Origin of the sequence: Stenotrophomonas sp. GZD-301 (genome assembly GCF_049310345.1) — a bacterium.
In the GTDB taxonomy this organism is placed as follows: domain Bacteria; phylum Pseudomonadota; class Gammaproteobacteria; order Xanthomonadales; family Xanthomonadaceae; genus Stenotrophomonas.
Map to the genome: position 1 here is coordinate 1 of NZ_JBMOWY010000037.1, position 50,698 is coordinate 50,698.

Genomic DNA, 50,698 nt, shown 5'->3' on the forward strand with positions numbered 1-50,698 from the left:
AGCAGGCGGCCGGCATGACGGCCAGCCAGCGGCCGGCATGACCGCCGGCAGGCGGCCGGCATGACCGCCAGCAGGCGGCCGGCATGACGGCCAGCCAGCGGCCGGCATGACCGCCAGCCAGCGGCCGGCATGGCCGCCAGCCAGCGGCCGGCATGACCGTCGGTCAGCGGCCGGCACGACCTGCGGTGTTTACCCTACTTCGGCAGCAGGGTCAGTTCGTCCAGCACCCACATCGTCGGCCGGGTGTCGCCGGTGAAGCGCACGCACAGGTTCTGCGTGCCCTTCAGCGACCGCGGCAGCGCGGCTTCCAGGGTGATGAAACCGTCCTTGCCGGGCGCGGCCGGCAGCGGCACGGTCGCCAGCGGGGTGCCATCGCACTGGCCGTTGAGGATGTCCATTTCGCCGTGCGCGCTCCGTGCGGGGCTGAATTTCCGCTGCGGTTCGTCGTGGGCGAGCTGGAAGTAGTACGGAATCTGGCCGGCACGCACGCGCAGGCGCGCGATGCCGTCCAGGTCCGCGTCCTGCCAGAACCAGCACGGATTGAAGATGTTGACGTTGAAGATCGCCCGCGTGCCGTCGGCCGGGCCGTCGTCTTCCAGCCGCAGCAGCAGCTTGCCCTCGCCCGGGCACAGCGCCAGGTGCTCGTCGGTGCGGCTGAGCAGCGAGGCGGCGGTGATGTCGAAGCGGCTGGCCGCCCGGGCCAGGGCCTTGCCGTCGAAGAACGCGGCCGCCTGCAGCGCGACCGGCAGCGGCTGCTGCAGGGGGGTGCTGTAGCGCGGCGACTGCGGGGTGACCGCGCTGCCATCGGTGCTGTAGCGGATCTCGTAGCCCAGCGGGTTGTGCAGCGTCAGCGTGGCGGTGCCGGCCTTGCGGTCGTCGCGGCTGTCCAGTTCCACCTCGAACGGGGTCTGCGCGTAGGCGATGCCCATCGCCTGCCACCGCTGCAGCTGGGTCGGCAGACGCGCGAGGAAGTCGCCGTAGTCGCGACGATCGCGCGGCGACCAGCCGGTTTCGGCCACGGCGGCCAGCCGCGGGAACAGGTTGTGCTGCAGGCGCGCGTAGCTGCGCGTGTGCTCGGTGAACATGTTGGCCTGCAGGCCGAGGATGTGCTGCTGCTTGTCGCGGGCCAGCGCATCGGGCACCGGCTCGAAGCCGTACACGCGCGCCAGCGGCGTGGTCAGCGGCCGGCCCGGCGGCTCGTTGTCCGAGGCGGTCTGCAGGTAGTCCATGTACATATCGGTGACCGGCGACATGATCACGTCATGGCCTTCGCTGGCGGCCTTCAGGCCCCCTTCGGTGCCGCGCCAGGACATCACCGTGGCTTCCGGCGGCAGGCCGCCTTCGAGGATCTCGTCCCAGCCGATCAGGCGGCGGTCGTGCTGCTCCAGGTATTTCTCCAGGCGCTTGATCAGGTGGCTCTGCATCTCCATCTCGTTGCCCGCGCCCAGCTCGCGCATGCGCGCCTGCACCCGCGCCGAGGCTTCCCACTGGTCCTTGACCGCTTCATCGCCGCCCACATGCACGTACTTGGCGGGGAACAGGGCGATCACTTCCTCCAGCACGTTCTCCAGGAACTGGAACGTGCTTTCCTCGGTGTTGAACAGGTTCGGGAACACACCCCATTCGCTCAACGGCGTGAGCGGGGTGTCCAGCGTGCCGAGTTCGGGATAGGCGGCAATCGCGGCGGTGGCGTGGCCGGGCACGTCGATTTCCGGAATCACCTGGATGTGGCGCGCGGCCGCATAGGCGATCACCTCGCGGATCTGCTCCTGGGTGTAGAACCCGCAGTACGGGCGCGGCGCTCCGGTGGCCGGATCGCGGCCGCCGTCGCCGGCGGGAATGCGGCAGCTGCCGACCCCGGTGAGCTTCGGATAGCGCTTGATCTCCATGCGCCAGCCCTGGTCATCGGTGAGATGCCAATGGAAGGTATTGAGCTTCTGTTCGGCCATCGCGTCGAGCACGCGCTTGATCTCGTCCAGGCTCTGGAAGTGGCGTGCCGAATCGAGCATCAGCCCGCGCCAGCTGAAACGCGGGGCGTCGTCGATGCGCAGCGCCGGCACGGTGCCGCCTGCGCCGGCCGTGGCCAGCTGCGACAGCGTCGCCGCACCGTAGAACAGACCTGCTTCCGTGGCGGCCTGCACGGTCACGCCGGTGCTGCCGGTGCGCAGCTGGTAGCCTTCCGCGCCGGTCTTGAGTGCCTTGTCCAGCACGAAGCGCACACCGTCCTTGCCGCGGCCGGCCTGCACCTGCAGCGCCGGGCCGCCGCTGTCGCGCAGCAGCGTGGTGAACTGCCCCGCCACGCGGCGTGCGGCATCGCCATCGGCATGGACCGGCGTGGTGGCGGTGACGGTATAACCGGCACCGTCAATGCGTTCGACCTTGGCCGGCACGGGCATCAACGGCAGCGAGCCGGGCAGGGCGCGCGGGCCATCCGGCGCCTGGGCATCGGCGGCATGGGCCAGCGGTGCGAGGGAAACGGCCAGTGCGAAGGTCAGCAGCGACAGCGAGGTACGACGGGTGCGGGTGTGCATCGGGTCATTCCTTTGTAGCGAATCGGGTCCACCTGTAAAAACGGGCCCGGAGGTCCGGGCCCGTCGTTCAGGCGTTCAGCAGGGTGTGGCGTGGATCAGTACTTGAAGCGGAAGTTCAGATAGTACTGGCGGCCGTTGCTGTAGAACGAGGTCGGGATGGCCGAGCTCTGGTAGTACTTGTACGTCGGGTTGTTGAGGTTCAGCGCATCGAAGCTGACGCTCAGCCAGTCGGTGGCCTTGTAGCTCAGCGATGCCGACAGCGTGCCGAACGCATCCTGGTAGTACGGATTGGCGCCGGACAGGCTGATCAGGAACTCCGAACGGTAGGTGTAGCTCAGGCGTGCGCCGAAGGTGTCGTTCTCGAAGTAGGCACCGACGTTGTAGGTGTTCTTCGAGGTACCCAGCAGGTTGTTGGTGCCATCGGCCCAGGTGTGCGAGGAGCTGCCATCGGCGTAGGTGTAGTTGGCATTGACGCCGAAGTACTCGCCGATCGGCTGTTCGTACACCAGTTCCAGGCCGCTGACCTTGCCATCGGCATTGATCGGTGCGGACACCTGGTAGGCCTCAAGCTGATGGGTCAGCTCGCTGAACAGCATCTGGGTCTGCACGTCGAAGGCGATGTAGTCCTTCATGTTCATCGAGAACACGCCGGCCGACAGCAGGCCGCGCGGCATGAAATACCACTCCAGGTTGGCGTCCAGGTTGGTCGACACCGTCGGCTTGAGCTTCGGGTTGCCGCCGCCGCCGGTCTTGTTCAGATCCGAACCCCACGACGATGCACCCAGGGCCGAGTAGTCCGGCAGAGTCTGCGTCTGCGAGGCGGCGAAGCGGAACACCAGGTCTTCGGCCAGGTCGAACTTCAGGTTGGCGCTGGGCAGCACGCGGCTGTGCTTGTTCTCGAAGGCCTGCGCCTTCCACATGCCGAACAGGCTGCGCACATCGGCATTGGCCGCATCCTGCACGGCCAGGTAGGTGTCGATGTCCTGCTTGATGTTGACGTAGCGCAGGCCGAAGTTGCCGGCCCAGCGATCGCCGCTCAGGTTGGCCTGCACGTAGGCGCCAAAGTTCTTCTCGGCGACCTTCCACTCGGCGCCGTAGTTGTGGCGACCGTCGGGACCGTCGTTGTTGGCCAGCCAGGTGGAGTTGTTGAGGATCGCGTCCTTCAGTGCATCCGGGGTGAAGTACCACAGGTTGCGCGGGAAGGTGCCACCGATGTCCTTGGCGAAGCCGCCCGGATAGTTGGCGGTGGCGCCGTTCTGCAGTGCGGCCCAGATGTTGCCCGGGGTGGCGCCTTCCGGCGACAGTGCTTCACGCTTGTGGTCGGCATAGCGCACGCCGAAGTCGATCGAGCTCAGGGCGCCGCTGGTGAAGTACTGGCTGAAGTCCAGGTTGACCCAGTCTTCCTTGTCTTCGGCGGTCACTTCCTGGTTGCCCCAGGTGCCGAAGCTGGTGACGCCGCTCGGACCGATGTTGCCGCCGACGTTCCAGTCGATCGGCGAGCCATTGCCGTGCGTGCTCCAGCTGGCGCCACCGCCGTTGGCTGCGGTGACTTCGGCGATGAACTGGCGCGGGGTCGAGCCGGTGCCCTTGGTGGTGCCGACCTGGAACTTGGAGTTCAGGTTGTCGTTGATCTGCCAGTCCGCGTCGAAGGTGACGTAGTTGGTCTTGGCGGTGGCTTCGCGGTAGATCATGTCGTACACCGCGTAGTCGGTGCCCGGACGACCGGTGTAGGTGGCGTTGGTCAGCACGCCATCCTTGATGGTGTAGCCCGGGTCCGGCGCCTGCGACTTGGCGAAGCTGTTGCCGAACATCATGAAGTTGCGGTTGTAGTTGTTGGCCTCCATCTTCGAGCTGAACCCGCTCAGGGCCAAGGTCAGATCGTCGGTCGGCTTGAACTCCAGCGTGACCAGGCCGCCCTTGCGCTCGCGGGTCTGCTCGAACAGGGTCGAACCCAGCAGGCCGGGCACGTTGACGCCGATCAGGTCCGGGTTGGTCGCGGCGACCGGGTCGGTAGCGGCGATCTTGAAGAAGCCGCCGGGAATTTCCTGCGCTTCGCGGCGCAGCTCGCGCTTCTGGTAGAAGCCCTGCAGCAGGACGCCGAAGCGGCCGTCGTCGCTCTTGTAGTTGAACAGGGCCGACAGCTGCGGATCGGTCGAATCGGCCTGGTCCGAATTCACCGCACCCACCGACGCTTCGGCGGTGAACTTGTTGGCGAAGCCGAGCGGAGTGCGGGTGACGATGTTGACGGTGCCGGTGGTGCCGCCGTCCTGCAGCTTGGCCTGCGAGGACTTGTTCACTTCCACCGAGCTGACCAGCTCGGACGGCAGCAGCGAGTAGCTGACGCTGCGGCCGACGTTGTTGCCCTGGCTGAGCACGAACCAGTCGGCCGAGGCCACGGTGTGGCCGTTGATCAGGGTCTGGGTCAGGCTCGGGCTGGTGCCGCGCAGGCTGACGCGATCGGCTTCGTCGAAGCCGCCTTCATCGGCGCTGGACGAGCTGATGTTGACGCCGGGCAGCCGCTGCAGGGTGTCGGCGACGTTGTGCGCCGGCAGCTTCCCCACGTCCTCGGCGGTGACCACTTCCAGGCGCGCGTTGGCTTCGCGCTTGGTGTCCAGCGATTTCTCCATCGAGCCGCGGATACCGGTGACCTGCACGGTGTCCAGGTCGGTGGCGGTCGGGGCGGAAGCGGGGGCCTGCTGCGCGTGGGCGCTGAAGGCAAGGCAGCTGACGATCGCTGCAGAAAGCAGGGTCTTGCGGGTGTTCATGATGTCTCTCCTCATCACTCGATGGTTGCCGGCTGCGGCGGTCGTTTTGCGGTTGCGTTGGCCTGCGCGGGTGTAGAGCATCCCGGGCGGTGTCGTGCCACGTAGTGCGTGCTGCGTTTTCGGTACGGTGATCGATGCTGCGAAACGGATCAGGCGTCCTGACGGCCCAGGTACCAGCTGGCGGCGCCGATGACGCCCAGCTGCCCGTGCTCGACCACCTTCACGGGAATGCGTTCCAGCGCTTCGCGCATCGGCCCCTTGTTGAGGTAGCGCGCGACGAAACTGCTGTTCAACAGGAATTCGCGGATCTGCGGCAGGATGCCGCCGGCCAGGTACACCCCGCCGGTGACGCCGTACTGCAGGGCCATGTCGCCGATCGTGCTGCCGAGCAGGCCGCAGAACACCTCCAGCGCCTGTCGCGCCTGCGCGTCCTGGTCGGCCATCGCCGCGGCGGTGATCGCATCCGGGCTGGCCAGCGTGGGGGTCTGGCCGTTGATCGCGCACAGCGCGCGGTACAGATTCATCAGCCCCGGGCCGGACAGTGCCTGCTCGACCGACACGTGCGAACGGTCGCGCAGCATCTGCCGCACGATCGCCATTTCAAGTTCAGTGGTGGTGGCCAGGGTCGGCTGGCCGGCTTCGGTGGCCAGCACCACCGCGCCGTGCGGGGTGGGGATCCACACCGCGGCACCCAGCCCGGTTCCCGGGCCGACCACCAGGGTCGGGCCGCGCGGCGCGGTGGCCGGGCCGGTCAGCTGCAGCACGCCGCTGGCATCGACCTGGGCGGCGGCGTAGGCCACTGCTTCAAAGTCGTTGACGATATAGACCTGGTCCAGGCCGACCTCGCGTTCGATCTGCCGGGCCGACAGCGGCCACGGCACATTGGCGGTGATCACCGTGCCGTCGTCGCGGGCATAGCCGGCGGTAGCCACCACGCAGTGGGCCGGACGCGGGCTGTCGGCGAGGAAGTCGGCCAGGATCGCGCTCAGCCCGGGATAGTCGGCATTGCGGAACTTGCGGTACTCCAGCAGCTGCACCGGATGGGCCGGATCCTGGCTGGCCTGGACCCGGGCGACCCGCACATGCGTCCCGCCCACATCGGCGGCCAGGAACGGCGGCAGCGCCGCGGAGGCGGCATGGGCCTGGACAGAGTGGGCAGCTGCGGTCACACGGACTCCCTTGGGTGCGCACGGCCAGGCTGGTGCCCGGCGATTGAGGCGGAGTCTGTAATCGTTCTGACAACGATGTCAACGATAACCTCACACTTTCGATGGTGCGCTGCAACGGGCGGTTGCGCGGGAAAACGTTTTCACCGCACTGCCGTCATGTTTTCGCAAACTCCCTGAAAACCGGGGGTGTACGCCGGCCCTGCTGGCGCGGCGCGGTGGTTTGCGCAGGTGCAGCATGACCGTATGACAGCGCGAGGCCGCAGCAAGTTGTTGACAAAGACAGCGGGCGCGTCGAATAAATGTGACAACGTTGTTCCCAGCCACTCTTCCGATGCCGCCCCGCGCGCCGTCGATGCAGGAGCCTTCCAGATGTCTGCAGTGCCTGCTGCTTCCGCGCGTTCCAGCGTGGTCACCTCGATCCTGATCATCGGCGTGCTGTTCTTCCTGATCGGCTTCTTCACCTGGCTCAACGGCCCGCTGATCACCTTCGTCAAACTGGCCTTCGAGCTGGACGAAGTCGGCGCCTTCCTGGTGCTGATGGTGTTCTACCTGTCCTATTTCTTCCTGGCGCTGCCGGCGTCGTGGATCCTCAAGCGCACCGGCATGAAGAAAGGCCTGAGCCTGAGCCTGCTGGTGATGGCCGGCGGCGCGGTGGTGTTTGCCCACTACGCGCAGCAGCGCTGGTATCCCGGCGCGCTCAGTGGCCTGTTCATCATCGGCAGCGGGCTGGCCCTGCTGCAGACGGCGGTGAACCCGTACATCAGCATCCTCGGCCCGATCGAGACCGCCGCGCGGCGCATCGCGCTGATGGGCATCTGCAACAAGATCGCCGGCATGCTCGCCCCGGTACTGATCGGCACCCTTGTTCTGCACGGCATCGGCGACCTGGATGCGCAGGTGAAGGTTGCCGATGCGGCGTCCAAAACGGTGCTGCTCAACGACTTCGCGGCCAAGATCCAGCTGCCGTACATGGCGATGGCCGGGCTGCTGGTGGTGCTGGCGGTCGGCGTGCTGTTCTCGCCGCTGCCGGAGCTGAAGACCTCCGAGGCCAACGCCACTCCGGCACGCGCGGCCGGCGTGGCCGAACGCACCAGCATCTTCCAGTTCCCGCACCTGTGGCTGGGCGTGTTGTGTCTGTTCGTGTATGTCGGCGTGGAAGTGATGGCCGGCGACGCGATCGGTACCTACGGCCACGGCTTCGACCTGCCGCTGGACCAGACCAAGATGTTCACCTCGATCACCCTCGGCGCGATGCTGGTGGGCTACCTGGTCGGGTTGGCGCTGATTCCGCACCTGGTCTCGCAGTCGCGCTACCTGAGCATCTCGGCGGTGCTCGGCGTGGTGTTCTGCGCCGGGGCACTGCTCACCCACGGCTATGTGTCGGTGGGCTTCGTGGCCGCGCTGGGCTTTGCCAACGCAATGATGTGGCCGGCCATCTTCCCGCTGGCCATCCGTGGCCTGGGCCGCTTCACCGAGACCGGCTCGGCGCTGCTGGTGATGGCCATCGCCGGTGGCGCGATCATCCCGCAGGCGTTCGCGGTGCTGAAGCAGCATTTCGACTTCCAGTGGGTGTTCGCCGGCCTGATGATCCCGTGCTACCTGTACATCCTGTTCTACTCGGTCCGGGGCCACCGGGTCGGCCTGTCCCGCGACGGCCAGTGATCGGCGATCATGGACGCTCCACGGAACCCGCAGGACAAGAGCATGCGCAGAGCGACCATCAAGGATGTCGCCGAACGGGCCAAGGTGTCGTTGAAGACCGTTTCGCGCGTCATCAACAATGAGCCTTCGGTGATGCAGGCCACGCGGGCACGCGTGCTGCGCGCCATCGCCGAGCTGGATTACGAGCCCGATCCCGCTGCGCGCAACCTGCGCACCGGCACCACGCTGGTGGTCGGGCTGGTCTACGACAACCCCAACCCGTACCACATCATCGGTGTGCAGAACGGCGTGCTGGCGGCGTGCCGGGAGACCGGCTTCGGGCTGCAGATCCATCCGTGCGACTCCAGCTCGCCGATGCTGGCCGAGGAGCTGGCCGACTGGGTGCAGCGTTCGCGGCTGGCCGGGCTGGTGCTGACCGCGCCGATGTCCGAACGGCGGGACCTGGTCGCGGCGCTGACCGCGCGCGGCATCAAGCTGGTGCGCATCATCGCCGCCACCGCCGACCCGGAAGACGGTGCCTGCGTGTTCGTCGACGACCGCGAGGCCGCCTACGAGATCACCGAGCACCTGATCCAGCTCGGCCACCAGCGCATCGGGTTCCTGTGGGGCGGCAGCTCGCACCGCTCCAGCGGCGAGCGCCATGCCGGCTACGAGGCGGCGCTGCGCGACTACGGCATGACCATCGACAAGCACCTGGTGGTGCAGGGCGACTACACCTTCGACGACGGCTTCCGCGGCGCCCGCCGCCTGCTGGCGCTGCGCGAGCCGCCCACCGCGATCTTCGGCTCCAACGACGAAATCGCCGCCGGCGTGCTGGCGGCGGCCAAGTCGGCCGGCATGAACGTGCCGTATGACCTGTCCATCGCCGGCTTCGAGGACAGCCCGTTCTCGCGCCAGTCGTGGCCGCCGCTGACCACCGCCAAGCAGGCCACCGAGGACATCGCCCGGCACGCCGCGCGCCTGCTGATCGCGCAGCTGCGCAGCGATGCCTACGACGATGCGCCGCTGCAGCTGCAGAACCAGGGCTTCGTCCCGCAACTGGTGGTGCGCGGTTCCACCGCTCCGATGCGCCCGCAGGGTGCACGCCCTCCCTCTCCTGAAACGACCTGAGTCCCCATGTCCCTGCCTGCTCCCCACGAGACCCTGATGTACCGCGAAGCCGCGGAAGCCGCCGACGTGATCGCCGCGCAGTTCGCGCGCAACCAGGTCGCGGTGGAAACGCTGGCGGCGAGCCTGCGCGCTGCGCCGCCGCCGTTCGTGGTGACCTGCGCGCGGGGCAGCTCGGACCATGCCGCCACCTATGCCAAGTACCTGCTGGAAACGCGGCTGGGGCTGGTCACCGCGTCGGCGTCGCCGTCGGTGGGCTCGGTTTATGAGGCACCGCTGCAGCTGCGCGGGGCGCTGTACATCGTGATTTCGCAGTCCGGCAAGAGCCCGGACCTGCTGCGCAACGCCGAGGCCGCGCGTGCGGCCGGTGCGCGCGTGGTGGCGCTGGTCAACGTGGAGGATTCACCGCTGGCGCAGCTGGCCGAGACGGTGATTCCGCTCGGCGCCGGTGCCGAGCGCAGCGTGGCGGCGACCAAGAGCTACCTTGCCTCGCTGTCGGCGATCCTGCAGCTGGTGGCGTACTGGAGCCAGGACGCGGCATTGATCGCCGCGTTGCGGGTGCTGCCCGACGCGCTGCGCCAGGCCTGGAACAGCGACTGGTCGTCGCTCACCGACGGTCTGGTGCCGGCGCACAACCTGTTCGTGCTCGGGCGCGGTCTGGGCCTGGGCGCGGCGCAGGAAGCGGCGTTGAAGTTCAAGGAAACCTGCGGCCTGCATGCCGAAGCCTACAGCTCGGCCGAGGTCAAGCACGGGCCGATGGCGCTGGTTGGCCCGGGCTTCCCGGTGCTGGCCTTTGCCCAACCCGATGAAACCGGCGCCGGCACCCGCGCGGTGGTGCAGGAGTTCGCCGCGCGTGACGCGCAGGTGTGGCTGGCCGATGTTGGCGGCGACCTGGCGCTGCCGGCTGCGCCGCACCCGGCGTGCGCACCGCTGCTGGCGGTGCAGGCCTTCTACCGCGCGATCAACGCGCTGGCGCTGCGTCGCGGCCACAATCCCGACCTGCCGCCGCATCTGAACAAGGTGACGGAAACCGTCTGATGAAAACCGTCCTGCGCAACGCCCGCATCCTGGCCGGTGACGACTTCCGCGACGATCTCGCCGTGGTGATCGAAAGTGGCCGCATCACCGCGCTGGTCTCCGACGCCGCGCCCACGCTCGGCCAGGCCGACGAACAGGTGGACCTTGGCGGCGGCTGGCTGCTGCCGGGCTTCATCGATGCCCAGGTCAATGGCGGCGGCGGCGTGCTGTTCAACAACACGCCGGACGTGGCCACGCTGCGCACGCTGGCGCAGGCGCATCGGCGCTTCGGTACCACCGGTCTGCTGCCGACGCTGATCAGCGATGATCTGCAAGTGATGCGCAGTGCCATCGCCGCCACGCGCCAGGCGATCATCGACGGCGTGCCGGGCGTGCTCGGCATCCACCTGGAAGGGCCGTACATCGCGCCGGCGCGCAAGGGCACCCACGATGCCAGCAAGTTCCGCGTGCCCGATGCGGCCGAGATCGCGCTGGCAGCCTCGCTGGACAACGGCGTGACGCTGCTGACGCTGGCGCCGGAACGGGTGCCGCTGGACAGCATCCGCGCGCTGGTCGAGCGTGGCGTGGTGGTGGCCGCCGGCCATACCGCGGCCAGCTATGAAGAAGCCCGTGCCGGCCTGGAGGCGGGCATCCGCGGGTTCACCCATCTGTACAACGCGATGTCGCCGTTGACCGGCCGCGAGCCGGGCGCGGTCGGCGCGGCGCTGGAAGACCGCGACAGCTGGGTCGGCATCATCGCCGACGGTGTGCATGTGCATCCGGCCAGTCTGCGCGTGGCGCTGGCGGCCAAGCCGCGTGGCAAGGTCATGCTGGTCACTGACGCGATGCCGCCGGTGGGGGCCGATGACCCCAGCTACGTACTGTATGGCGAGGTCATTACCGCCGTGGATGGCGTGGTGCGCAATGCGGCCGGCTCGCTGGCCGGCTCGGCGCTGGACATGGCCACCGCCGTACGCAACGCGGTGCAGCTGCTGGGGCTGCCGCTGGCCGAGGCGGCGCGCATGGCGTCGACCTATCCGGCCGAGTTCCTCAACCTGGATGATCGTTACGGCCACATCGCCGAAGGCCATCGCGCCGATCTGGTGCTGCTGGACGATGCGCTGCAGGTGCGCAGTACCTGGATCGGCGGTCAGCGCGAAGACGCATGACCACCGCCGCATCCCCGCGCATGGGCTCGATCGACGCGCTGCGCGGGCTGACCGTCGCGGCGATGCTGCTGGTCAACAATCCGGGTGACTGGGGGCATGTGTACGCCCCGTTGCTGCACGCCGACTGGCATGGCTTCACCCCGACCGACCTGATCTTCCCGCTGTTCCTGTTCATCGCGGGCGTGTCGATGGCGTTCAGCCTGGCGCCGCGTGCGCACGACCCGGCGACGCGGCCGGCGCTGCGCCGCGGGTTGCTGCAGCGCGCGCTGCGGATTGTGCTGGCCGGTGCGTTGCTGCATCTGCTGGCATGGTGGCTGTTCGAGCTGCCGGCCTACCGGTTGTGGGGCGTGCTGCAGCGGATCGCACTGTGCGTGGCGGTGGTGGGCCTGTTGGCGATCCACACCCGTGCGCGTACGCAATGGGCGGTGATGGTCGTCCTGTTGCTGGGCTACGGCATCGTGCTGCTGAGCGGGGCGTCGCTCGACCCGTGGGTGAATGTGGCCAGCCGCCTGGATACCGCGCTGTTCGCGCCGATGCTCTACAAATACACCGCCGCAACCGGACTGGGCCACGATCCGGAAGGCCTGCTCAGCAGCGCCGGTGCAGTGGCCACCACACTGCTGGGCCTGCGTGCCGGTGCCTGGCTGCGTGCCGGCCAGTTGGGCCGGCTGGGCGGCCTGGCCATCGCATGCCTGGCGCTGGGCGCGCTGGCAACGCTGTGGCTGCCGCTCAACAAGAACCTGTGGACGCCCAGCTTCGTACTGTGGGCAGGCGGATGGTCGGTGGCGGCATTGCTGGCCGCGCACCTGCTGGTGGACCGTGCGGGCGCTCCGGCGGTGGGCCGGCGCTTCGGCGTCAACGCGATTGCGGCCTACCTCGGTTCATCGGCGATGTCGCTGGTGCTGGTGGCGAGCGGCGTGTGGGCGGGAGCCTACACCTGGCTGGCGGCGCGGCTGCCATCGGCGTCGCTGGCATCGCTGTGCTGCGCGCTGGCATTCGTGGCGCTGTGGTGGGGCGTGATGTGGGTACTGGACCGGCGACGGATCTACCTGAAAATCTGAACAGGGCACCGCGTTTTCAGCGCTGCCGGCATTGACCGGAGCATCACTCCCGCTCCGTATAACTACCGGGGCCGGTCTGCGTGGTTCCACTGTTTGGCCGGTGTCGTATTTCCCGCCCCCGCAAAGGACAGGTGTATGCGCACCACGCCCGCCACACCGGCACCCACGTTGTTGGCCGTCTGCACGGCGCACTGGATCGCACTGGGCCGCGGCAGTGCGGTTGGCACGCTGTTGCTGGTGGCCGCCGCGCCGGCCTGGGCGGGCTGCGATACGCCCGCGCCCACTGCGGGCCAGACCGTCACCTGTACGGCCGCGGCGCCCAATCCGCAGACGGTGGGCATCGCCGGTGCGGCCGGCGCCTCGAACATCACCATCAACGTGGGCAGTGCCGCGCAGGTGGCCGTTGCCAGCGGCGCGGCCATCGTGCTGCCGGGCGGGACCGGTCACCTGATCAACAACGAGGGCCGCCTGGCGACCGCCGCCGGTACCGCGCTGCAGCTGGGTGGCAGCAGCCGCGTGGTCAATCGCGGTGTCATTGCCGGCACCACCGGCGGCATCGTCTCCGGTGCCGGCGACGATCGGCTGGAAATGCTCGCCGGCAGCATCAGCGGGAGCGTGCAGCAGGGCGAAGGGCGCGACGCGCTGGTGCTGCGTGGCGGTGTCATCGATGCCGTGGCGCAGGGCGACGGTGACGACCTGTTCGAGATCAGCGACGGCAGCGTGACCGGGCTGGTAAGCCAGGGCAATGGTCTCGACACCTTTTTGATGACCGGCGGCACTGTCGGCGCCCTCGCGCAGGGCGATGGTACCGACCGCTTCCGCATGACCGGCGGACGCATCATCGGTGGCTTCGACGACGGCGACTATGCCGAAATGACCGGCGGCCAGATCGGCCGCGTGAATCTGAAGCTGGAGGACAACACCTTCCTGATGTCCGGCGGCACCATCGACGGGAATCTCGTCGCCGCGTTCGGCAACGACACCATCGTGGTATCCGACGGCTACATCGGCGGCAACATCAGCGTCAGCGGTGGCAACGACAGCCTGACCCTCAGCGGCGGCACCGTACGTGGCGAAGTCCGGCTCAGCCTCGGCAACGACCGCATGGACTGGCACGACGGCGGCGTGGTGTACGGCCTCGTCGATTTCGGCGATGGCGATGACGTGGCCACGCTCGCCAACCTCAATGCCAGCCACCTCGGCGCACTGCCGCGCTTCGACGGCGGCGCGGGCAACGACGCGCTGAGCATGCGCAACGTCACCACCAACGGCGTCGCGCGCTTTACCGGCTGGGAGCGCATCGCGCTCACCGGCGATACCCAGCTCACCGTCGACGGCACGCTGCTGCTTGGCGATGTGGGCACCGGTACCGGCAGTCTCGCTGTTGATGCCACCAGCGCGTTGTTCGCCACGGGCACCAGCGCCAGCATCGCGCCGTTCACTGCCGGCCAGCTGGCCACCGTCACCAATGCCGGGCGCGTCGACCTGACGAGCGGCGGCAGCGTTCCCGGCACCGCGTTCACGCTCGTCGGCAACTACGTCGGCAACAGCGGTGCGCTGTACCTGCGCACGGTGCTGGGCGACGACAGTTCGCCGTCGGACCGGCTGGTAATCGCCAACGGCACCGCCAGCGGCACCACCGGCATCGGCGTACGCAACGTCGGAGGTGCCGGCGCGGCGACCCTCGCCGACGGCATCCTGGTGGTGCAGGCGACCAATGGCGCCACCACCACCAACGACGCGTTCGCCCTGTACAACACGCTCGCGGCGGGCGCCTTCGAGTACTTCCTGTTCAAGGGCGGCGTGAGCGCGGGCAGCGGCGAGAACTGGTATCTGCGTTCGACCCTCGTGGCCAGCGCGACACCGGCGCCCGCACCGCCTCCGGCCACCCCGGAGCCGCCGCCGGCGCCGGCGCCCCCGGACGCCCTTGGCACGCCGCCGCCGCCACTGCCGCCGCCACCGGCCGTCATTCCGGTCGATCCCGATCCGCTGGTGCCCGAGCCCGCCGCGCCGCCGGAACCGCCGGCACCGCCGCCCGTGGCGCCGCCTGCGGTCGATACGCCGCCACCGGTGCCCACCGAGGTGGCGGCGGTACCGTCGCCCGTGGCCGAGCCGCCCACGCCAGGCGCGCGCGCGGCCGAAGGCGATGTCGTGCCGCTGTACCGTATCGAGACGCCCACCTACGCGGTGGTGCCGCTGCTGCTGCGCCAGACCAGCCTGCTGAGTCTGGGCACCTTCCACGAGCGCCAGGGCGAGCAGCGCCTGCTCGCCGGGGAGGGCGGCGTGCGTGCCGCGTGGGCGCGGCTGATCGGCGCGAGCCATGAGCAGCACTGGGCGGGCGACGCGCAGCCAGGGTTCGACGGCGACATCCAGGGCGTGCAGGCCGGTCTGGATCTGTACGCGAACGCCGGCGACAGCGTGCGCGACCAGGTCGGCGTGTTCGTCGGCCGGACCCGTGCACAGGGCAACGTCACCGGCTTCGCGGTGGGCTGGGAGAACCTGGTGGTCGGCCGCACGCGGCTGGACGACAAACACGTGGGCCTGTACTGGACGCGGGTCGGCCGCGAGGGCGGCTATCTCGATGCGGTGCTGATGCAGAGCCGCTACGACGGCGACGCACGCTCGGCCCGCGGGCTGGGCATCGATGTGCGCGGCGAGGGCACCACCGCGTCGCTGGAAGTGGGCAGGCCGCTGCTGCGCTTCGGCCAGTCGGCCTGGTGGCTGGAGCCGCAGCTGCAGGTGATCTGGCAGCGCAACGACATCGACGACGCGGGCGATCTGTTCGCGGCGGTGCACTTCGACAGCGACAGTGCCTGGGCCGGCCGCGTCGGCCTGCGCCTGGCCGCCGACTACGACATCGCCGGCAACGGCTGGCAGCCGTACCTCAAGGTGAACTACTGGCAGGCGCTGGACGGGCAGGACCGGATCGACTTCGACCGCAACCGCATCGTCAACCAGCAGGACTACCGGGCGCTGGAAGTCGGTGTGGGCGTGGTCGCGCGCTTCAATGCCAACGTCAGCGCCTTCGCGGTGGTCGACTACACGCGCGACCTGGAGAGCAGCCGGCAGCAGGAGCAGCGCAGCATCGAGGGCAATCTCGGGCTGCGGTTCGACTGGTAGCTGGCGGCGTGCGACCCGCACCGGCTAAGCTCGGTGCGGATCGATACAGGAGCACGTGGATGCAGGACCGGGACGCCCGATGACGCCGTTGCAGCACACCGCCGATGCACTGTACCGGCAGGGCAGCCCCACCGATGCGGTCGATGCGCGTGTGGCCGACCTGTGCGGCGTTGCGTCCCTCGCGGAGGCGCAGTGTCTGCTGCCCGCGTTGGAGACCGAGGCCGATGCGCTCGACTGGCCGCGCGACCGCGACTATGCGGCGCTGGCACTGCAGCAGGCGGCACCGGCGGCGGTTCCCGAGGTGGCGCGGCTGATGCTGCGCTGCGCGCTGTCACGGGCGCGCTGGTGCGCGTCGTGCGCGACCTCCGGTGCCGAAGGCCTGGCGCGCTCGCAGCATGTGGCCGAACTGGAGGCTGCGCTCGCCGCCTGTGGCTGAGCAGGCAAGGCGGCTCAGTCCAGCGCGGCGCCACCCCGCAGCACGGGATAGGGGTTGAGCGACTCGCCCTTCCACCACTGACGCTCCGCGCCCAGGCGGTGGATCTCGAAGTGCAGGTGCGGTGCGTCCGGCGACGCATTGCCGGTACTGCCCACATAGCCGATCACCTCGCCGCGTTTGATCGCCTTCTTCTCGACGATGCCATCGGCATAGCGCTGCAGGTGCGCGTAGTAGTAGCAGTAGCGCCCGCTCGGCTCGAACTGGTACAGCGTGAGCCCCCCGCGCTCGCTGTCGAACAGCTTTTCCACCGTGCCATCGGCCACCGCCAGCACCGGCGTGCCGGCCGGGGCGAGGATGTCGATGGCATCGTGCACGCGGCCTTCGCTGCGCGCATCGGTGAAGGTGTCCTGCAGCTGTGTGGCGGCGATGCCCTGCACCGGCAGCAGCAGAGTGCCGGCCGGTGCGGGCGGTGCGGGTGCGGAGGTTGTCGGCGCGGAGACTGCCGATGGCGCGACAGGCGCGACCGCCGCGTTCAAAGGCGCAGGTGCGGGCGGCGTTGCCGCCGCCCCGGCCGGTGCGGCACGCGGCGCCAGCAGCCACACACCGACCACGCCGATCACCAGTCCCACCGCCAGCAGCAGTCCGGTCTTCATCGTCTACTCCTGCATCACCACCGGCACCGACGCATCCACCGCGTCGGCGACCTGCAGTGCATCCCAGTTGGTCATGCGCACGCAGCCATGCGATTCGGTCTTGCCCACGTGCCCCGGCTCGGGCGTGCCGTGCAGGCCGTAATGCGGCTTGGAGATGTCGATCCAGACCCGCCCCACCGGATTGTTCGGGCCCGGCGGCAGCGTCGCCTTGCCTTCACCCTTGCGCGCATCCCAGAACAGTTTGGGGTTGTAGTGGAAGGTCGGATCGCGCGAGATGCCGAGGATCTTCCAGGTACCGATCGGCAGTGGATCATGCCGGCTGCCCGACGATACCGGGAACTGCGCGTAGACCTTGCCCTGCGCATCGAACAGCCGCAGCGTCGACTCGGATTTGTCGATCACCAGCCTGGCTGCCTTCGGCAGAGTCGACGGGGCGATGTTCGGTACCTGGATCGCCGTGCCGGCCCTGCTGAAATCGACACCGGGATTGAGCGTGCGCAGCAGCACCGGATCGGCATGGAAGCGCTCGCCGAGCGCCTCTTCCACGGAGGCGAAGCCCAGCGCTTTCAGCTTGGCCTGCGCGGACGGGGTTTTGGGGATGGGCTGGAATGGACCGGCCACATCCTCGGAGGTCAACGTGTAGCGCGCCAGCACTTCCACGCGATCGGCCTGCAGCGCCTGCCAGGTGGCGTCATCCAGCTCGCCGGTCACCTTCAGGTCGTGGGCGGCCTGGAAACCGGACACCGCGCGTTTCTGGTTGGAGCCGGGCAGGCCATCGATCTGGCCAGGCGAGAAATGCGCGCGGTCGAGCAGCACCTGTGCATGCAGGTCCGAGCGCGGCCCGGTCGGCACCGACGCGGTGTCGGCAATGGGCGTGGGCAGGGCCGGGGTCTGCGCGATGGCCGGCGCGGCGCTCGCCAGGGCCGCGCACAGGGCCATCGGAAGCAGGGCAGGCAGGCATCGGATCATCGGCTACTCCAGCGGGAACGTGCCCCCACCATGCCCGACTGCGCTGCGCACCCTGCGTGAAACGGCTGACTGCCGGATGAGCGGTCAGCGTGCGGCGCTGATCGCCTTGATGCGGGCCTTGGCCAGCGCCTCGCCGATGGCGGGGCCGGTGAGGCCCTGCGTATCCAGATCGCGCGCCTGCACGGCCAGGGCGGCCTGGTGCAGCCGCGTGAGCGTGGCGCCCTGCGGGTAGTCGCTGTCCTCGAAGCCCAGCCGCCCGCGCTTGTCGGCCTCGCAGCACAGCGCGATCCGTGCGATGCGCTCGGGGCGGCGGAAGCCATCGCAGCGCGACAGCAGCTCGAGCACGGTGGCATCGCGCAGTTCGTCGATGCGGTGCACGTTGAGGTGATCGCGGCACACCGCTTCGGCAAGCTGGCGGTGTTCCAGCGGAATCTTCAGCCGGTCGCACAGCGCTCGCAGCGGGGCCAGGCCACGCTGCTCGTGCATGATGTGGCGCGGCCATTCCTCGCGCGGCGTGAGGCCCTTGCCGAGGTCGTGGGTGAGCGCGGCGAAGCCGACCAGGTCATCGCCCGGGGCCAGGCGTGCGGCCATGTCGCTGACCATTTCCTGGTGCACGCCGGTGTCCACTTCGGGATGGAACTCGGCGCGCTGCGGCACCCCGTACAACGCCTCCAGCTCGGGCAGGATCGGGCCGAGCGCGTGCGCATCGTGCAGGGTGCGCAGGAACGCCGAGGGACGGTTCGAGCCCAGCACGCGGCGCAGCTCCTGCCAGACCCGTTCGGGCACCAGCGTGTCGAGTTCGCCGCTCCCGGCGATCTGCCGCATCAGCGCCATCGTCTCGTCGGCCACGGTGAACCCCAGCGGTGCGAAGCGCGCCATGAAGCGTGCCGCGCGCAGCACACGCAACGGGTCTTCGACGAACGCCGGGCCGACGTGACGCAGCACGCGCTGCTCGATGTCGCGCAGGCCGCCATAGGGATCGACCAGCTCGCCGGTGGCCTCGTCGCAGGCGATCGCGTTGATGGTGAAGTCGCGGCGCAGCAGGTCGTCTTCCAGCGTCACCGACGGATCGGCATCCACCACGAAGCCGCGATAGCCGCGGCCGGACTTGCGTTCGGTGCGGGCCAGCGCATATTCCTCGCCCGTGTCCGGGTGCAGGAACACCGGGAAATCCTTGCCCACGGCCTTGTAGCCGAGCGCCTCCATGTCGGGCTGGGTAGCCCCGACCACCACCCAGTCACGGTCGCCGGGCGGATGCTGCAGCAGGCGGTCGCGTACCGCGCCGCCGACAAGATAGATCTTCATGCGGGCAATGATGCCACGGCCTTCCCGTAGGCGGTCGTTGCGGCTCCCGGTGGGTTGGTGCCGACCGGACCGGTAGAGCCGACCGGACCGGGTAGAGCCGACCAACCGGGTAGAGCCGACTGTTAGTCGGCTAACGCGCGCAGCGCGCCCGCGTTTGCCGCAAAGAGCAGCCGACTAACAGTCGGCTCTACCCCGTCGGCTCTACCGGCTGGGTCCGCGCGACCCACCCGATCAGCGCCACCTGCTCCGCCAGGATCAGTCGCCGCCCTTGTCGGCGTTGGCCGCGCACGTGAAGCTCTTGCGCTTGGCCTGCAGACGGCCGTTCATGCGGTCGCTGACCGGCAGCGCATCGCCGTTGAGGCGCCAGTCGTAGATCACGCTGAAGGCCAGGATGCGGGCCACGTACTCGCGGGTTTCCTTGTAGCTGATGGTCTCGATCCAGATGTCCGGATCAAAGCCCGGGCGCTGTGTCTGCCAGCGTGCGGTCGGCGTGGGGCCGGCGTTGTAGGCGGCGATGGTGACGTAGGGCAGGCCCTGATACTTGTCCATCAGCTGCCGCAGGTAGGCGGTGCCGATGGCGATGTTGGTGTCCGGGTCGTACAGGCTGGCCGCGCCGCCGTAGTTGGCCAGGCCGATCGACTTGGCCACGCTGGCGCCGGTGGTGGGCAGCACCTGCATCAGGCCCATCGCGTTGGCCGGCGAGCGCGCCTTCGGGTTGAAGATGCTCTCCGCGCGGATTTCCGCCGCCACCCAGGCCGGGTCGATGGCGTTGCGCAGCGATTCGCGGCGGATGGCGTCGTCGTGGTGGAGTGGGAAGCGCAGCGAGTACAGGCGTTGTTCGTCCGGGGTCTTGCCGAGCGAGAACACCGCGCGGTCGAACCAGCCGTTGTCGCGTGCCACTTCCACCGCGATGCGGCGCTGCGTGGTGTCGTAGCGGCTCAGCGCATCGTTCCACTCGGCCACGGCCCAGCCGCTGCGTTCGATCTTGAACAGCTCCATCGCGCGCACGATGGCCGGGTCGCGTGCGACCGCCGCCTGTGCCTGCTTGCTGTCGTTGGGTTCCCACGGGCACAGCGTGTAGGGCTGGCCGAGCTGGTCGGCGGCAAGGAAGCCGTGGAAGGTGGCGGCGCGTGCGGCCTCGCGGTAGACCGCCTGGGCCTCGCTGCGCTTGCCGGTTTTCTCCAGCATGCGCGCTTCGAAATAGCGCCAGCGCGAGTCGTTGCGCTGGGTGCTGCCCATCTTGCGGATGGCGGTCAGCGCCTGCGGCCAGTCGCCGCGCGACAGCGCTTCGCGCGCGCGCCATTCGTGCAGTCGTTCGTCATAGGCCGCGTCGGGCACGGCGTTGAGCCGGCGCGCGGAGTCGGGTCCGTACGAGGCCACCGTCCACAGCGCGATCTGATACAGCACCTGGGCCTGCTGGGCAGGGCTGAGCTGCAGCGCGCTGGCGTACTGCGGCAACTGCTGCTCGGTCGCGTCCGGGTCGGCCTTGGCCAGCTTGGCCAGGCCATCGGTGGCGATGCGCTGGCTGCGCGCTGTGCGCGGCCAGTTCAACGCGCTGGCAGTGGGCTTGTCGACGAACGCGGCGTAGGTGTTGGCCAGCGCCAGATCGGCGGCCGGCAACCCACGTGCGGCACTGCGCATCACTGCCGGCTGGCCTTCATCGGCCGCCGCGTCGATGCGCGCCCAGCGCAGCTCCGCGCTCAGCCCACCCTTGGCGTCGAGCACGGCAAACACGGGATCGCAGGCGTCCGGCAGGGATTTGCCGGTGCTGCGCCAGATCGCCTGGGCCTCGGTGGTCCACTGGGCGTCGGCCTTGCCGGTGGCCTGGCGCGCGTTGAGCTGGGCACAGCGCAGGCCGACGTTGTCGGTGGGCACCCAGTTGGCCAGCAGGGTCGGCCAGTCCTGGCGCCGGGCCACGGCGGGCAGCCATACGCTGCGGAAGCTCGATGCCACGGCCTGCCCGTTGTAGCGCTTGAGGAAGTCCTGCGCCTGCGCGTTGCCCACGGTATCGATGGTGCGGCGCAGGTTGGCGTACTCGAGCCAGCCGTACAGCGGATGGCGGCTGAGCGCGGCCGCCTGGGCCGGGTCGTACTGGCCGCGCTCGGCGTTGTCGATGGCGGCCTTGAGCTGCGCGCGCTGGGCATCGAGCGACTGCGCGCCGGCATCGGTGGCGGCCGCCAGGGCGAGCGTACCGAGGAAAAAGAGGGGAAGTCGATTCATCGCCAAAGCATAACGGCGCGGTGTGAAGGGCGGTACGCGTCAACCGACTCGAACATGAACGACGGCCGGCACACGATCCGCCAGCGCCAGCGCGGACGCCGTATCGGCCGTGTGCAACCGGCCCGCCTGAAGGAGCCGCGCAGGGTCTTCATCGCAGCGAGGAATGCCGGACCACGGGTCGACATCAATGTCGCGCCGCGTACGACCATTCCCGCCGCCGCCGATCGTCCAGGCGCGCCTGCTCGACCAGGCCCGGGCGCACCGGCAACCTGCCGAACTGCGCATCGCGACCGATCCAAGGGCCGGATACGAAGTCATGGCGCCGTGGCTGGCTGCGGCCAACACCCCCCGGATGGACCGTAGCGCCTTGGTCCAACCGCACCGGGCGAATCCTCCCGCTCACCGCGGATGCCCTTGGAAACAAGGGCATTCTGCAGGTGTGGGTGGTGTGGACCGTCGGTGTCGCAACAGGTGGCTTACGACACCACGCCCTGTTCGGATTTGTCGAAGCGACGTGAAAGCGGGGTCGTCGTCACGTCGTGACATTTACAGGTTGTTTACAAAGGAGACACTGCCGTCAGCAGGGGGCGACGGCGGTCCAGCCCAACATTCCTTTGGAGAGAGAGCGAATGAACGACCTGCATCGCCGCCCGTTGGCGGTCGCTGTATCGCTGTGCCTGTTGTTGGCTGCTCCGGCGCTCGTCGCCGCGCAGGATGCACCCCGCGCCACCACCGACCTGGATCGGATCGAAGTCACCGGTACCCGCATCAAACGCGCCGAGGTGGAAGGCCAGGTGCCGGTGCAGACGCTGACCCGCGACGACATCGAACGCACCGGCTTCAACTCGATCGGCGAAGTGCTGCAGCAGCTCACCGGCTCGGGCTCGGCGCTCAACGCCAAGTTCAACTCCTCGGGCAACTTCGGCTTCCCGCCGGACGGCAGCGGTGTCGGTGCCGGCTCGGCGCAGGTGGATCTGCGCCACCTGGGCGCCAAGCGCGTGCTGGTGCTGGTCGACGGCATCCGCTGGGTCAATGAATCGTCCGCCTCGGGCGTGGGCGCGGCCACCGACCTCAACACTATTCCGCTGGCGATCGTGGAGCGCATCGAAGTCCTCGAGGACGGCGCATCGTCGCTGTACGGCTCCGATGCCATCGCCGGCGTGGTCAACATCATCACCCGCCGCCAGTTCGATGGCGCGCAGGTGACCATGAACTACGGCGAGTACAGCAAGGGCGACGGCACCCAGAAGGGCGTGGACCTGGCCTGGGGCACCAGCGGCGACCGCTACACGCTGTTCCTGGGCGCCAGCTGGACAAAACAGGACCCGGTCTATGCGATCGACCGCGAGCAGTCGCGCTTCCCGATTCCCGGTACCGGCCTGTCGTTCGGCAGCTCGGCCACGCCGACCGGGCGCTTCATCTTCACCGATCCAAACACGGGCATTACCCACGACCTCACTCCAAACAACGGCGTAACCGCGCCCACCTTCAACGGTGCCGACGGCTGTGCGCGCACCGACAGCTACCACTGCTTCGGCACGCCGGACCGGTTCAACTTCGCCGAGTACAACATGGTGCTGACGCCGTCCGAGCGCAAAGGCCTCTTCGGCCAGTTCCGCTTCGACATCACCGACAACGTGCAGTGGTACATCAAGGCGCTCGGCAACCGCCGCGAATCGACCAACCAGGCCGCGCCCGAGCCACTGTTCTTCGGCCCCGACGGCGCCACCGGCAACCCGCTGGCCGACAACATCGTCATCTCCGCGCAGAACCCGTACAACCCGTTCGGCTTCGACCTGGACTCGTCCGACAACCTGATCATGATCGGCCGCCGCCCGGTGGAGGGCGGCGCGCGCGTGTTCAAGCAGGAGGTCAACACGCAGTACTTCGCCACCGGCCTGGTCGGCCAGTTCGAGGCGGCCGAGCGCAGCTGGTTCTGGGACGTCAACGGCATGTACAGCAAGAACAAGGCCGAGCAGACCAACTACGGCAGCTACAACATCTTCAACATCAACATGGCGCTGGGCGACCCGGCCATCTGCGCGGCCACCCCGGGCTGCGTGCCGCTGAACATCTTCGGCGGCCCCGGCACCATCACCCAGGACATGCTGCGCTGGATCCAGCCGGTGGTGCGCGACCGCAGCCAGAACGAACTGAGCCTGTTCACCGCCAACCTGAGCAGCGACCTGTTCACCCTGCCGGCCGGCCCGGTGTCGTTCGCCACCGGCGTGGAGTACCGCAAGTACGAGGGCTGGTACCAGCCCGATCCGTTGACCGTGGCCGGCCACTACAACGGCGTGCCGTCCCTGCCGACCTCCGGTTCCTACGACGTCAACGAGGCCTACCTGGAGCTGAGCATCCCGATCTTCGCCAAGAGCGCGATCGGCGAGAAACTCGACCTCAGCCTGGCGGGGCGCTATTCGGACTACTCCACCTTCGGCGGCGAGTTCACCCCCAAGTACGGCCTGCGCTGGCAGGTGACCAACGACTTCGTGCTGCGCACCACCTATGCCGAAGGCTTCCGCGCGCCGTCCATCGGTGAGCTGTACGGCTCGGCCGCGCGCGCGGACCTGCAGCTGTTCGACCCGTGCTCGGTCGGCCTCGGCGGTACACCGCCGCGCGGCAGCGCCGCCAACTGCGCCGCGCTGGGCGTGCCGGCCGGCTTCCAGCAGGCCAACTCGCAGATCTCGGTGACCACCGGCGGCAACGCCGCACTCGACCCGGAAACCTCGCGCAGCTTCAGTGCCGGCTTCGTATGGAGCCCGTGGTTCGGCAGCAATGCGTCGTGGTCCGAGCGCTTCGATGTCGAAGTCACGTTCTACCGCCACACCATCGAAGGCGCGATCCAGGCGATCAACGCCCAGACCCAGCTCGACCTGTGCGTGGACACGCTGGACCCGCTGTACTGCGGCGGCATCACCCGCGCCTCCACCGGTGCGGTGAGCGGCTTCAACAACCGCCTCACCAACCTGGGCTCGATCAAGACCGACGGCTGGGACGTGGACCTGTTCTGGACGTTCCCGCAGAGCGACGTCGGCCAGTTCAAGCTGGCCTGGAAGAACACCTTCGTCGGCCGCTACGAGGCGATCGGTGCCGCCGGCCAGCGGCAGCCGCAGGAGCCGGGCGTGGAAGTGGTGGACAGCTCCATTCCCGAGTGGACCAGCAACGCCAGCCTGGTCTGGTCGCTGGGCCGCTGGAATGCGTCGTGGACGGTGCGCCACATCTCCAAGCTGACCGAGGAGTGCGGCGACGCGTCGGCGTTCCCGGTGTGCAGCAACCAGGTGGCCGGCACCAACGAGCTGGACGCGATCACCTACCACGACCTGCAGCTGGGCTACAAAGTGGATTGGCTGAAGGGCCTGCAGCTCAGCGCCGGCTTGAACAATGCGTTCGACAAGGACCCGCCGATCTGCCTGTCGTGCTCGCTCAATGGCTACGACGCCTCGACCTACGACATCCCGCGTGGCCGTTACTGGTACCTGCGCGCGGACCTGCGGTTCTGATCCAGGCCCGGACCCGGCAATGACCCACCGGGGCGCCGTCATGGCGCCCCGGTTTGTTTCCGTCACGGGCCAACCGTGTGGTGCATTCCGGCCACGCCACGCGGGCGGGCGACCACCGCCCTATCATGGCGGGGCCGCACACCGCGCGCGGCGCACTCCCTTCTTCAGCGACCGTCGTCATGAGCCTGCATACCTGGTGGATCTTTGCCGTTACCGTGTTCGTGCTGTGCGGCACGCCGGGCCCGAACATGCTGCACGTGATGACCCGCAGCGTGCGCGTCGGCTTCCGCCGCAGCATCGCCGCGATGGCCGGCTGCCTCAGTGCGCTGGTGCTGGCCCTGTGCATTTCCGCGGCGGGCCTGGGCGCGGTGCTCAAGGCCTCGCCGATGGTGTTCGACGTGCTGCGCTATGCCGGCGTGGCCTACCTGGTCTACCTGGGCATCAAGGCCTGGCGCGGCGGCGATGCACCGCTGGACGTGGGCAATCCGGCCGCGATCGCGCCGAGCTCGCGCCGCATCCTGTTCCGCGATGGCTTCATCATCGGCATCAGCAACCCCAAGCTGCTGCTGTTCGCCTCGGCGTTCCTGCCGCAGTTCGTCGACCTGGGCCAGCCGCAGCTGCCGCAGTTCGTGGTGCTGGTGAGCACCTTCGCGGTGATGGAGATGTTCTGGTACGCCGTGTACGCCGCCGGCGGCCACAGCCTGGCCGGCTACCTGGCCCGCCCGGGCCTGCGCAAGGTGTTCGACCGCGTGGTCGGCACGATCTTCATCGGGTTCGGGCTGGCGCTGCTGCGCGCACGGCCGTGAGCGGGTGCCGGCCTGCAGCCGGCACTACGGCGATGGCATGGGCCGATCAACGGCCGGATCGATCCGGGGCGGCCCACGCGCGCAGCAACGGCAGCGGATCGTACGCGCCCTCGCTGCCGTAGATGCCCCAGTGCAGGTGCGGCGGGGTGCCCTTGGCGTTGCCGCTGTCACCGACGTAGCCGAGCACGGTTCCGGCCTGCACCACCTCGCCACGGGTCAGCCCGTCGCGCCAGCCGTCCAGGTGCGCGTAGTAGTAGCGCTCGCGCGCCGGGCCGAGTATCCAGACCTGGCGGCCGCCGAGTCCGCCGTCGCGGATATCCGCCACGACGCCCGGCGTGGCGCTGGTCACCGCAGTGCCGCGCGCAGCGAAGATGTCGAGCCCGGCGTGGGTGCGGTCGCGCCCGCGCGGTGCGCCGAAGGTGTCGGCGATGCGCCGGGCGGTAACGCCCTCCACGGGGACCGGCAGTGCACGCGGTGGCGCCATCCGCGACAGCGCCCACAGGGCGCGTGGCGCCTGCGCCCACGGGCTGTTCCAGAGCATGCCCAGCAGCACGGCAACGACGGCCAGCACCAGCAGCCGCACCAGCCAGCGGCGCACGCGCCAGGCGGACGAACGATGGGTGCCTGGCGGCGGGGAGGACGGCGCGTGCGGGTCCACGGGCATCAGCGTCGGTGTCCGGCGGGATCGGGGGACAGGCTAGCAGCCACGGTGTGCACGCCGCGCACGCGTGATGCCGCCCCTGCGCAGAGAGCCGGGCAATGCCCGGCTCTCCGTGTGCTGCGTGGGTCGTGGTGTGCGCGGTCAGAACGACCAGGTGAACGTGATCGACCCGTTGCGGCCATCGCCATACGCGCCGTAGCCGTTGATCTGCGAGAAGTATTTCTTGTCCAGCAGATTGTCGAGGTTGGCCTGCACGCTGAACTCCGGCGAGATGCGGTAGCGCACGAACGCACTGACCAGCGCGTACGCATCCTGCTCGATGCGACCGTAGGCCGGCACCGGGTAGTAGATGCGGTTCTGCCAGTTCGCGCCGCCACCGACGGTGAGATCGGTCAGCGACTGCGGCGTGTAGCTGGTGAACAGCTTGATGGTGGTCTGCGGCAGGTTGGTGTTGATGTCCGCATCGTTGATGTCCTTGGCCACATAGCGCGACGCACCGAAGGTGGCATTCCAGCCCGGAGCCAGCTCGCCGTTGAGTTCCAGCTCGACACCCCGGCTCACCGTGCCGCGTGCGGCGATGTAGGCGAACTCGTTGGGGCTGCCGTCCACCGGAATGGTGGTGGCCTGGCCCACGTTGTCCTGCTCGATGCGGAACACCGCCAGCGACGCATTGAGGCGGTTGTCGAACCAGGCGCCCTTGACGCCGACTTCGTAGCTCTTGCCGTCGACCGGGTCGAGGTAGCTTCCGTTCTGCTGCTTGAGCGTCTGCGGCTGGAAGATCTCGGTGTAGGCGGCGTACGTGCTCCAGGTGTCGTTGAGGTCATAGACCAGGCCGGCATACGGGGTGGTGACCGTGTGCGAGCGGTCGGCGTCTTCGCCTTCGCTCTTCCAGTCGGTGTAGCGTGCGCCGAGGATCAGCTTCAGCGGATCAGCCAGCGACAGGCGGGTGGCAGCGTACCCGGCCTTCTGGGTGATGGTGCCTCTGCTGGCCAGCGCCAGCGCGTTCCAGTTCGGTTCGGCAATGTTGCCGGTCCAGTTCAGGTAGCTGCGGAACGGGTCCCACGGACGACCCTCGCCCCCGACCTGGTAGTCGCCATAGTTGGCGTACCGGCGCTTGTTGTAGCTCAGCCCGGCCATGAACTGGTGCTCGCGGCCGAACAGCTGGAACGGGCCTTCCACGAAGCCGTCGATCGCGTCGACCTTGCGCTCGGTGTTGTAGAACCCGGCCGACGGCGAGACCCCTGCGCCGGTCACGGGATTCAGCAGCGACGCGCCCGTGGTCCAGTCGTTGTAGGCCGGGTAGAACAGCTTGTCGTCGGCCCGGGTCTCATCGTGGGTGGCGCCGACGCGGACCTTCCAGTCGTTGGCGAAGCCATGCTCCAGCGTGGCGAACGCGCGCTTGCTGGTGGTGTCCCAGTAGGTCCACTTCGCGGCGGCATTGAACGTTTCGTCGTAGCCGGTGGCGCTGCCGTCCATGAACAGCATCGGGAAGCCGCCCCAGGTCGCGCCGTTGGCCCGCTTCTGCTGGTAGTCGTAACCCACGCTCAACTGGGTGTCCGGGGTCAGGTCGGCGTCGATCACCGCATAGCCCAGCGTCTTGTGCTGGTTGTAGCGGTCCATCTGCGATTCGGTGTCCAGGTAGCTGCCAATGACGCGGGCGCGCACAGAGCCGCTCGCGTTCAACGGGGTGGTCACGTCCACGGTGGAGCGGGTGCGCCCCCAGCTGCCCACGTTCACCGACACGCTGCCGGTCAGCTCGGCGCTGTCGGCATGCTTGCGGATCAGGTTGACCGAGGCCGACGGGTTGCCCGCGCCGCTCAACAGACCGGTCGCGCCACGCACCACTTCCACGCGGTCGTACAGCGCCAGGTCCAGGCCGGAATCGCCGTAGCTCCAGTTCTGCACCATCTGCGTCGGCAGGTTGTCGAACTGGTAGCTGTCGATATAGAAACCGCGCGCGTAGAACTCGGTGCGCTCGGTGTCGGACTGGGTGCTGCTCACGCCGGTGGTGTTGGCCAGCACGTCGATGATGTCGTCGAGGTTCTGGTCCTCGATCCGCTGGTGGCTGATGATGCTGATCGACTGCGGAATCTCGCGCGGGGCCAGGTCGAAGCGGGTGCCGGCCGAGGTCCGGCGCACCGAATAGCCTTCAGCACGCTCGCCTTTGACCACCACCTTGTCCAGCGTGGTGGCGTCGGCGGCGTCCTGGGCCAGGGCGGGTGCGGTGGACAGTGCGCACAGCGCGGCGAACAGGGCCTGCGACAGACGGCGCTGGGGCAGGGGGCGGGGCATCACAATGGAAGAACGGAGCATCGGCGGTTCCAGGGCGCGGGCACGCGCAGCCGATGTCCTCGATGGCCAGGCGCTGCCCAATGGGTGGGGGTCGGTGCGGCGCGGCTGGGCTCTGGGGCAGGGCGGTGGCGGCGCGACCGATGACCGCCGTGCCTCCCTGGCGCGGACGGGGTACGCGTATGGTAATGGGAATCATTACTATCGCCAATTCAGGTATGCGGGGGGAGGCGCCCGGTCACGGCACGGGCTTAACGCCCGCCGCCGTAGCGTGGGCGCGTTTCCTCCGCAGCAGGACACTGGCCATGATTGCGCGCAACACGATCTGCCTCTGGTTCGACGGCACCGCGCTGGAGGCGGCCACTTTCTACGCCCGGACCTTCCCGGACAGCGCCGTCACCGCCGTCCACCACGCCCCGGCGGACTTCCCCTCCGGCAGGCAGGGCGACGTGCTGACCGTGGACTTCACGGTGGCCGGCATCCCCTGCATCGGCCTCAACGGCGGGCCGGCGTTCAAGCACAGCGAGGCGTTCTCGTTCCAGATCGCCACCGACGACCAGGCCGAGACCGACCGCCTGTGGGAGGCCATCGTCGGCAACGGCGGTGAGGAAAGTGCCTGCGGCTGGTGCCGCGACAAGTGGGGGCTGTCCTGGCAGATCACCCCGCGTGTGCTCAGCGAGGCAGTCACCAGCAAGGACCCGGCCGTGGCCAGGCGCGCCTTCGAGGCGATGATGACCATGCGCAAAATCGATGTGGCCCGCATCGAGGCCGCCGTGCGCGGCTAGGCGCGGCGGCCGTACCGCAGTAACCGATCATCCATGCCCACCCGAGAAGGAGAGTCCATGAAGAGGATGTTCATTGCGTGCCTGGCCGCCATCGCGTTGCAGGGCAGCCCTGCACCGGTCACCGCGGCCACGCCGGCGGCATCGCCACTGGCCGGCCGCTGGGCGATCGATGTCGCCACGCTGCCGATGCCGGCCGCGCAGCGGCCCCGGAGCGTGGTGCTGGAATTCAAGGACGCCGGAGACGGCCGGTGGACCACCCGTGCCGAGATCGTCGATCCCAAGGGCGCCACGATGACGGCGGACAGCACGCTGCCACTGGACGGCACGCCCGGCCCGATCACCGGCAACTACGGTGCAGACGTCGCCTCGCTGAGCATGCCGGCGCCGAACGTGCTGGTGATGCAGCTGGTCGACCACGGCACGCCGGCCTCCACCCGCATCTACACGGTGGCAGGGGATCGCAACCGGATGACTGAATCCAAGGCGTTCTTCGGCCAGGATGGCAAACCGATCCTGATGACCATCCACTTCACGCGGGTGCCCTGACGCCGACGCTACAGCGGTACGTCCAGGCTGCGCTTCAACGTGCTCAGCGCCACGGCCGTGCGGTAGCGCTCGATGTTGTCGTCGTTGCCGAACAGCCGTTCGCTGATCGCCTCGTACTCCTCCATCGAGGCGGCGGTGAGGATCAGCAGGAAATCGGCGTCGCCGGTGATCGCATAGCACTGCTGCACCGCCGGGTCGTCCTGCACACGGCGGCGGAACGGCGCCACGCGGTGGGGCTGCTCGCTGCTGACGCGCACCTCGACCATGATCGTCAACGGGCGGCCCACCCGGTTCTGGTCCAGCACGGCCACGTTGGCGCGGATGATGCCCGCCTCCTGCAGGCGCTTGATGCGGCGCTGCACGGCGGGGGCGGACAGGTGCACGGCCTCGGCGATCTGGCGCTGCGGCGTGGCGTTGTCGCGCTGCAGGATGGCCAGGATGGCGCGGTCGAAGTCGTCGGGGCTGTGGGCGGCGGTCATGGATGAGCGAAACATGCAGGAAGGCGCCTGCAATTGAGCCCTTGCTTCGGGCGGCGCGCAATATGCTGGCGCGATGTCGACCTCACGCTACGCTTCGCTGATCCCCGTCCTGGCCGTCCTCGGCTCGGTCACCGCCCTGTCGGTGGGCACCTCCTTTGCCAAACAGCTGTTTCCGCTGATCGGCGCGCAGGGCACCAGCGCGCTGCGCGTGGGCTTCTCGGCGCTGGTGCTGCTGGCGGTGTTCCGGCCGTGGCGCTGGACCACCACGCGTGCCGACGCCGGCGCGATCATCCGCTACGGGATCACCCTGGGCGCGATGAACCTGATGTTCTACATGGCCCTGCGCACGATCCCGTTCGGGATCGCGGTGGCCATCGAGTTCTGCGGGCCGCTGGCGGTGGCGATGTGGTCGTCGCGCCGGCCGGTGGACTTCGTCTGGGTGGGGTGCGCGCTGATCGGGCTGTTGCTGCTGCTGCCGCTGGGGCATGGCGAGCCGCTGGACCCGGTCGGTGTGCTGTTCGCGCTGGGCGCGGCGGCATGCTGGGCGATGTACATCATCTTCGGCAAACGTGCGGGCCATCTGCATGCTGGGCATACGGTGTCGCTGGGGATGTGCGTGGCCGCGCTGGTGGTGGTGCCGGTGGGCGTGGCGCATGCCGGCATGGCGCTGCTGGACCCGGCCATCCTGCTGTTTGGGCTGGGCGTGGCGATCGTGTCGAGCGCGATCCCGATGTCGCTGGAGATGATGGCGCTCAAGCGGCTGCCGAAGGAGACCTTCGGCATCCTGATCAGCATGGAGCCGGCCGTGGCCGCGCTGCTGGCGATGGGGCTGCTGGCCGAACACCTGACCCCGCTGCAGTGGACCGCAATCGGCTGCACCGTTCTGGCCTCCGTGGGCAGCACGGTGACCGCGCGGCGGCCCACCCCGCAGATTCCGGGCGCCCCGGCGTAGCGCCGGCCGCGCGCGGATTGACCGATTCCTGCGCCGACCGCGCTCGGGTTCACCGGTTCCTGTATGGATCGCGCACGGGTTCGCCGGTTCCCTGCACTGACCGCGCTCGCGCTGATCGGTTACTGCATGGGGCGCGCTCGCGCTCACCGCCTACTGCACCGGTAGAGCCGACCGTTGGTCGGCTGCTTTGCGGGGCGGGCGAGGAAAATCCCGCGCTGCGCGCGACAGCCGGCTGGAAGCCGGCTCTACAGGGCTACCCGCGGGTGGGGCCGCCCTGCCGTGCGGGGGCGTCGCCGGCGACGTAGTACGCGGCGGTGCTGCGCGGTAACGGGGCGCGGCCGCGGATGCGGTCGGCGATCTTCTCGGCGATCATGATGGTGGTGGCATTGAGGTTGCCGGTGATGATGCGCGGCATGATCGAGGCGTCCACCACGCGCAGGCCCTGCATGCCATGCACGCGGCCCTGGCCATCCACCACGCTCATCGCATCGGTGCCCATCGCGCAGGAGCACGACGGGTGGTACGCGGTTTCGGCGCGGGCGCGCACGAAGGCATCCAGCTCGGCGTCGGTCCGGCAGTCGGCACTGGGGCTGATCTCGCGCCCGCGGTACTCGTCCAGGGCCGGTTGGGCGATGATCTCGCGGGTGATGCGGATCGCATCGCGGAACTCCTGCCAGTCCTGGTCGGTGGACTGGTAGTTGAACAGGATCGAGGGATGCGCATGCGGGTCCAGCGAACGCGCATGCACGCGGCCGCGGCTGGGCGTGCGCATCGAGCCCACGTGCGCCTGGAAGCCGTGCTCCTTGACCGCATTGGTGCCGTTGTAATTGATCGCCACCGGCAGGAAGTGGTACTGGATGTTGGGCCAGTCGAAGTCTTCGCGCGTGCGGATGAACCCGCCCGCCTCGAACTGGTTGCTGGCGCCGATGCCAGTGCCGGCAAACAGCCACTCTGCGCCGATCGCCGGCTGGTTCCACCACTGCAGCGCGGGGTACAGCGACACCGGCTTTTTGCAGGCGTACTGCATGTATACCTCCAGGTGATCCTGCAGGTTCTCGCCGACGCCGGGCAGATCGTGCACCAGCGGCACGCCGAGCGAGGCCAGCAGCGCCGGTGCACCCACACCGGAACGCTGCAGGATCTGCGGCGAGGCGATCGCGCCGGCGCACAGCAGCACTTCGCGGCGTGCGTGGGCATCGATCGGCGTGGCGCTGCCGCCGGCCAGGTAGCGCACGCCCACCGCGCGCTTGCCGTCGAACAGGATGCGGTCGGTGGTGGCATGCACCACGATCTCCAGGCCGTCGCGGTCCCGCGCCATGTCCAGGTAGCCGCGTGCGGTGCTGGAGCGGCGGCCGCGCGGGGTCACGGTGCGGTCCATCGGGCCGAAGCCCTCCTGCTGATAACCGTTGAGGTCGTCGGTGCGCGGATAGCCGGCCTGTACGCCCGCCTCGACCATCGCGTGGAACAGCACGTTGTTGCCGTTCTTCGGTGTGGCCACGCTGACCGGGCCGTCGCCGCCGTGATAGTCGTTGGCGCCGATGTCGCGGGTTTCCGCCTTGCGGAAGTAGGGCAGCACGTCGTGGTAGCTCCAGTCCTCCAGGCCATCGAACGAGGCCCACTGGTCGAAGTCCAGCGCGTTGCCGCGGATGTAGCACATGCCGTTGATCAGCGAGGAGCCGCCCAGCCCCTTGCCGCGCCCGCACTCCATGCGCCGGTTGTCCATGTGCGGCTCCGGCTCGGTTTCATAGGCCCAGTTGTAGCGGCGGCCCTGCAGCGGATAGGCCAGTGCGGCCGGCATCTGGGTGCGGAAATCCAGGCGGTAGTCGGGGCCGCCGGCCTCCAGCAGCAGCACGCTGACGCCGGCGTCCTCGGTCAGGCGCGCGGCCAGCGTGTTGCCGGCCGAGCCGGCGCCGATGATGATGTAGTCGTACTCGCGCTTCATGGCGGGGTCTCCTTGTCGGGCCGGTTCAGAACACCGACGCGTAGCGGTCCAGCTCGATCTGGATGGATTTGGTGCGGGTGTAGGCGTGCAGCGTCGCCAGCCCGTTCTCGCGGCCCACGCCGGACTGCTTGTAGCCGCCCACCGGCATCTGCGCCGGCGATTCGCCCCAGCAGTTGATCCAGCAGATGCCGGCCTCGAGCTGGTGGATGAGGCGATGGGCGCGCGCGAGGTCCGGCGTCACCACGCCGGCCGCCAGCCCGTAATCGGTGTCGTTGGCGCGCTGCATGGCCTCGTCCTCGTCGTCGTAGGCCAGCAGGCTCATGACCGGCCCGAAGATCTCTTCGCGCACGATGCGCATGTCATCGCGGCAGTCGCTGAAGATGGTCGGCGCCACGTAGCAGCCCTTGCCCAATGCGCCGTCGGTGAGGCGTTCGCCGCCGCAGAGCAGCCGGGCGCCCTCGGCCTTGCCGCTCTCGATGTGGTCGAGCACGCGCTGCAGGTGTGCGGCGCTGACCAGCGGGCCGAAGGTGGTGTCGCTGGCCAGCGGATCGCCGATGCGGATGCGCGCGACGCGTTCCAGCAGCTTGGCTTCAAAGGCGGCAAGGCTGGTCCTGGGCACGAACACGCGGGTGCCGTTGGTGCACACCTGGCCGCTGCTGTAGAAGTTCGCCATCATCGCCACGTCGGCGGCGAGGTCCAGATCGGCGTCGGCGCAGACGATCAGTGGCGACTTTCCGCCGAGCTCCATCGTCACCTCTTTGAGCGTGGAGCTGGAGGCGCTGGCCATCACCTTGCGCCCGGTACTGGTGCCGCCGGTGAAGGAGATCTTCTCGATGCCGGGGTGTCCGGTCAACGCCGAACCCACGCCGGCGCCATCGCCGGGCAGTACGTTGAACACCCCGTCGGGCAGGCCGGCTTCGGTGAGGATCTCCGCCAGTTTCAATGCGGTCAGCGGCGTGACTTCGCTGGGCTTGAAGATCATCGCGTTGCCGGCGGCCAGCGCCGGGGCGGCCTTCCACAGGGCGATCTGGATCGGGTAGTTCCACGCGCCGATCGCGCCGACCACGCCCAGCGGTTCCTGCCGGGTGTAGAAGAAGCTGGTCTCGCGCAGCGGCACCTGGCTGCCTTCCAGCCCGTGCATCACGCCGGCGTAGTACTCCAGCACATCGGCGCCGGTGACGATGTCCACGGTGGTGGTTTCACTCAGCGGCTTGCCCGTGTTGCGGCTCTCCAGCTCGGCCAACGCATCGTTGCGCTCGCGCAGCAGGGCCACCGCGCGCAGCAGGATGCGCGAGCGCTCCACGGTGGTCAGCGCGGCCCAGACCTTCTGCCCGGTCCGGGCGCTTTCCACCGCGGCGTCGAGGTCGTCGCTGTTGGCGCTGTGCACGTTGGCGAGCACCTCGCCGTTGGCCGGGTCGATGACCTCGAAGGTCGTTCCGCCCTGTGACGGAACGTAGCGGCCGCCGATGTACAGCAGTTGATCGGGGAAGGTGGGCATGTCGATGACTCCTTTGCAGCGGGAGACCAGCCGAGGTCAGCGCGTGAGGTGCAGGAACTGCAGATGGCGCTCGTACTGGTCGATGATGTCGTTGATGATCTGCTGGCGGCTGTAGCCGACCAGCTCGTAGTCCTGTCCCCCTTCATAGAGGTGGACCTCGGCGCGGTAGTAGCGCTGGTTGCGGAAGCGCTGCGCGGCGAAGGACGGGGTGAGGTAACCGCGCATCACCACCTGGTAGCGGAACACCTGCTGTTCGCCGTGGTCCACCACCAGTTCCATCTGGCCGGGCTCGAAACTGGTCTGCACATCCAGGCCCTGTTCGCGCAGCTGCGCGGCCACCGCTTCGATGGCCGGGCGCACGTCGGTATCCATGAACCGGTAGACCTCGTCGCGCACCGGGAAATGCACGGCCTGGGTCAGGCGCTGGCGCCAGCCGCGCTGGTGCCGCGACTGCCCGATCAACGGGGTGGGCGAGTACTGCGAGGCCTTCTTGCGCTGGGATTCCTCGCCCAGCGCGCGGGTCAGGCCCCACAGCATCAGCAGCAGCACCACCGAGAACGGCAGCGAGGCCAGCACCACCGCCGATTTGAGCGCGTCCATGCTGCCGGCCAGCAGCAGCCCGGCGGTGACCAGCGCGGTCATCACCCCCCAGAACACCCGCAGCCAGCGCGGGCCGTCGTCTTCGGGCGCGCCGCCGTGCGAGGACAGGGTGGACAGCACCACCGTGCCGGAATCGGCGGAGGTGACGAAGAAGATGAAGCTGACGATCACCGTGACGGTGATGACCGTACGGCTCCAGGGGTAGTTGTCGAGCAGCGCGTAGAGCACGGTCGGCGGGTTGTCGACGGCCATCTGCGCCAGCTGCACCTGGTCGTGGTGCAGGATCTGGTCCAGCGCGCTGTTGCCGAAGATGGACAGCCACGCCAGGGTGAAGCCCAGCGGAATCAGCAGCACGCCCAGCACGAATTCGCGGATGGTGCGGCCGCGCGAAATGCGGGCGATGAACAGCCCCACGAACGGTGCCCAGCCGATCCACCACGCCCAGTAGAACACCGTCCAGTTGCCCAGCCAGTCCGGCCGGCCGCCGTAGGCGTAGACGTCGAAGCTCTTGCCGACCACGTTGCCCAGGTAGTCGCCCAGGTTCTGCATCAGCGTGTTGAGCAGGTACTGGGTGGGGCCGGCGAACAGCATGAACAGCAGCAGCGCGATCGCCAGCAGCATGTTGATGTCCGACATCCAGCGCACGCCCTTCTCCACGCCGGAGACCGCCACGGTGATCGCCGCGCCCATCATCAGCACGATCAGCCCGACCTGCACCCAGGCGGCATGCGGCACCGGCAGCAGCGTGTTGAGGCCGGCGTTGAGGTGCAGCACGCCGAAGCCCATGTCCGCACCAAGGCCGAACACGGTGGCCACGATGCCCAGCGCATCCACGGTGTAGCCGATCGGGCCGTTGATGCGCTTGCCGATCAGCGGATACAGCGCCGAGCGCAATGCCAGCGGCAGGTTGTGGCGGTAGGCGAAGTAGGCCAGCGCCATCGCGGCGAGCGCGAACACGCCCCAGCCGTGCAGGCCCCAGTGCAGGAACAGCAGCTGCATGGCCTGGCGCGCGCTGGCCTCGCCGCTGCCCACGCCGCCCTGCGGCGGGATCAGGTAGTGGGTGAGCGGCTCGGACACGCAGAAGAAGAACAGGGTGATGCTGATGCCGGCGGCGAACAGCATGCCGGCCCACGACAGATAGCTGAATTCCGGTTCGTCGTGGTCGGCACCGAGTTTGACGTTGCCGTAGCCGGACAGGGCCACGCCGACCACGAACACCAGGTACACCGTCATCGCCAGCAGGTAGTACCAGCCGACGTTGCGCGAGGCCCAGGTCTGCGCGTCCAGCAGCGCGACGCCCGCATCGATGGGAAATGCGGCGACCAGAATGGCGAATGCCGCCACGAGGGTGGCGGCAAGCAGGAACACGGGACGAAGCGTGCGCACCTCGGGCGGATGCGGCTCCAGGGTACTCATGAGGCGGGGGACGCTCCGATGCCTGGACGGCAGAGGGGCGATTTATCGCATACCGGGTGTGGATGCTGCGTCAGCACATCGGCCCGGCGCGTGGCCGGGCATGATCGTCAGCGCAGGGCGCTGGTGGGTACCTGCAGGTCCATGCCCACTGCCAGGTGGTCGGAAAATGCGGCCGCCACGGCTTCGGTACGCTGGATGGTCAGGCCATCGCTGACCAGGATGTGGTCGATCGCGCGCTCGGGGCGCCAGCTTGGGAACGTCGGCACCACGCAGCCCGGCGGCTGCAGCCGCGTGTGGCGGTACAGCGCCTGCATTTCCGGGCGATCGGCCACGCAGTTGAAATCGCCCATCAGCACCGCGTTGGGGTGGTCGGACAGCAGCTCGGCGATGAAGGCAAGCTGCGCCATGCGCGAGTTGGTGCCCAGCGACAGATGCGCCACCGCCACCGCGAGGCCATGTGGGCCATCACCGAATTTGGCCAGCAGTACGCCGCGCCCGCCGATGCGGCCGGGCAGGGCGTGGTCCTGGACTTCCACCGGTTCAAGCCGGCTGAGCAGGCCATTGGCGCTGGACGCCACCCCGCCCATGCGGCGGTTGGGCTGGTGGCTCCAGTAGTTGAAGCCGGCGCGCTCGGCCAGATAGTGGGTCTGGTTGGTGAAGCCCGAGCGGAGGCTGCCCGGATCGGCCTCCTGCAGGCCAACGATGTCATGGCCGCTGGCGAGCTGGGCGATGGCATCCAGGCTGCTCCGTTTGCGCCCCGCCGGCAGCGCATGTGACCAGCTGCGGGTCACATAGTCGCTGTAGCGGCGGGTGCTGGAGCCGGCCTGGATGTTGGCCGTGAGCAGGCGCAGGGTCCGCGTGTCGGGGGAAGTCACGACGGGTTCGCTGGCAGCCGGGCTCAGTTGCCCTTGGCGGCGCGTTCGCGCGCGACCAGGTGGTCGGCAATGCGCAGCATGTCCGGGAAGTTCTTGCCCTTGACCAGGTACTTGCCGTTGACGATCACCGACGGGGTGCCGGTCACGCCGCTGCGCTGCGCGAACTGCTTGGCGGCATTGGTCTTGGCGTTGACCGCGAAGCTGCTCATGGTGGCGGCGAACTGCTTCGGATCGGCACCGAAGGTGGCGTAGAACTTGGCGATGTCCTCGACCGAATCGCGGCCGCGCTCGCCCTTCAGGGTCTGCTTGGAGTGGATGGCGGCGTAGAGTTCTTCGTGGGTCTTGTCCTGCAGGCCCATGCTCTGCGCGGCGTAGAACGCACGGCCGTAGTCATCCCAGGTGTTGCCGAACATGGCCGGCACATAGACGAAGCTCACGTCGCTCGGCAGACCGGCCTTCCACGGCCCGATCAGCGGCTGGAACGCGGCGCAGGCCGGGCAGACATAGCCGAACACTTCGGCCACTTCGATCTTGCCGGTGGCCGGCTGGAACGGCTGGCCGTTCTCGATCACCACATAGTCGGTGCCGGCAACCGGTTCCGGGCCGGTCGGGCGAGCCGAGGCGGACGGCGAGGCTGCAGCGGCGCTCTCGGTGGCTGCGGCAGCCGCAGCGGTCTCGCCGGCGGCGGCCGGGGTTGCCTGTGCGTCGGCGGGAGCGGCCGGTTCGCTGGCCGGCGCCGTCGCCGGGGTGGCCGGCTCGGTCGGGGCGGCGGTGTTGGCAGTGCCATCCTGGGCCTTGCATGCGGCCAGGATCGGCAGCAGGGCCATCAACGTCAAAGCGAAACGGGTTTTCATCGAAGCATCTCCAGCGGATGAACAGGGTGGGCCGACGCGCAGCGACGGCCAGGGGAACATGATGACACGCGGTGGCTAGGCCCCCGCGTGCACGGTGCGTGACGGTTCAGCGAGCGTCGTTTCAGCGCGCTTTTTCGGTGCGGGCGCGGGCGATCAGGGCATCGGCGTTGCGCAGCATCGATTCGAACGAATCGCCCTTGACGCGGTACTTGCCGTTGATGATCAGGGTCGGGGTACCCGGCACCTTGGTGCGCAGGGCGAAGGCGCGTGCGCCCTTGACCCTGGCGTCCACCGCATCGCTCTTGAGCGCGGCGAGGTAGCGTTCCGGGGTCACGCCGTAGCCCTTGTAGAAGCCGGCCAGTTCATCGGCCGAGACGTTCTGCATCGGCAGCGAACGCTGTTCGTGCAGCGCATCGAACATGGCGCGGTGGCTGCGCTTGGCGACACCGAGCTGGTCGGCGGCGTAATAGGCACGCGCGAAGGAATCCCACACGCCACCGAAGGCCGCCGGCACCGGGGTGAAGCGGACATCCTTGGGCAGCTTGGCGGCCCAGGCTTCCAGCTGCGGTTCGAAGTGGGCGCAGTGCGGGCAGGTGTAGCCGAACATCTCCACCACTTCGACCTTGCCGGCCAGCGGCGCGAACGAACCGGCGTCGTCGATCAGCTCATAGTCCCGGCCTTCTTCCAGCGGCGCGGCCGGGGCGGCGAGGGCACTCAACGGGCTCAGGGCAAGCAGGAGCAGCATCAGGCGGGGCATCACACTCATCAACATCCATCTCCATCGGAAAAAAACGACGCCGGCCCTATCGCCGGCGTGCTGGTGAACATACCGTGCCGCCTGCGCGCGGCGCATCCGCCATCGGTCCCGGCGGTCGCCCGGGAGCGCCGAGCGGCCGCGACCTGCCGGCGGTAGGTGGTCAGGGCGCCTGCGCGGCACCGGTGTGCGGGGCCACCGCCGCGACATCGTCGGCGCGGTTGTGCAGGCCCTGCAGGTAGCTGCCCAGTGCCTGGATCTCCTGCTCGGTCAGCTGCCTGGCGATGGTGGCCATGATCTGGAAGTGCGCCTTGTCGGTTTCGTGGGTGACCCCGGCCTGGTACTCCTGCAGCCGGCGCGCGACATACGCCGCATGCTGGCCACCGATGTGCGGGTAGGCCGGGCCCGGGTTGCCGGCGCCGGTGGGACCGTGGCAGGCCATGCACGCCGGGATGCCGCGTTCGGCATCGCCACCGCGATAGAGCTGCTGGCCGATCTCGTAGAACTTCCTGCCCGCGTAGGGACCTTCGCTGACCAGGCCGTCGTCGGCAAGCCCGGCACTGGCTTTCTGCGTTGCGAAATACGCACCGATGTCGCGCATGTCCTGCGGGGTGAGGTCCTGCACGAACGGCACCATCGCCGCGGAGGCACCGGAGGTGCGCTGGCCGTTGGCGATCAGGGCCATCTGCTGGGCGACATAGCGCTCGCTCTGGCCGGCGATGCTGGGGTACATCTCCACGGTGGAATTGCCGTCGGCGGAGTGGCAGGCCGCGCAGGCGGCGGCCTTGGTCTGCCCGGCCTTGGCATCGCCCCAGGTGGTCTTGCTGAAATCGACCTCCAGCGACGCGGTCTTGATCGGCCCGTTGTCGGGCAACGGGGTCAACGAGGTCTGGGCGACCGCAACGGCGGCCAGCAGCGATACAGCGACAGCGGAAACGGCAAGAACGCGAGCGTGGCGCATGCGGAAGCTCCGTGTGGACCGGCCTGGCGGCTGCAGGGTGCAGTCGCGGGGATCGCCCGATTATCCATGCCGTTTCACGCCACGGTCAACGCAGCAGTGCAGCAAAACCGGGCCGTGGCAGCGCGTTGGCGCCCCGGACATGCGATCCTATGCCCATGTCATTGCTCCTCGAACGTGCCCATTACCTGCTTTCGGCCCACAACACCCGGCAATTGCCGGAGGATGTCGGGGCCGAAGTCGCCTTTGCCGGGCGCTCCAACGCCGGCAAATCCAGCGCCCTCAACGCCCTGACCCGCCAGAACAGCCTGGCCCGGGTCTCCAAGACCCCCGGCCGCACCCAGCAGCTGGTGTTCTTCGAGGTCACCCCGGACGCCAAGCTGGTCGATCTGCCCGGGTATGGCTACGCCAAGGTGCCGCTGGACCTCCAGGCCCACTGGCAGGCCTTCATCGACCAGTACTTCCGCACCCGCGAGGCCCTGCGTGGCCTGGTGGTGGTGATGGACATCCGCCACCCGCTGAAGGACTACGACCGCCAGATGCTGGCCTACGCGGTCCAGCGCGGCCTGCCGGCGCACGCGCTGCTGACCAAGGCCGACAAGCTTGGCCGCGGCCAGCAGGGCATCGCCCTGCAGAAGGTGCGCAAGGAACTGCAGTCCTCGTTCGGCGACACCGTCAGCGTGCAGACCTTCTCCGGCCCGGCCCGCCAGGGCGTGGACGAGGCCCGCGGCATCATCGGCGGCTGGCTCGGCCTGAACAAGCCGGCCCCGGAAACCGCCTGACCGGCGCAGGGCGCCGACCGCTGGTCGGCTGCCGCTCGGTAGAGCCGACCGTTGGTCGGCTGTCGCTCGGTAGAGCCGACCGTTGGTCGGCTGTCGCCTGGTAGAGCCGACCGTTGGTCGGCTGTCGCACGCCGCGCGGGATCTTGATTACCCATCAGAAGCAGCCGACCGTTGGTCGGCTCTACCCGGCGGTGTGCGTGGTCTGACCGGAGGGCAGCCGACCAACGGTCGGCTCTACCCTGGGGTGTGCGTGGTCTGACCCGAGGGCAGCCGACCAACGGTCGGCTCTACCCGGGTGTGTGCGTGGTCTGACCGGAGAGCAGCCGACCAACGGTCGGCTCTACCGGGGTGTGCGTGGGCTGACCGGAGGGCAGCCGACCAACGGTCGGCTCTACCGTTGCGCGGGCAGGGGGGTGAACTCGCCGGGGACCCAGGCGAACGCGTCGCCTTCGCGGCGGACGTGGCCCAGGCCCGGGAACGGCAGGTGCGCGCCGGCGACCCACCAGCCCTGGTCGGCCGCCTCGGCCATCATCCGGCGGCGGCTGGCGATGGCGGCGTCGCGGTCGCTGTCCGCTTCATACGCGGCCGTGGGCTGGGCGAACTGCACGGCATGGAAATGCACGATGTCGCCCCAGACCAGCAACGCCTGGCCCTGCCCGGCGTCGATCTTCCAGGACACATGGCCGGGGGTATGGCCGTGGCTGTCCAGCGCGCTCACGCCGGTCGGCAGCGCCTGCCCGGGACGGAAACGACGCAGTTTTCCCGCCGCCTCATACGGCGCCACCGCCTTGCGTGCCAGCGCGAAGGCGAAGCGTACGCCCTGCGGTGCGCTGGCTTCGCTGGCCGGGTCCAGCCAGTAGCCGGCATCGGCGGCCGACAGCCAGACCGTGGCGTTGGGATAGGCGGTGCCACCCTGTGCATCCAGCAGGCCGCACAGATGGTCCGGATGGGCGTGGGTGAGCAGCACGTCATCGACGTCGGCCGGGTCGTAGCCGGCCGCGCGCAGGTTGCCCAGCACCTGGCCCAGGCCGGGGCCGAAGCACTGGGCGGTGCCGGTGTCGACCAGGGTCAGGTGGTTGCCGCGCTGGACCAGGTAGGCGTTGACCGCGGTCTGCAGGCCCTTGCCATCCTCGGGCACGTAACGATGGTCGAGCAGGCGGGTGACCGCGCCGGGGGCGATGCCCACCAGCTCCTGGCGGCCCAGTGCGACAGTGCCGTCGAACAGCGCGGTGACCTGCACCGTCCCGATCTGCTGGTGGTAGACGCCCGGCACCTGCGTGCGCGGCAGGTGGGACGTGGTGGCGAAGGCAGGGCCGGCGACGGCGGCCAGCAACAGGGCGGCGGCGAGCAGACGAACGCGGGGGAAGGGCATGTGGATCTCCATACGCGGCGGCAGCGCCGCGGTAGGCCCATGCTGCGCGAGGGCAGCGCCGCATTCCGCTCAGAATGCATCGCGATCCGCTCGCGACCGCTCAGCTGTTGCCGATCGCGGCCGGCTCCAGGCCGTAACGTGCGGCGAAGCGCTTGCTGAAGCTGGCCAGCGAGCGGTAGCCCACGCGTGCGGCCACGGTCTTCAACGGCAGGCGCGTGGTGTAGAGCAGGTTCATCGCGTGGGCCAGGCGTGCGTCGGCGATCAGCTCGCGCATGCTGGAGCGTTCGCCGGCCAGGCGCCGGCGCAGCGTGGCGCCGCTCAGCCCGAGCTGCTGCTCGAAATCGCGCGATTGCCAGTCGCGCTCCGGCTGCGCGGCGATCAGGTCGCGGATGCGCTCGCCCAGGCTCGGCTCGGGCGGCACCAGCAGGCTGCCGTGACCGCCGCGGCAGAACGCCACCACCAGCGATGCCAGGGCCAGCCGCGCCTCGGTGTACCGCCCCTGTTCCAGCGCATGGCGCCATTGCCGCAGGTGGTCGGCATGCGCGTCGAGCGGCAGGCGCGCCAGCGCATCGCCGGCCTCCGGCAGCGGCTCGTTCCACAGCACCCGTGCAGCCGACAGCGCTTCGCCGCACAGCGGCACGATCGCACTGAGGTACAGGCCGGAGTCCGGGTCGGGGATGTTGACCACATCGATGCGGCAGCGCCGGGTGATCAGGAACAGGTCGCCCGGCGCCAGCGCCAGCGACTGCTGCCCGGTGCGCACCTGCTTGCGCCCCTGCAGCAGGATCGCGAACTGCGGCTGCGGAATGTCCACCGACGAGGCGCCGTGTTCGCGGCGCGCGGTGATGCAGGCATAGCCGTCGGCGCGCTGGCAGTCGGCCAGGCTCGCCATCTCGGCCAACAGGGACTCAGGGGGTGTGCGGGTATCCATTACAGCGCAGTATCGAACAACTGGCCGATCGCTGCGGCCGCCGCCATCGCCAGCGCGCCCCAGAACATCACGCGCAGTGCGCCGCGCAGGGGCCGTGCGCCACCGACGCGGGCCGCGATCGCGCCGGTCAGGCCCAGCCCGACCAGGGTGACGGCGGTGGTGATCTGCGCCACCTGCGCGTGCGGGGCGAGCAGCGCGGTCACCACCGGCAGCGCGGCGCCGGCCGTGAACGCGCCGGCCGAGGCCAGTGCCGCCTGTATCGGCCGGGCGCGCAGTTCCTCGGTGATGCCCAGCTCGTCGCGCGCGTGCGCACCCAGCGCATCGTGCGCGGTGAGCTGCACCGCGACCTCGTGGGCCAGCTCGGCCGTCAGCCCCCGATGCCGGTAGATCGCGGCCAGCTCCTGCAGTTCGCTGTGCGGGTCGTCATGCAGCTCGCGCTTCTCCACCACGAGGTCGGCCTGCTCGGTATCGGCCTGGGACTGCACCGACACATACTCGCCGGCCGCCATCGACATCGCCCCGGCCACGGTGCCGGCGATGCCGGTGGTCAGTACGGTGGTGGCCGATGCGCCGCTGGCGGCGATGCCGACCACCAGCCCGGCCACCGAGACGATGCCGTCGTTGGCGCCGAGCACGGCCGCGCGCAGCCAACCGACGCGGTCGGAGCGGTGGACTTCCGGATGGCGGGATCTGCTCATGCCTACAGTCTAGGGTGGGCAGGGCGGGGACGGCGGAATGACTCGCAGCAGCGTCAAGTCCTTCCCAGTGGGATGCTGAAAACCGTCACGGTGACGCGACGGTGGGGGACGCCACGATATAGTGCGCCCTTGCGATGCCGGGGCGCGGTCCCCACATCCCCGCCCTGACCAGAATCCTGCGAGCCTCCCCTTGTCGAGCCCCAGCCACGTCGCCGAGACGCCGATCACCGACCGAAATGAACTGGTCGCCACGCTGGCCTCCGGCGAGAAGCCCAAGGCGCAGTGGCGCATCGGCACCGAGCACGAGAAGTTCGGCTTCCGCCTGGACGACCTGCGTCCGCCGACCTTCGACGGCGACCGCGGCATCGAGGCCCTGCTCAACGGCTTGACCCGCTTCGGCTGGGCACCGGTGCAGGAAGGCGGCCGCACCATCGCGCTGCTGCGTGACAACGCCTCGGTGACGCTGGAGCCGGCCGGCCAGCTGGAACTGTCCGGTGCAGCGCTGGAAACCATCCACCAGACCTGCGTGGAAACCGGCACCCACCTCAATGAAGTGGCGCAGGTGGCCGGCGAGCTTCAGCTGGGCTTCCTCGGCATGGGCTTCCAGCCGAAATGGCGGCGCGACGAGATGCCGTGGATGCCCAAGGGGCGCTACCGGATCATGCGCGACTACATGCCCAAGGTCGGCTCGCTCGGCCTGGACATGATGACCCGCACCTGCACGGTGCAGGTCAATCTGGACTACGCCACCGAAGCGGACATGGTGAAGAAGTTCCGCGTGTCGCTGGCGCTGCAGCCGATCGCCACGGCGCTGTTCGCCGACTCGCCGTTCACCGAAGGCCAGCCGAACGGCTACCAGAGCTACCGCTCGCACATCTGGACCGATACCGATGCCGACCGCACCGGCATGCTGGACTTCGTGTTCGAGGACGGCTTCGGCTACGAGCGGTATGTGGACTACCTGCTCGACGTGCCGATGTACTTCTCCTACCGCGATGGCGTGTACCACGACGCCAGCGGCCAGAGCTTCCGCGATTTCATGGTGGGCAAGCTGCCGGTGCTGCCGGGCCAGCTGCCGACGCTGCGCGACTGGTCCGATCACATGACCACCGCCTTCCCCGAAGTGCGCCTGAAGAAGTACCTGGAAATGCGCGGTGCCGATGGCGGGCCGTGGAACCGCCTGTGCGCGCTGCCGGCGTTCTGGGTGGGCCTGCTCTACGACGATGCCGCACTGGATGCGGCCTGGGACCTGGTCCGCGATTTCAGCCTGGCCGAGCGCCACGCGCTGCGCGACGGCGTGCCGCGTCATGCATTGAAGCTGCCGTTCCGTGGCGGCACCGTGCGTGACCTTGCGCGCGAAGCGGTGAAGATCGCCGTGGCCGGCCTGCAGCGCCGTGCCGCACGCAACGCCGACGGCCAGGACGAAAGCCACTTCCTGGACGTGCTGCAGGAAATCGTCGATTCCGGCCTGACCCCTGCCGACCGCAAGCTGGCGCTGTTCCACGGCGAGTGGAACGGCAGCATCGACCCGGTCTTCAAACAGTTCGCCTACTGAGGATCAGGGCGGGTACCGACCGCCCTTGAAATGGTGGGTACCGACCGCCCTTGACATGGTGGGTACCGACCGTTGGTCGGTACGCTTTTCTCAATGGGCGGACGCCTTCGAGAACAGATTGATCACCGCCACGCCGGCCACGATCAGGCCCATGCCGATCAGCGCCGGCGCATCCAGTTTCTGCTTGAACACCGCCCAGCCGATCAGCGAGATCAGCACGATGCCCGCACCGGACCAGATCGCGTAGGCGATCCCGGTGGGGATGGATTTGAGCGTGAGCGCGAGCAGATAGAAGGCGGCGGCATAGCCGACCACGGTGCCGACCGAGGGCCACAACCGGGTAAAGCCGTCGGAGGCTTTCAGCAGGCTGGTGGCGATCACCTCGAACACAATCGCAAGGCCCAGCAGAACATACACATTCATGGCGCGCGCACCGGTTGGACGATGCGCGCATTGTACGGGCGTGCCCGTGCAGCGCCGGACGCTGCAGCAGCGTCCGGCGCAGACCATGTTCAGGCGGCCTGTGCACCAAGCGTGGCCATGTCGATCACGAAGCGGTAGCGCACATCGTTGCGCGCCATGCGCTCCCAGGCTTCGTTGACGGTCTTGATGTCGATCACTTCCACATCGCTGACGATGCCGTGCTCGGCGCAGAAGTCCATCATCTCCTGGGTCTCGGCCATGCCGCCGATCGCCGAGCCGGTGATGTGCTTGCGACCGAACATCATGGACGCGCCCATCAGCGGCGGGTCCAGTTCGGTCAGCACGCCGACCAGGCACATGGTCGCATCGCGCTTGAGCAGGGACATGTACGGGTTGGTGTCGTGGCTCACCGGAATGGTGTTGAGCAGGAAGTCGAAGCTGCCGGCATGCGCCTTCATCTGCGCCGGATCGCGCGACACCAGCACCTCATCGGCACCCAGACGCTTGGCATCGGCACCCTTTTCCGGGGTGGTGGTGATCATCACCACGGTGGCGCCCATCGCCTTGGCGAACTTCACGCCCATGTGGCCCAGCCCGCCCAGGCCGATCACGCCGACCTTCTGGCCGGGGCCGACCTTCCAGTGGCGCAGCGGCGAGTAGGTGGTGATGCCGGCGCACAGCAGCGGCGCGGCGGCTTTCAGGTCCAGCTTGTCGGACACCTTCACCACGAAGCGCTGCTCCACCACGATGTGGTCGGAGTAGCCGCCGAACGTCGGCTGGCCGCTGTCGCGTTCGGTGCTGTTGTAGGTGAAGGTGGCACCCTTCTGGCAGTACTGCTCCAGGTCCTGGTCGCAGGCATCGCAGTGGCGGCACGAATCGACCATGCAGCCCACGCCGGCGTGGTCGCCGACCTTGAAGCGGGTGACGTTGGCGCCGACCTCGGTGACCCGGCCGATGATCTCGTGGCCCGGCACCATCGGGAAGATCGAGCCGCCCCAGTCGTCGCGCGCCTGGTGCAGGTCGGAGTGGCAGATGCCGCTGTACAGGATCTGGATGCGGACATCGTCCGGGCCGACCGTGCGGCGCTCGAAGGAGAACGGCACCAGCGGGGCAGTCTGGTCGTGAACGGCATAACCGTGGGCGAGGGACATGGGGAATCCTTGGCAGGTTTGTAGAAAGGCGCTTTACAATACGCCCCGATGCTGTGCACAGGCAGTCAGGATATCGGCATGATTCATCAAGTGAGACTGGATAATCATGGTCACTGACAACCTCACCCACCTGGCCGCGTTCGCCGCCGTGGCGCGGCACCGCAGCTTCCGCCGTGCGGGGGCCGAATTGGCCCTGTCCACCTCGGCGGTCAGCTATGCGATCCGCGCGCTGGAAGAGCGCCTGGGGGTCGGCTTGTTCCACCGCACCACCCGCAGCGTGGCCCTCACTGAGGCCGGCCAGCGCCTGCTCGAACGGCTGCAGCCGGCGCTCGGTCAGGTTCATGACGCGCTGGAGGAGATGAACCACTTCCGCGCCGCACCGGCCGGGCTGCTGCGCATCAACGCCACCCGCGCCGCCGTGCATACCCAGCTCGGTCCGCGGCTGGCCCGCTTCCTGCGCAGCCATCCGGATGTGCGCATCGAGCTGGCCCAGGACGATGGGCTGGTCGATATCGTCGCCAACGGCTTCGACGCCGGCGTGCGGCTGCACGAGTTCGTTCCCGAGGACATGGTGGCGGTACCGCTCGGGCCGCCGTTGCGTGGGCTGATCGTTGGCGCGCCGGCGTATCTGCAGGACCGCGCAACGCCGCAGCATCCGCGCGATCTGGCCCACCACGAATGCGTGCGCTTCCGCTTCGCCAGTGGCCATCTGTACAAGTGGCAGTTTGATCGCGATGGCCAGGCGCTGGAGATCGACGTGCCGGGCCGGCTCACGCTCGGCGACCAGCACACCGTGCTGCAGGCGGTGCTGGATGGACTGGGACTGGCCTACGTGCTCGAAGACGCCGCGCGGCCGTATCTGGACGACGGCCGGCTGGTGGCCGTACTGGAAGACTGGAGCGAGCCGTTTCCCGGCTTCGTGCTGTATTACCCGCGCCAGCGGCAGATGTCCTCGGCGTTGCGCGCGTTCGTGGACATGCTGCGCGAGCCGGTGTGAGGCGCGCGCTGCACTGCGCGGCAGGGTGACCTTCTTCATGGCGACTTTCGTCACTGTGTCATGCCGGGTGCGCGGCACTACGCTGCGATCGAACCCCGTGCAGCGTCGCCATGACGCACTGCGCTGCATGGACCGGCAACACGCCATGCCATGACAAGGAGGATGCGATGCAGAACCAGCACCAGGACCAGGACCAGGACCACAACCAGGATCTTCGCCAGCGTGTGGCGACGTTGGAACGCCATGCCCGCCGCGGGCGCGTGATGGCCGCGACGATGTTCGCGCTCGGCGCATCTCTGGCACTGATCGGTACCACGGTGGCGCAGCCGGAGGCGCAGATCGTGCCGGAAATCCGCACGCACAAGCTCACCGTGGTGGACAGCGAGGGACGCACCCGCGTGCAGATCGCCGAAGACCCCGCCGACCACAACCGCAATGCGCGCGCGGCGGGCCTGACCATCTACGACATCACCGGCCACGAGCGCGGCGGCATCGGTACGATGGCCGACGGCAGTGCCGCCGTTGCCCTGGATGCGCCGCATGGCGTCGGCCACAAGATGCGCGATCGCGCCGGCATCAAAGTGGGGCCGGATGGGTCGGCGATGATCGTCACCATCTCCAACGCCGGGCAGTTCTCTGCCGGCCTGTACTCCAAGGGTGAAGAAGGCCGCCTGGAGCTGTCGCGCAGCGATGCGGCGGCCGACCAGATGGCCACGCGGGTGATCACCCAAAGCAGCGATACGTCCAAGGCGGGCAAGCTGCAGTAGCGCACCGACGCTCACAAGCTCCACACAGGCGGGTGGCAGCATGGCGACATCCCTGCCCCCGTCGTTGAGGAGAGTGTCATGGCATCGTCTGCCATCCGGGCCCGCGCCTGGTCCATCCATCCGGTCCACGCCGCCGTGCTCGGCGGCGTGCTGCCGCTGTTTCTCGGTGCGCTGCTGGCCGACTACGCCTACTGGAGCAGCTACGAGATCCAGTGGAGCAACTTCGCGTCCTGGCTGCTGATCGGCGCGATGGTGATGACCACCCTCGCACTGCTGTGTGCATTCGTCGGCCTGGCGCGTGGCAGCCGCCGGCTGGGCTACCTGCTGGTGCTGGTCGCCACCTGGATCGTGGGGTTCATCAACGCCCTGCATCACGCACGCGATGCCTGGGCGATCATGCCCACCGCGCTGCTGCTGTCGGCCGTGGCAACTGTGCTGGCGCTGGTGGCAACGTGGATCGGGTTTGCCAGCCTGCGCGTGGGAGGTGTGCGATGAACCGTCCTGTCGTCCGCGTGATCGCGGTATCGGTACTGGCCACGGCGCTGGCCGCCTGCGGCCAGGCACCGCAGATGCACCAGTACGGCAATGCGCCGGAGCTGCCGGCGCCGCACCGGGGGCTGATGCCGGACATGACCATCGCCAAACCGGCGACCTGGGGCGACCGCGTGCCGACCGTGCCGGACGGCTATCGCATCACCGCGATCGCCACCGACCTGGCGATCCCGCGGCAGACGCTGGTCCTGCCCAACGGCGACATTCTGGTGGCGGAGGGACGCGGTGGCAGCGCGCCCAATCTCAAGCCCAAGGACGTGATCGCCGGCCGCATCAAGGCCAAGGGCAACACCGCGGTGAAGGGCGGCAACCGCCTGACCCTGCTGCGCGATGCCGATGGCGATGGCGTCTATGAACTGAAGACCGTGTTTGCCGACAAACTCAATGCGCCCTATGGCCTGGCGCTGATCGGCAATGCGCTGTACGTGGCCAACCAGGATGCGCTGGTGCGCTTCGACTACCAGCCGGGCCAGACCCGCGCGGGTGGCGCGCCGGTCACGCTGACCACGCTGCCGTCCGCGATCAACCATCACTGGACCAAGTCGCTCGCCGCCAGTGCCGACGGCCGGTACCTGTACGTGGGCATCGGCTCCAACAGCAACATCACCGAGCGCGGCATGGCGGTGGAAGTGGACCGCGCGCGCGTCTGGCAGGTGGACGCCGCCACCGGCGCGCACCGCGACTATGCCACCGGCCTGCGCAACCCGACCGCGCTGGCCATCCAGCCCGGCACCGGTGCCCTGTGGGCGGTGGTCAACGAACGCGACGAGATCGGCCCGAACCTGGTGCCCGACTACCTCACCTCGGTGCGCGATGGCGGCTTCTACGGGTGGCCCTACAGTTACTGGGGCAAGCACCCGGATCGACGGGTGATGCCGCAGGACCCGGCCAAGGTCGCCTCGGCGCTCGTGCCCGATTACGCGCTGGGCTCGCACGTGGCCGCGCTCGGCGTGGCGTTCTCATCCCCGGCGATGGGCGCGCGCTTCGCCGACGGCGTGTTCGTGGGCGAGCACGGCAGCTGGAACCGCAACCCGCCGGTCGGCTACAAGGTGGTGTTCGTGCCGTTCCGCGAGGGTCGCCCGGCAGGCGATCCGATCGACATTGCGACCGGCTTCCACGGCGACGACGGGCTGACCCGCGGGCGTCCGGTGGGCGTCACGCTGGACCCGCGCGGCGCGCTGATCGTGGCCGATGATCTGGCCAACACGATCTGGCGGATTACCCCGAACGCGACCGCCGCGGCACCGGCTGCACCGGCCGTGCCCGCAGCGCCTGCCGGGACGCCGTAAGCGGCGCGGTTGCGGCCTGCCACCTGCCCACACGCAGGCGGCAGGCCACCGCACCGGACCGGCCCGGACCGCCTCCGGG

Annotated in this window: 40 protein-coding genes; 18 read left to right on the forward strand and 22 right to left on the reverse strand. The window is 68.8% G+C overall.

The window, feature by feature from the left end; translation table 11 throughout:
• Positions 1-194 precede the first annotated feature (194 nt).
• The 3 genes from ACO6VK_RS09845 to ACO6VK_RS09855 form a co-directional block, all read right to left on the reverse strand.
• Positions 195-2,531 (reverse strand): family 20 glycosylhydrolase, encoded by a 2,337-nt coding sequence (locus ACO6VK_RS09845; protein ID WP_422506686.1) that lies wholly within the window; start codon positions 2,529-2,531, stop codon positions 195-197.
• Positions 2,532-2,626: 95 nt separating this feature from the next.
• Complete coding sequence (locus tag ACO6VK_RS09850) at positions 2,627-5,296, reverse strand: TonB-dependent receptor (RefSeq protein ID WP_422506687.1); 2,670 nt, start codon at positions 5,294-5,296, stop codon at positions 2,627-2,629.
• Between the two features lie 149 nt (positions 5,297-5,445).
• Entirely contained in the window at positions 5,446-6,417 is a 972-nt protein-coding gene (locus tag ACO6VK_RS09855) for a glucokinase family protein (RefSeq protein WP_422506722.1), read from the reverse strand.
• A 417-nt stretch (positions 6,418-6,834) separates the two neighbouring features.
• Between ACO6VK_RS09855 and ACO6VK_RS09860 the strand changes: the two genes are divergently transcribed.
• From ACO6VK_RS09860 to ACO6VK_RS09890, 7 genes are all read left to right on the forward strand, one after another.
• On the forward strand, positions 6,835-8,127 hold the full coding sequence (locus ACO6VK_RS09860; RefSeq protein ID WP_422506688.1) for a sugar MFS transporter: 1,293 nt from the start codon (positions 6,835-6,837) through the stop codon (positions 8,125-8,127).
• Positions 8,128-8,169: 42 nt separating this feature from the next.
• Positions 8,170-9,237, forward strand: coding sequence for a LacI family DNA-binding transcriptional regulator (locus ACO6VK_RS09865; protein WP_026070492.1), 1,068 nt, complete (start codon positions 8,170-8,172; stop codon positions 9,235-9,237).
• A gap of 6 nt (positions 9,238-9,243) precedes the next feature.
• Entirely contained in the window at positions 9,244-10,272 is a 1,029-nt protein-coding gene (locus ACO6VK_RS09870) for an SIS domain-containing protein (protein WP_422506689.1), read from the forward strand.
• Positions 10,272-11,420 carry an N-acetylglucosamine-6-phosphate deacetylase gene (gene nagA / locus ACO6VK_RS09875; protein WP_422506690.1) on the forward strand — a complete coding sequence of 383 codons (1,149 nt, stop codon included), beginning with the start codon at positions 10,272-10,274 and terminating at the stop codon, positions 11,418-11,420. Before ACO6VK_RS09870 ends, nagA begins: the two co-directional genes overlap by 1 nt.
• Complete coding sequence (locus tag ACO6VK_RS09880) at positions 11,417-12,481, forward strand: acyltransferase family protein (protein WP_422506691.1); 1,065 nt, start codon at positions 11,417-11,419, stop codon at positions 12,479-12,481. Before nagA ends, ACO6VK_RS09880 begins: the two co-directional genes overlap by 4 nt.
• 135 nt (positions 12,482-12,616) lie before the next feature.
• On the forward strand, positions 12,617-15,601 hold the full coding sequence (locus tag ACO6VK_RS09885; RefSeq protein WP_422506692.1) for an autotransporter domain-containing protein: 2,985 nt from the start codon (positions 12,617-12,619) through the stop codon (positions 15,599-15,601).
• A gap of 79 nt (positions 15,602-15,680) precedes the next feature.
• Complete coding sequence (locus ACO6VK_RS09890) at positions 15,681-16,037, forward strand: hypothetical protein (RefSeq protein WP_422506693.1); 357 nt, start codon at positions 15,681-15,683, stop codon at positions 16,035-16,037.
• Between the two features lie 14 nt (positions 16,038-16,051).
• Here ACO6VK_RS09890 and ACO6VK_RS09895 read toward each other — a convergent pair whose 3' ends face one another.
• The 4 genes from ACO6VK_RS09895 to ACO6VK_RS09910 all read right to left on the reverse strand — a co-directional run bounded on the left by ACO6VK_RS09895 (position 16,052) and on the right by ACO6VK_RS09910 (position 21,184).
• Positions 16,052-16,690, reverse strand: a complete 639-nt coding sequence (locus ACO6VK_RS09895; RefSeq protein WP_422506694.1) for a M23 family metallopeptidase — start codon at positions 16,688-16,690, stop codon at positions 16,052-16,054.
• 3 nt (positions 16,691-16,693) lie between these two features.
• A complete protein-coding gene (locus ACO6VK_RS09900; RefSeq protein WP_422506695.1) occupies positions 16,694-17,659 on the reverse strand; it encodes a L,D-transpeptidase family protein in 966 nt (321 codons plus the stop codon).
• 84 nt (positions 17,660-17,743) lie between these two features.
• On the reverse strand, positions 17,744-18,964 hold the full coding sequence (locus ACO6VK_RS09905; RefSeq protein WP_422506696.1) for a multifunctional CCA addition/repair protein: 1,221 nt from the start codon (positions 18,962-18,964) through the stop codon (positions 17,744-17,746).
• A gap of 255 nt (positions 18,965-19,219) precedes the next feature.
• Positions 19,220-21,184: a transglycosylase SLT domain-containing protein gene (locus tag ACO6VK_RS09910; RefSeq protein ID WP_422506697.1), complete on the reverse strand. Its 1,965-nt coding sequence runs from the start codon at positions 21,182-21,184 to the stop codon at positions 19,220-19,222.
• Positions 21,185-21,813: 629 nt separating this feature from the next.
• On the opposite strand from ACO6VK_RS09910, the gene ACO6VK_RS09915 reads away from it, so the two are divergent.
• Positions 21,814-24,687, forward strand: coding sequence for a TonB-dependent receptor (locus ACO6VK_RS09915; protein WP_422506698.1), 2,874 nt, complete (start codon positions 21,814-21,816; stop codon positions 24,685-24,687).
• Between the two features lie 179 nt (positions 24,688-24,866).
• Positions 24,867-25,493: a LysE family translocator gene (locus tag ACO6VK_RS09920; protein WP_422506699.1), complete on the forward strand. Its 627-nt coding sequence runs from the start codon at positions 24,867-24,869 to the stop codon at positions 25,491-25,493.
• A gap of 46 nt (positions 25,494-25,539) precedes the next feature.
• On the opposite strand, the gene ACO6VK_RS09925 is transcribed toward ACO6VK_RS09920, so the two are convergent.
• Positions 25,540-26,157, reverse strand: coding sequence for a M23 family metallopeptidase (locus ACO6VK_RS09925; protein WP_422506700.1), 618 nt, complete (start codon positions 26,155-26,157; stop codon positions 25,540-25,542).
• A gap of 138 nt (positions 26,158-26,295) precedes the next feature.
• On the reverse strand, positions 26,296-28,467 hold the full coding sequence (gene fhuE, locus ACO6VK_RS09930; protein WP_422506701.1) for a ferric-rhodotorulic acid/ferric-coprogen receptor FhuE: 2,172 nt from the start codon (positions 28,465-28,467) through the stop codon (positions 26,296-26,298).
• 281 nt (positions 28,468-28,748) lie between these two features.
• Between fhuE and ACO6VK_RS09935 the strand changes: the two genes are divergently transcribed.
• Positions 28,749-29,228, forward strand: coding sequence for a VOC family protein (locus ACO6VK_RS09935; RefSeq protein WP_422506702.1), 480 nt, complete (start codon positions 28,749-28,751; stop codon positions 29,226-29,228).
• A 57-nt stretch (positions 29,229-29,285) separates the two neighbouring features.
• Positions 29,286-29,774: a LuxR family transcriptional regulator gene (locus ACO6VK_RS09940; protein ID WP_422506703.1), complete on the forward strand. Its 489-nt coding sequence runs from the start codon at positions 29,286-29,288 to the stop codon at positions 29,772-29,774.
• An 8-nt stretch (positions 29,775-29,782) separates the two neighbouring features.
• Here the strand turns inward: ACO6VK_RS09940 and ACO6VK_RS09945 are convergent, their stop codons facing one another.
• A complete protein-coding gene (locus tag ACO6VK_RS09945; RefSeq protein ID WP_422506704.1) occupies positions 29,783-30,268 on the reverse strand; it encodes an Lrp/AsnC family transcriptional regulator in 486 nt (161 codons plus the stop codon).
• Between the two features lie 58 nt (positions 30,269-30,326).
• Between ACO6VK_RS09945 and ACO6VK_RS09950 the strand changes: the two genes are divergently transcribed.
• Positions 30,327-31,205 (forward strand): EamA family transporter, encoded by an 879-nt coding sequence (locus ACO6VK_RS09950; RefSeq protein ID WP_422506705.1) that lies wholly within the window; start codon positions 30,327-30,329, stop codon positions 31,203-31,205.
• Positions 31,206-31,458: 253 nt separating this feature from the next.
• Here the strand turns inward: ACO6VK_RS09950 and betA are convergent, their stop codons facing one another.
• From betA to ACO6VK_RS09985, 7 genes are all read right to left on the reverse strand, one after another.
• Positions 31,459-33,147 (reverse strand): choline dehydrogenase, encoded by a 1,689-nt coding sequence (betA, locus tag ACO6VK_RS09955; RefSeq protein ID WP_422506706.1) that lies wholly within the window; start codon positions 33,145-33,147, stop codon positions 31,459-31,461.
• 25 nt (positions 33,148-33,172) lie between these two features.
• A complete protein-coding gene (betB, locus tag ACO6VK_RS09960) occupies positions 33,173-34,645 on the reverse strand; it encodes a betaine-aldehyde dehydrogenase (protein ID WP_422506707.1) in 1,473 nt (490 codons plus the stop codon).
• Between the two features lie 36 nt (positions 34,646-34,681).
• Complete coding sequence (gene betT / locus ACO6VK_RS09965; protein WP_422506708.1) at positions 34,682-36,661, reverse strand: choline BCCT transporter BetT; 1,980 nt, start codon at positions 36,659-36,661, stop codon at positions 34,682-34,684.
• 107 nt (positions 36,662-36,768) lie between these two features.
• A complete protein-coding gene (locus ACO6VK_RS09970; RefSeq protein ID WP_422506709.1) occupies positions 36,769-37,536 on the reverse strand; it encodes an endonuclease/exonuclease/phosphatase family protein in 768 nt (255 codons plus the stop codon).
• A 23-nt stretch (positions 37,537-37,559) separates the two neighbouring features.
• Positions 37,560-38,390, reverse strand: coding sequence for a thiol:disulfide interchange protein DsbA/DsbL (locus ACO6VK_RS09975; RefSeq protein WP_422506710.1), 831 nt, complete (start codon positions 38,388-38,390; stop codon positions 37,560-37,562).
• Positions 38,391-38,511: 121 nt separating this feature from the next.
• The gene (locus tag ACO6VK_RS09980; RefSeq protein ID WP_422506711.1) at positions 38,512-39,156 is read right to left on the reverse strand and encodes a thiol:disulfide interchange protein DsbA/DsbL; all 645 of its coding nucleotides are present in this window, start codon (positions 39,154-39,156) and stop codon (positions 38,512-38,514) included.
• 151 nt (positions 39,157-39,307) lie between these two features.
• Complete coding sequence (locus ACO6VK_RS09985; RefSeq protein WP_422506712.1) at positions 39,308-40,105, reverse strand: c-type cytochrome; 798 nt, start codon at positions 40,103-40,105, stop codon at positions 39,308-39,310.
• 155 nt (positions 40,106-40,260) lie between these two features.
• Here ACO6VK_RS09985 and yihA point away from each other — a divergent pair, with 155 nt between their 5' ends.
• Positions 40,261-40,884 (forward strand): ribosome biogenesis GTP-binding protein YihA/YsxC, encoded by a 624-nt coding sequence (yihA, locus tag ACO6VK_RS09990; RefSeq protein WP_017354770.1) that lies wholly within the window; start codon positions 40,261-40,263, stop codon positions 40,882-40,884.
• A gap of 391 nt (positions 40,885-41,275) precedes the next feature.
• Here yihA and ACO6VK_RS09995 read toward each other — a convergent pair whose 3' ends face one another.
• The 3 genes from ACO6VK_RS09995 to ACO6VK_RS10005 form a co-directional block, all read right to left on the reverse strand.
• Entirely contained in the window at positions 41,276-42,256 is a 981-nt protein-coding gene (locus tag ACO6VK_RS09995; protein WP_422506713.1) for an MBL fold metallo-hydrolase, read from the reverse strand.
• Positions 42,257-42,356: 100 nt separating this feature from the next.
• On the reverse strand, positions 42,357-43,187 hold the full coding sequence (locus tag ACO6VK_RS10000; RefSeq protein ID WP_422506714.1) for a helix-turn-helix domain-containing protein: 831 nt from the start codon (positions 43,185-43,187) through the stop codon (positions 42,357-42,359).
• On the reverse strand, positions 43,187-43,885 hold the full coding sequence (locus ACO6VK_RS10005; RefSeq protein ID WP_422506715.1) for a VIT1/CCC1 transporter family protein: 699 nt from the start codon (positions 43,883-43,885) through the stop codon (positions 43,187-43,189). Before ACO6VK_RS10005 ends, ACO6VK_RS10000 begins: the two co-directional genes overlap by 1 nt.
• 190 nt (positions 43,886-44,075) lie before the next feature.
• Between ACO6VK_RS10005 and ACO6VK_RS10010 the strand changes: the two genes are divergently transcribed.
• Positions 44,076-45,440 carry a glutamate--cysteine ligase gene (locus tag ACO6VK_RS10010; RefSeq protein WP_422506716.1) on the forward strand — a complete coding sequence of 455 codons (1,365 nt, stop codon included), beginning with the start codon at positions 44,076-44,078 and terminating at the stop codon, positions 45,438-45,440.
• Positions 45,441-45,530: 90 nt separating this feature from the next.
• Here ACO6VK_RS10010 and ACO6VK_RS10015 read toward each other — a convergent pair whose 3' ends face one another.
• Both ACO6VK_RS10015 and ACO6VK_RS10020 read right to left on the reverse strand, forming a co-directional pair.
• Complete coding sequence (locus ACO6VK_RS10015; protein ID WP_411852132.1) at positions 45,531-45,863, reverse strand: EmrE family multidrug efflux SMR transporter; 333 nt, start codon at positions 45,861-45,863, stop codon at positions 45,531-45,533.
• Between the two features lie 89 nt (positions 45,864-45,952).
• A complete protein-coding gene (locus tag ACO6VK_RS10020; protein WP_422506717.1) occupies positions 45,953-47,014 on the reverse strand; it encodes an NAD(P)-dependent alcohol dehydrogenase in 1,062 nt (353 codons plus the stop codon).
• Between the two features lie 106 nt (positions 47,015-47,120).
• Between ACO6VK_RS10020 and ACO6VK_RS10025 the strand changes: the two genes are divergently transcribed.
• The 4 genes from ACO6VK_RS10025 (at position 47,121) to ACO6VK_RS10040 (ending at position 50,619) form a co-directional block, all read left to right on the forward strand.
• The gene (locus tag ACO6VK_RS10025) at positions 47,121-48,011 is read left to right on the forward strand and encodes a LysR family transcriptional regulator (RefSeq protein WP_422506718.1); all 891 of its coding nucleotides are present in this window, start codon (positions 47,121-47,123) and stop codon (positions 48,009-48,011) included.
• A 167-nt stretch (positions 48,012-48,178) separates the two neighbouring features.
• Positions 48,179-48,778, forward strand: coding sequence for a hypothetical protein (locus ACO6VK_RS10030; protein WP_422506719.1), 600 nt, complete (start codon positions 48,179-48,181; stop codon positions 48,776-48,778).
• Positions 48,779-48,856: 78 nt separating this feature from the next.
• Positions 48,857-49,273, forward strand: coding sequence for a DUF2231 domain-containing protein (locus ACO6VK_RS10035; RefSeq protein ID WP_422506720.1), 417 nt, complete (start codon positions 48,857-48,859; stop codon positions 49,271-49,273).
• Positions 49,270-50,619, forward strand: coding sequence for a PQQ-dependent sugar dehydrogenase (locus ACO6VK_RS10040; protein WP_422506721.1), 1,350 nt, complete (start codon positions 49,270-49,272; stop codon positions 50,617-50,619). The genes ACO6VK_RS10035 and ACO6VK_RS10040 overlap by 4 nt, the downstream gene beginning before the upstream one ends.
• The last annotated feature ends 79 nt before the right edge of the window (positions 50,620-50,698 follow it).

Excerpts from the sequence above, each read along its gene's own strand:
- ACO6VK_RS09870 (WP_422506689.1), top strand. The coding sequence starts at position 9,244 with ATGTCCCTGCCTGCTCCCCACGAGACCCTGATGTACCGCGAAGCCGCG.
- ACO6VK_RS09880 (WP_422506691.1), top strand. The coding sequence starts at position 11,417 with ATGACCACCGCCGCATCCCCGCGCATGGGCTCGATCGACGCGCTGCGC.
- ACO6VK_RS09885 (WP_422506692.1), top strand. The coding sequence starts at position 12,617 with ATGCGCACCACGCCCGCCACACCGGCACCCACGTTGTTGGCCGTCTGC.
- ACO6VK_RS10025 (WP_422506718.1), top strand. The coding sequence starts at position 47,121 with ATGGTCACTGACAACCTCACCCACCTGGCCGCGTTCGCCGCCGTGGCG.
- ACO6VK_RS09860 (WP_422506688.1), top strand. The coding sequence starts at position 6,835 with ATGTCTGCAGTGCCTGCTGCTTCCGCGCGTTCCAGCGTGGTCACCTCG.
- ACO6VK_RS09940 (WP_422506703.1), top strand. The coding sequence starts at position 29,286 with ATGAAGAGGATGTTCATTGCGTGCCTGGCCGCCATCGCGTTGCAGGGC.
- fhuE (WP_422506701.1), bottom strand. The coding sequence starts at position 28,467 with ATGCTCCGTTCTTCCATTGTGATGCCCCGCCCCCTGCCCCAGCGCCGT.
- ACO6VK_RS09845 (WP_422506686.1), bottom strand. The coding sequence starts at position 2,531 with ATGCACACCCGCACCCGTCGTACCTCGCTGTCGCTGCTGACCTTCGCA.
- ACO6VK_RS09975 (WP_422506710.1), bottom strand. The coding sequence starts at position 38,390 with ATGAAAACCCGTTTCGCTTTGACGTTGATGGCCCTGCTGCCGATCCTG.
- ACO6VK_RS09890 (WP_422506693.1), top strand. The coding sequence starts at position 15,681 with ATGACGCCGTTGCAGCACACCGCCGATGCACTGTACCGGCAGGGCAGC.
- ACO6VK_RS10015 (WP_411852132.1), bottom strand. The coding sequence starts at position 45,863 with ATGAATGTGTATGTTCTGCTGGGCCTTGCGATTGTGTTCGAGGTGATC.
- betB (WP_422506707.1), bottom strand. The coding sequence starts at position 34,645 with ATGCCCACCTTCCCCGATCAACTGCTGTACATCGGCGGCCGCTACGTT.
- betA (WP_422506706.1), bottom strand. The coding sequence starts at position 33,147 with ATGAAGCGCGAGTACGACTACATCATCATCGGCGCCGGCTCGGCCGGC.
- ACO6VK_RS10005 (WP_422506715.1), bottom strand. The coding sequence starts at position 43,885 with ATGAGCAGATCCCGCCATCCGGAAGTCCACCGCTCCGACCGCGTCGGT.
- ACO6VK_RS09925 (WP_422506700.1), bottom strand. The coding sequence starts at position 26,157 with ATGCCCGTGGACCCGCACGCGCCGTCCTCCCCGCCGCCAGGCACCCAT.
- ACO6VK_RS10020 (WP_422506717.1), bottom strand. The coding sequence starts at position 47,014 with ATGTCCCTCGCCCACGGTTATGCCGTTCACGACCAGACTGCCCCGCTG.
- ACO6VK_RS09950 (WP_422506705.1), top strand. The coding sequence starts at position 30,327 with ATGTCGACCTCACGCTACGCTTCGCTGATCCCCGTCCTGGCCGTCCTC.
- ACO6VK_RS09910 (WP_422506697.1), bottom strand. The coding sequence starts at position 21,184 with ATGAATCGACTTCCCCTCTTTTTCCTCGGTACGCTCGCCCTGGCGGCC.
- ACO6VK_RS09980 (WP_422506711.1), bottom strand. The coding sequence starts at position 39,156 with ATGAGTGTGATGCCCCGCCTGATGCTGCTCCTGCTTGCCCTGAGCCCG.
- ACO6VK_RS09935 (WP_422506702.1), top strand. The coding sequence starts at position 28,749 with ATGATTGCGCGCAACACGATCTGCCTCTGGTTCGACGGCACCGCGCTG.
- ACO6VK_RS09915 (WP_422506698.1), top strand. The coding sequence starts at position 21,814 with ATGAACGACCTGCATCGCCGCCCGTTGGCGGTCGCTGTATCGCTGTGC.
- ACO6VK_RS10040 (WP_422506721.1), top strand. The coding sequence starts at position 49,270 with ATGAACCGTCCTGTCGTCCGCGTGATCGCGGTATCGGTACTGGCCACG.
- ACO6VK_RS09905 (WP_422506696.1), bottom strand. The coding sequence starts at position 18,964 with ATGAAGATCTATCTTGTCGGCGGCGCGGTACGCGACCGCCTGCTGCAG.
- ACO6VK_RS09900 (WP_422506695.1), bottom strand. The coding sequence starts at position 17,659 with ATGATCCGATGCCTGCCTGCCCTGCTTCCGATGGCCCTGTGCGCGGCC.
- ACO6VK_RS09865 (WP_026070492.1), top strand. The coding sequence starts at position 8,170 with ATGCGCAGAGCGACCATCAAGGATGTCGCCGAACGGGCCAAGGTGTCG.
- betT (WP_422506708.1), bottom strand. The coding sequence starts at position 36,661 with ATGAGTACCCTGGAGCCGCATCCGCCCGAGGTGCGCACGCTTCGTCCC.
- ACO6VK_RS10000 (WP_422506714.1), bottom strand. The coding sequence starts at position 43,187 with ATGGATACCCGCACACCCCCTGAGTCCCTGTTGGCCGAGATGGCGAGC.
- yihA (WP_017354770.1), top strand. The coding sequence starts at position 40,261 with ATGTCATTGCTCCTCGAACGTGCCCATTACCTGCTTTCGGCCCACAAC.
- nagA (WP_422506690.1), top strand. The coding sequence starts at position 10,272 with ATGAAAACCGTCCTGCGCAACGCCCGCATCCTGGCCGGTGACGACTTC.
- ACO6VK_RS09850 (WP_422506687.1), bottom strand. The coding sequence starts at position 5,296 with ATGAACACCCGCAAGACCCTGCTTTCTGCAGCGATCGTCAGCTGCCTT.
- ACO6VK_RS10035 (WP_422506720.1), top strand. The coding sequence starts at position 48,857 with ATGGCATCGTCTGCCATCCGGGCCCGCGCCTGGTCCATCCATCCGGTC.
- ACO6VK_RS09895 (WP_422506694.1), bottom strand. The coding sequence starts at position 16,690 with ATGAAGACCGGACTGCTGCTGGCGGTGGGACTGGTGATCGGCGTGGTC.
- ACO6VK_RS09945 (WP_422506704.1), bottom strand. The coding sequence starts at position 30,268 with ATGTTTCGCTCATCCATGACCGCCGCCCACAGCCCCGACGACTTCGAC.
- ACO6VK_RS09920 (WP_422506699.1), top strand. The coding sequence starts at position 24,867 with ATGAGCCTGCATACCTGGTGGATCTTTGCCGTTACCGTGTTCGTGCTG.
- ACO6VK_RS09995 (WP_422506713.1), bottom strand. The coding sequence starts at position 42,256 with ATGCCCTTCCCCCGCGTTCGTCTGCTCGCCGCCGCCCTGTTGCTGGCC.
- ACO6VK_RS09985 (WP_422506712.1), bottom strand. The coding sequence starts at position 40,105 with ATGCGCCACGCTCGCGTTCTTGCCGTTTCCGCTGTCGCTGTATCGCTG.
- ACO6VK_RS10030 (WP_422506719.1), top strand. The coding sequence starts at position 48,179 with ATGCAGAACCAGCACCAGGACCAGGACCAGGACCACAACCAGGATCTT.